Source organism: Pseudomonas sp. NPDC089554 (assembly GCF_050280645.1).
Classification (GTDB): domain Bacteria; phylum Pseudomonadota; class Gammaproteobacteria; order Pseudomonadales; family Pseudomonadaceae; genus Aquipseudomonas.
Genome location: NZ_JBNNVR010000019.1, coordinates 1 through 55702 on the forward strand (window position 1 = coordinate 1; position 55702 = coordinate 55702).

Annotated in this window: 55 protein-coding genes, 1 pseudogene and 1 riboswitch (1 of these 57 cut by a window edge); of the genes and pseudogenes, 35 read left to right on the top strand and 21 right to left on the bottom strand. The window is 62.8% G+C overall.

The genetic code is table 11. From position 1 onward, the window contains the following. A partial coding sequence (locus tag ACQKPE_RS08395; protein WP_427664859.1) for an alkene reductase occupies positions 1 to 1042 on the top strand: 1042 nt, incomplete at its 5' end. An 88-nt stretch (positions 1043 to 1130) separates the two neighbouring features. Next, the gene (locus ACQKPE_RS08400; protein ID WP_427664860.1) at positions 1131 to 1652 is read left to right on the top strand and encodes a DinB family protein; all 522 of its coding nucleotides are present in this window, start codon (positions 1131 to 1133) and stop codon (positions 1650 to 1652) included. Here the strand turns inward: ACQKPE_RS08400 and ACQKPE_RS08405 are convergent. Further along, complete coding sequence (locus ACQKPE_RS08405; protein WP_427664861.1) at positions 1642 to 2550, bottom strand: LysR family transcriptional regulator; 909 nt, start codon at positions 2548 to 2550, stop codon at positions 1642 to 1644. The genes ACQKPE_RS08400 and ACQKPE_RS08405 overlap by 11 nt on opposite strands. A gap of 309 nt (positions 2551 to 2859) precedes the next feature. Between ACQKPE_RS08405 and ACQKPE_RS08410 the strand changes: the two genes are divergently transcribed. The 22 genes and pseudogenes from ACQKPE_RS08410 to ACQKPE_RS08515 all read left to right on the top strand — a co-directional run bounded on the left by ACQKPE_RS08410 (position 2860) and on the right by ACQKPE_RS08515 (position 24390). Beyond that, positions 2860 to 3600: a 3-oxoacyl-ACP reductase family protein gene (locus ACQKPE_RS08410; protein WP_427664863.1), complete on the top strand. Its 741-nt coding sequence runs from the start codon at positions 2860 to 2862 to the stop codon at positions 3598 to 3600. Beyond that, positions 3597 to 4778 carry an MFS transporter gene (locus ACQKPE_RS08415; RefSeq protein ID WP_427664865.1) on the top strand — a complete coding sequence of 394 codons (1182 nt, stop codon included), beginning with the start codon at positions 3597 to 3599 and terminating at the stop codon, positions 4776 to 4778. The genes ACQKPE_RS08410 and ACQKPE_RS08415 overlap by 4 nt, the downstream gene beginning before the upstream one ends. A 50-nt stretch (positions 4779 to 4828) precedes the next feature. Then, positions 4829 to 5245, top strand: coding sequence for a hypothetical protein (locus tag ACQKPE_RS08420; RefSeq protein WP_427664867.1), 417 nt, complete (start codon positions 4829 to 4831; stop codon positions 5243 to 5245). A gap of 39 nt (positions 5246 to 5284) precedes the next feature. Next, the gene (locus tag ACQKPE_RS08425) at positions 5285 to 5893 is read left to right on the top strand and encodes a dTMP kinase (protein WP_427664869.1); all 609 of its coding nucleotides are present in this window, start codon (positions 5285 to 5287) and stop codon (positions 5891 to 5893) included. A gap of 142 nt (positions 5894 to 6035) precedes the next feature. Further along, a complete protein-coding gene (locus ACQKPE_RS08430; protein ID WP_427664871.1) occupies positions 6036 to 6572 on the top strand; it encodes a DUF3833 domain-containing protein in 537 nt (178 codons plus the stop codon). A 114-nt stretch (positions 6573 to 6686) separates the two neighbouring features. After that, positions 6687 to 6992 carry a putative quinol monooxygenase gene (locus ACQKPE_RS08435; protein WP_427664873.1) on the top strand — a complete coding sequence of 102 codons (306 nt, stop codon included), beginning with the start codon at positions 6687 to 6689 and terminating at the stop codon, positions 6990 to 6992. An 80-nt stretch (positions 6993 to 7072) separates the two neighbouring features. Further along, positions 7073 to 7960 carry a MurR/RpiR family transcriptional regulator gene (locus ACQKPE_RS08440; RefSeq protein WP_427664875.1) on the top strand — a complete coding sequence of 296 codons (888 nt, stop codon included), beginning with the start codon at positions 7073 to 7075 and terminating at the stop codon, positions 7958 to 7960. Positions 7961 to 8161: 201 nt separating this feature from the next. Further along, positions 8162 to 9010 carry a transporter substrate-binding domain-containing protein gene (locus ACQKPE_RS08445; protein WP_427664876.1) on the top strand — a complete coding sequence of 283 codons (849 nt, stop codon included), beginning with the start codon at positions 8162 to 8164 and terminating at the stop codon, positions 9008 to 9010. Between the two features lie 8 nt (positions 9011 to 9018). Next, complete coding sequence (locus ACQKPE_RS08450) at positions 9019 to 9636, top strand: DUF1989 domain-containing protein (protein ID WP_427664877.1); 618 nt, start codon at positions 9019 to 9021, stop codon at positions 9634 to 9636. Positions 9637 to 9645: 9 nt separating this feature from the next. Next, a complete protein-coding gene (locus ACQKPE_RS08455) occupies positions 9646 to 10293 on the top strand; it encodes an urea carboxylase-associated family protein (protein WP_427664879.1) in 648 nt (215 codons plus the stop codon). Next, positions 10290 to 10949, top strand: a complete 660-nt coding sequence (locus ACQKPE_RS08460) for an amino acid ABC transporter permease (RefSeq protein ID WP_427664880.1) — start codon at positions 10290 to 10292, stop codon at positions 10947 to 10949. The genes ACQKPE_RS08455 and ACQKPE_RS08460 overlap by 4 nt, the downstream gene beginning before the upstream one ends. Beyond that, positions 10949 to 11617, top strand: coding sequence for an amino acid ABC transporter permease (locus ACQKPE_RS08465; RefSeq protein WP_427664882.1), 669 nt, complete (start codon positions 10949 to 10951; stop codon positions 11615 to 11617). Before ACQKPE_RS08460 ends, ACQKPE_RS08465 begins: the two co-directional genes overlap by 1 nt. A gap of 8 nt (positions 11618 to 11625) precedes the next feature. Then, positions 11626 to 12312: a DUF1989 domain-containing protein gene (locus ACQKPE_RS08470; protein ID WP_427664884.1), complete on the top strand. Its 687-nt coding sequence runs from the start codon at positions 11626 to 11628 to the stop codon at positions 12310 to 12312. Between the two features lie 88 nt (positions 12313 to 12400). Further along, positions 12401 to 12814, top strand: a complete 414-nt coding sequence (gene arfB / locus ACQKPE_RS08475; RefSeq protein ID WP_427664982.1) for an alternative ribosome rescue aminoacyl-tRNA hydrolase ArfB — start codon at positions 12401 to 12403, stop codon at positions 12812 to 12814. 330 nt (positions 12815 to 13144) lie between these two features. Continuing rightward, positions 13145 to 13744, top strand: coding sequence for a (2Fe-2S)-binding protein (locus ACQKPE_RS08480; protein WP_427664885.1), 600 nt, complete (start codon positions 13145 to 13147; stop codon positions 13742 to 13744). A gap of 4 nt (positions 13745 to 13748) precedes the next feature. Continuing rightward, positions 13749 to 14726 (top strand): FAD binding domain-containing protein, encoded by a 978-nt coding sequence (locus tag ACQKPE_RS08485; RefSeq protein ID WP_427664887.1) that lies wholly within the window; start codon positions 13749 to 13751, stop codon positions 14724 to 14726. Between the two features lie 12 nt (positions 14727 to 14738). After that, positions 14739 to 16958 carry a xanthine dehydrogenase family protein molybdopterin-binding subunit gene (locus ACQKPE_RS08490; protein WP_427664889.1) on the top strand — a complete coding sequence of 740 codons (2220 nt, stop codon included), beginning with the start codon at positions 14739 to 14741 and terminating at the stop codon, positions 16956 to 16958. Then, a complete protein-coding gene (locus tag ACQKPE_RS08495; protein ID WP_427664891.1) occupies positions 16955 to 17929 on the top strand; it encodes an XdhC family protein in 975 nt (324 codons plus the stop codon). The genes ACQKPE_RS08490 and ACQKPE_RS08495 overlap by 4 nt, the downstream gene beginning before the upstream one ends. Positions 17930 to 18103: 174 nt before the next feature. Then, entirely contained in the window at positions 18104 to 20242 is a 2139-nt protein-coding gene (locus tag ACQKPE_RS08500; RefSeq protein WP_427664893.1) for a methyl-accepting chemotaxis protein, read from the top strand. A 144-nt stretch (positions 20243 to 20386) separates the two neighbouring features. Next, positions 20387 to 22465: a PAS domain-containing protein gene (locus ACQKPE_RS08505; protein ID WP_427664894.1), complete on the top strand. Its 2079-nt coding sequence runs from the start codon at positions 20387 to 20389 to the stop codon at positions 22463 to 22465. Between the two features lie 117 nt (positions 22466 to 22582). After that, positions 22583 to 23389 (top strand): annotated as a pseudogene (locus ACQKPE_RS08510) (AAA family ATPase); the annotation flags it as partial. Between the two features lie 389 nt (positions 23390 to 23778). After that, positions 23779 to 24390 carry a class I SAM-dependent DNA methyltransferase gene (locus tag ACQKPE_RS08515; protein WP_427664896.1) on the top strand — a complete coding sequence of 204 codons (612 nt, stop codon included), beginning with the start codon at positions 23779 to 23781 and terminating at the stop codon, positions 24388 to 24390. Between the two features lie 76 nt (positions 24391 to 24466). Here the strand turns inward: ACQKPE_RS08515 and ACQKPE_RS08520 are convergent, their stop codons facing one another. From ACQKPE_RS08520 to urtA, 8 genes are all read right to left on the bottom strand, one after another. Continuing rightward, positions 24467 to 24793, bottom strand: a complete 327-nt coding sequence (locus ACQKPE_RS08520) for a hypothetical protein (RefSeq protein WP_427664898.1) — start codon at positions 24791 to 24793, stop codon at positions 24467 to 24469. A gap of 142 nt (positions 24794 to 24935) precedes the next feature. Continuing rightward, positions 24936 to 25283: an FmdB family zinc ribbon protein gene (locus ACQKPE_RS08525; protein ID WP_427664900.1), complete on the bottom strand. Its 348-nt coding sequence runs from the start codon at positions 25281 to 25283 to the stop codon at positions 24936 to 24938. Positions 25284 to 25372: 89 nt separating this feature from the next. Next, complete coding sequence (fmdA, locus tag ACQKPE_RS08530; RefSeq protein WP_427664902.1) at positions 25373 to 26602, bottom strand: formamidase; 1230 nt, start codon at positions 26600 to 26602, stop codon at positions 25373 to 25375. Positions 26603 to 26735: 133 nt separating this feature from the next. Next, positions 26736 to 27425, bottom strand: coding sequence for an urea ABC transporter ATP-binding subunit UrtE (urtE, locus tag ACQKPE_RS08535; protein WP_427664904.1), 690 nt, complete (start codon positions 27423 to 27425; stop codon positions 26736 to 26738). Positions 27426 to 27435: 10 nt separating this feature from the next. Continuing rightward, a complete protein-coding gene (urtD, locus tag ACQKPE_RS08540; RefSeq protein WP_427664906.1) occupies positions 27436 to 28197 on the bottom strand; it encodes an urea ABC transporter ATP-binding protein UrtD in 762 nt (253 codons plus the stop codon). Next, complete coding sequence (urtC, locus tag ACQKPE_RS08545) at positions 28194 to 29369, bottom strand: urea ABC transporter permease subunit UrtC (RefSeq protein WP_427664907.1); 1176 nt, start codon at positions 29367 to 29369, stop codon at positions 28194 to 28196. Before urtC ends, urtD begins: the two co-directional genes overlap by 4 nt. A 10-nt stretch (positions 29370 to 29379) precedes the next feature. Further along, positions 29380 to 30297, bottom strand: a complete 918-nt coding sequence (gene urtB / locus ACQKPE_RS08550; protein ID WP_427664909.1) for an urea ABC transporter permease subunit UrtB — start codon at positions 30295 to 30297, stop codon at positions 29380 to 29382. Between the two features lie 81 nt (positions 30298 to 30378). Then, positions 30379 to 31623, bottom strand: a complete 1245-nt coding sequence (gene urtA, locus ACQKPE_RS08555) for an urea ABC transporter substrate-binding protein (protein WP_427664911.1) — start codon at positions 31621 to 31623, stop codon at positions 30379 to 30381. Positions 31624 to 31894: 271 nt separating this feature from the next. Between urtA and ACQKPE_RS08560 the strand changes: the two genes are divergently transcribed. Then, a complete protein-coding gene (locus ACQKPE_RS08560; RefSeq protein ID WP_427664913.1) occupies positions 31895 to 35296 on the top strand; it encodes an ATP-binding protein in 3402 nt (1133 codons plus the stop codon). Then, positions 35271 to 35942 (top strand): response regulator, encoded by a 672-nt coding sequence (locus tag ACQKPE_RS08565; RefSeq protein WP_427664914.1) that lies wholly within the window; start codon positions 35271 to 35273, stop codon positions 35940 to 35942. Before ACQKPE_RS08560 ends, ACQKPE_RS08565 begins: the two co-directional genes overlap by 26 nt. Positions 35943 to 35962: 20 nt before the next feature. On the opposite strand, the gene ACQKPE_RS08570 is transcribed toward ACQKPE_RS08565, so the two are convergent. Then, positions 35963 to 36865 carry a LysR substrate-binding domain-containing protein gene (locus tag ACQKPE_RS08570; RefSeq protein ID WP_427664916.1) on the bottom strand — a complete coding sequence of 301 codons (903 nt, stop codon included), beginning with the start codon at positions 36863 to 36865 and terminating at the stop codon, positions 35963 to 35965. A 114-nt stretch (positions 36866 to 36979) separates the two neighbouring features. On the opposite strand from ACQKPE_RS08570, the gene ACQKPE_RS08575 reads away from it, so the two are divergent. From ACQKPE_RS08575 to ACQKPE_RS08590, 4 genes are all read left to right on the top strand, one after another. Continuing rightward, complete coding sequence (locus tag ACQKPE_RS08575; protein ID WP_427664918.1) at positions 36980 to 37837, top strand: NmrA family NAD(P)-binding protein; 858 nt, start codon at positions 36980 to 36982, stop codon at positions 37835 to 37837. Between the two features lie 47 nt (positions 37838 to 37884). Continuing rightward, positions 37885 to 38090: riboswitch (cobalamin riboswitch) on the top strand. Between the two features lie 110 nt (positions 38091 to 38200). Next, positions 38201 to 38977, top strand: a complete 777-nt coding sequence (locus ACQKPE_RS08580; protein ID WP_427664920.1) for an ABC transporter ATP-binding protein — start codon at positions 38201 to 38203, stop codon at positions 38975 to 38977. Beyond that, positions 38974 to 39942 (top strand): ABC transporter substrate-binding protein, encoded by a 969-nt coding sequence (locus ACQKPE_RS08585; protein ID WP_427664922.1) that lies wholly within the window; start codon positions 38974 to 38976, stop codon positions 39940 to 39942. Before ACQKPE_RS08580 ends, ACQKPE_RS08585 begins: the two co-directional genes overlap by 4 nt. Continuing rightward, entirely contained in the window at positions 39942 to 40964 is a 1023-nt protein-coding gene (locus tag ACQKPE_RS08590; RefSeq protein ID WP_427664924.1) for a FecCD family ABC transporter permease, read from the top strand. Before ACQKPE_RS08585 ends, ACQKPE_RS08590 begins: the two co-directional genes overlap by 1 nt. Here the strand turns inward: ACQKPE_RS08590 and ACQKPE_RS08595 are convergent. Continuing rightward, entirely contained in the window at positions 40961 to 41164 is a 204-nt protein-coding gene (locus ACQKPE_RS08595) for a YbdD/YjiX family protein (protein ID WP_427664926.1), read from the bottom strand. The two genes, ACQKPE_RS08590 and ACQKPE_RS08595, sit on opposite strands and share 4 nt — an antisense overlap. A 227-nt stretch (positions 41165 to 41391) precedes the next feature. Here ACQKPE_RS08595 and ACQKPE_RS08600 point away from each other — a divergent pair, with 227 nt between their 5' ends. Together ACQKPE_RS08600 and ACQKPE_RS08605 are read left to right on the top strand one after the other, a co-directional pair. Beyond that, complete coding sequence (locus tag ACQKPE_RS08600) at positions 41392 to 41595, top strand: hypothetical protein (RefSeq protein ID WP_427664928.1); 204 nt, start codon at positions 41392 to 41394, stop codon at positions 41593 to 41595. Positions 41596 to 41688: 93 nt separating this feature from the next. Then, complete coding sequence (locus ACQKPE_RS08605) at positions 41689 to 42699, top strand: aldo/keto reductase (protein WP_427664929.1); 1011 nt, start codon at positions 41689 to 41691, stop codon at positions 42697 to 42699. Between the two features lie 15 nt (positions 42700 to 42714). Here the strand turns inward: ACQKPE_RS08605 and ACQKPE_RS08610 are convergent, their stop codons facing one another. Beyond that, positions 42715 to 43617 (bottom strand): LysR family transcriptional regulator, encoded by a 903-nt coding sequence (locus tag ACQKPE_RS08610; protein ID WP_427664931.1) that lies wholly within the window; start codon positions 43615 to 43617, stop codon positions 42715 to 42717. 130 nt (positions 43618 to 43747) lie between these two features. Here ACQKPE_RS08610 and ACQKPE_RS08615 point away from each other — a divergent pair, with 130 nt between their 5' ends. Continuing rightward, positions 43748 to 44578: an oxidoreductase gene (locus ACQKPE_RS08615; RefSeq protein ID WP_427664933.1), complete on the top strand. Its 831-nt coding sequence runs from the start codon at positions 43748 to 43750 to the stop codon at positions 44576 to 44578. A 55-nt stretch (positions 44579 to 44633) separates the two neighbouring features. Here ACQKPE_RS08615 and ACQKPE_RS08620 read toward each other — a convergent pair whose 3' ends face one another. The 9 genes from ACQKPE_RS08620 to benA form a co-directional block, all read right to left on the bottom strand. After that, positions 44634 to 45338 carry a TraX family protein gene (locus ACQKPE_RS08620; protein WP_427664983.1) on the bottom strand — a complete coding sequence of 235 codons (705 nt, stop codon included), beginning with the start codon at positions 45336 to 45338 and terminating at the stop codon, positions 44634 to 44636. Further along, positions 45335 to 46411 carry a metal-dependent hydrolase gene (locus ACQKPE_RS08625; RefSeq protein ID WP_427664935.1) on the bottom strand — a complete coding sequence of 359 codons (1077 nt, stop codon included), beginning with the start codon at positions 46409 to 46411 and terminating at the stop codon, positions 45335 to 45337. Before ACQKPE_RS08625 ends, ACQKPE_RS08620 begins: the two co-directional genes overlap by 4 nt. 83 nt (positions 46412 to 46494) lie before the next feature. After that, positions 46495 to 47745, bottom strand: coding sequence for an OprD family porin (locus ACQKPE_RS08630; protein WP_427664937.1), 1251 nt, complete (start codon positions 47743 to 47745; stop codon positions 46495 to 46497). Further along, entirely contained in the window at positions 47742 to 48962 is a 1221-nt protein-coding gene (locus ACQKPE_RS08635; RefSeq protein WP_427664938.1) for a benzoate/H(+) symporter BenE family transporter, read from the bottom strand. Before ACQKPE_RS08635 ends, ACQKPE_RS08630 begins: the two co-directional genes overlap by 4 nt. A gap of 104 nt (positions 48963 to 49066) precedes the next feature. Next, the gene (locus ACQKPE_RS08640; protein ID WP_427664940.1) at positions 49067 to 50389 is read right to left on the bottom strand and encodes an MFS transporter; all 1323 of its coding nucleotides are present in this window, start codon (positions 50387 to 50389) and stop codon (positions 49067 to 49069) included. Between the two features lie 52 nt (positions 50390 to 50441). Further along, the gene (locus tag ACQKPE_RS08645; protein ID WP_427664942.1) at positions 50442 to 51203 is read right to left on the bottom strand and encodes a 1,6-dihydroxycyclohexa-2,4-diene-1-carboxylate dehydrogenase; all 762 of its coding nucleotides are present in this window, start codon (positions 51201 to 51203) and stop codon (positions 50442 to 50444) included. A gap of 132 nt (positions 51204 to 51335) precedes the next feature. Next, a complete protein-coding gene (gene benC / locus ACQKPE_RS08650; RefSeq protein ID WP_427664944.1) occupies positions 51336 to 52346 on the bottom strand; it encodes a benzoate 1,2-dioxygenase electron transfer component BenC in 1011 nt (336 codons plus the stop codon). Positions 52347 to 52416: 70 nt separating this feature from the next. Then, positions 52417 to 52902, bottom strand: coding sequence for a benzoate 1,2-dioxygenase small subunit (gene benB, locus ACQKPE_RS08655; protein ID WP_427664945.1), 486 nt, complete (start codon positions 52900 to 52902; stop codon positions 52417 to 52419). After that, positions 52899 to 54257 carry a benzoate 1,2-dioxygenase large subunit gene (gene benA, locus ACQKPE_RS08660; RefSeq protein ID WP_427664946.1) on the bottom strand — a complete coding sequence of 453 codons (1359 nt, stop codon included), beginning with the start codon at positions 54255 to 54257 and terminating at the stop codon, positions 52899 to 52901. The genes benB and benA overlap by 4 nt, the downstream gene beginning before the upstream one ends. 158 nt (positions 54258 to 54415) lie before the next feature. Here benA and ACQKPE_RS08665 point away from each other — a divergent pair, with 158 nt between their 5' ends. Next, on the top strand, positions 54416 to 54991 hold the full coding sequence (locus tag ACQKPE_RS08665; RefSeq protein ID WP_427664948.1) for a nucleotidyltransferase family protein: 576 nt from the start codon (positions 54416 to 54418) through the stop codon (positions 54989 to 54991). Positions 54992 to 55059: 68 nt separating this feature from the next. After that, on the top strand, positions 55060 to 55702 hold the 5' portion of the coding sequence (locus ACQKPE_RS08670) for a universal stress protein (protein WP_427664950.1). 248 nt of this gene lie beyond the right edge of the window; the window shows 643 of its 891 coding nt (coding positions 1-643); it begins with the start codon at positions 55060 to 55062; its stop codon lies beyond the right edge, outside the window.

Here is a 55702-nt window from a genome sequence, read left to right on the forward strand (position 1 = left end):
CCCGCAAGACATCGCGACCGAGCAAATCGCGCTGCACTACACCCAGCGGGCTACCGCCGGGCTGATCATTTCCGAAGGCACGCCCATTTCCCGCGAAGGGCAGGGCTATCTCTTCAACCCCGGTATTTTCACACCCGAGCAGATCGCCGGCTGGAAGTTGGTGACCGACTCGGTGCGCAGCGTGGGCGGGCGTATGTTCGCCCAGCTGTGGCACGTGGGCCGGGTGTCCCATACCTCCATTCAAATCGACGGCAAGGCGCCTGTCAGTGCCACCAGCAAAATCGCGAAAAATGCCAACGCCTTCGGCTATGACGAAAACGGCGAGCCTGGCTTCGTGCAGGCCTCGGCCCCGCGCCAGCTCAGCACCGAAGAGGTCCGGCGCGTGGTGCAGGACTTCGCCCAGGCGGCCAGTAATGCGGTGGAGGCGGGTTTCGACGGCGTCGAGATCCACGGTGCCAATGGGTATTTGCTGGAGCAGTTCCTCAACCCGCTGGTCAATGATCGCAGCGACCAGTACGCCGCCGACACCCTGGAAAATCGCCTGCGCTTCGTCTTCGAAGTGGTCGATGCGGTGGTTGCGCGCATCGGTAAGCAGCGAGTAGGCATTCGCATCTCGCCCTACGGCCAGCTGTTCGACATGCCGCTCTACCCGCAAATCGACGAGACCTATGCCGCGTTGTGCAAAGGCCTTGGGGAGCGCGGCATCGCCTATGTGCACGTGATGGATCAAACCCACTTCTTCATGGCCAGCGAAAGCGCGTCCAAGCAGGAAGAAGCCCTGCGTGCCCTGTTGCAACGCTGCAAGGCGAACCTGGGCTCTACCGCCCTGATCCTGGCGGGCGACCTGACCCTGGAGCGCGCTCAAGCGTTGGTGGATGCGGGCCTGATCGACCTGCCCGCATTCGGCCAACCGTTCATTGGCAACCCCGACCTGGTCGCCCGCTTGAAGAACGGCTGGCCGCTGACGGTGCCGGATCGCGACACCTACTATGGCGGCGGTGCTGCCGGGTATATCGACTACCCTGCGTACGCTGCGGCATAAAGCCTTCCCGGGGAGCCTTTGCAGGTGTCTACTGGATTGCTATAAAGCCGCATCCAGAACGACATCTGTGCTCGCCCGGAGGTGCTCCGTGATCAACCTGGCCACCACTCAGCTTCTGACCCGCTACAAACGCTGGGCCGACCGGCTGTTCTTCGACAGCCTGGCCACGCTGGCACCCGAGGAGCTGGAGCGACAACGCTCGGGGCCGATGAAAACCATGATCGCCACGCTCAACCACATGTATGTGGTCGACTGCATCTGGCAAGCGCATCTGGAGGGCCGCGAGCACGGTTTCACCTCGCGTCAGGCCATGCCTTATCCGCAACTGGACGCCTTGCGAGCCGCCCAGCGAGAGGTGAGCGAGTGGTTCGTGGAGTGGGGCGCCGAGCAGACAGAAGCTTCGCTTGAGCGCTCGATCGACTTCACCTACGTCTCCGGCAAGCGCGCCAGCATGAGCGCCGGCGCGATGCTGCTGCATGTGGTCAACCACGGCACTTATCACCGCGGTTGGCTGGTGCAGATGTATTTCGACATTCCCGCCATGCCGCCGATGACCGACCTGTCGATCTACCTCACCGACGCCGATACGGCGTGCGACGTCAACTGCTAGCGCCCATGTGCTCGATGATCTTGCAGCGCAACCAGCGCTCGGCGGGGTCGTTGTCGGTGACCTCACCCCAGACCATCGACAGCTCCGAGGTGGCGATGGGGAAGGGTGGGTCTTCCGCCCGCAGCGGGCTGCCGTCGATCAGTGCAGCGGCGGCGTAGTCCGGGACGCAGGCGAGCATTTCGGTACCCGGCAGGATCGAGCGCAAGCCACTGAACTGGGGCACCGCCAACATCACTCGACGGCTGCGGCCCACGCGGGCCAGGTCGTTGTCGATGTTGCCGCACAGATCGCCCGAGAACGACACCAGCGCATGGGGCCGCTCGCTGAAGTCATCAAGGCTCAAGGGGTCGGGACGTTTGTCGCCGCGCAAGACCTTGACCGTCATGTCGCGCAGCTTGCGTCGCTTGGCATTGGCGGGGAGGTCGGTGGTGTAGCTGATACCCACGGAAATCTCTCCAGACGCCAGCATCCCCGGTAGCAGCAGGAAGTTCACCCGGCGAACCACGATGACCACATCGGGGGCTTCTTCGAGGATCTGTTTGAGCAACGCGGGGAACAGGCCGAACTCGGCGTCATCCGAAAGGCCGATGCGGAAGGTGTCGCGGTTGGTGGCCGGGTCGAAGTCACGGGCGCGGCTGACGGCGCTGGAGATGGTGTCCATCGCCGGTTGCAGCTCGCGCAGGATCGCCATGGCCCGCAGGGTCGGCTCGAAGCCCCGGCCGTTGCGCACCAGCAGCGGGTCGTCGAACAAGTCGCGCAGGCGGCCCAGTGCAGAGCTGACGGCGGGCTGGCCGAGGAACAGCTTTTCTGCGGCGCGGGTGAGGTTGCGCTCGAACATCAGGGTTTCGAAGATCACCAGCAGGTTCAGGTCGATACGGCGCAATTCGTTGCGGTTCATACGAGGCCCTTCGAGGCATTGGGGTGGCGAGAAGTATGGGGCAGATAGCCATGCAAGTATCGTTCACCGCTGCGCTCTGTTGCCAACAACACGCTTATAAAAGCGCCGCAGGAATCTAGCAGGCTGTTGCGACCCAGATTATCCCAAGCGCGTGAAAAGCACTGTTTGACGCTGTCGAAAGGCGCCTGGCAATGCGGGCTCCAGCCATTTTTTCGATGTTTTCCGGAGTTCACCGTTTCCGCCTCGGTTGACGTTGCGTGAGTGTCGCTCATATTTTGTACCGACCGACACATAAACCGAGGAACCACCATGTTGCCACTTCAAGGTAAGCGCGCTTTCGTCACCGGAGCCAGCCGAGGTATCGGCGCCGCCATCGCCCGTCGTCTTGCACAGGACGGCGCCGATGTTGCGCTGGGTTATGAACGTTCGATCGACGCCGCCCAGGCTATCGTCGACGAGATCCAGGCGTTGGGGCGCAATGCCACGGCGATTCGCATGGAGGCGACATCACCGGAGTCCATCAGGCAGGCCGTGGACCGTGCAGCGAGCGAGCTGGGCGGGCTGGACATTCTGGTCAACAACGCCGGGATCATTCGCGGCGGCCCGGTCGAGCAGATGAGCCTGCAAGACATCGACGACACTCTGTCGGTCAACGTCAGGGCAGTGCTGCTGGCCTCGCAGGCGGCGTTGCAGTACCTGCCCGAGGGCGGACGAATCATTTCCACCGGCAGCAACCTCGCCGAGCGTGTGCCTGAGGCGGGGTTGAGCCTGTACTCGATGAGCAAGGCCGCGCTGATCGGCTGGACCAAAGGCCTGGCCCGCGACCTTGGCCCACGGGGAATCACCGTCAACGTGGTGCACCCAGGCTCTACCGACACCGACATGAACCCCGCCGATGGCCCGCGCGCCGAGGCCCAGCTCGGACGCATGGCGATCCAACGCTACGGCAGTGCGGCAGATGTGGCGGCGCTGGTGGCGTTCGTTGCGCGCGATGAGGCCCGCTCCATCAATGGTGCGGGCCTGACCATCGACGGCGGTGCCAACGCATGACCACTTCCACGATCGGGGCTGAAGCGGGTCTCAGGAAAATACTGTGGTTGCTGGCGCCTGCTATCACCCTGGTCGTGGCCAGCGAATTCATTGTTGTGGGGCTGCTGCCCATGGTTGCGGCGCAGTTCGCGCTTTCGCTGGCAGAGGCGGGGCGCCTCACCAGCCTGTTCGCCCTGTCGGCTGCGACTCTCGGACCAGGGCTCACGCTGCTGGCGAGCCGATGGCCGCCGCGCCAGGTGCTGGTCGCAACCTTGTTGTTGTTCGCACTGGGTAACGGCGTGATGGCCTGGGCAACGCGTTTCGACTGGCTGCTGGTGGCCCGTTTCGCCCAAGGCGCAGCACTGCCTGCCTTTGTCAGCGTGAGTGCGGCGGTAGTGACCGCGCTGGCCCTGCCGGGACGAAAAGGAAACGCATTGGCCAATGCCAATATCGGTTTCGTCCTGGGGGTGCTGCTGGCGTTGCCGATGGGCGTGGTGGTGGCGCAATGGGGCGACTGGCGCATGCCATTCGCCGTGCTGACGGTGGCATCGCTGGCGAGCGCGGCGATGACCTGGCTGTACTTCCCCGATATCCGCCTGGACAACCCGCCGAGCGTGGGCGAGCAACTTCAACTGCTGCGCCAGCCGGTTTTCCTGCTGCACCTGCTGTTGTCGGTCGTGTTGTTCGCGGCGATGTTCGCGGCTTACACCTTTCTCGCCGCCTGGCTGGAAAGGGGATTGCAGCTTTCCAGTCGCGAGGTGGCACTGGCGCTGTTGCTGTTCAGTGTCGGCGGCCTGTTCGGCAACAGCGTCGCCGCCCGTGTGGTGGACCGCGCGCCCACGCTCGCCACTGCGGTCACGGCGCTCGCACTGGCGGTCTCGGTGAACGCTGCCGATGCATTTGCCGGCCTGTGGCCCGTGGTCGTTGTACTGATGGGCGTCTGGAGCATGGCCCACACCGCAGGCGTGACGCTGAGCCAGGTTCGGGTCACCTTGGTCGGAGGCCGCTCTTCGGCGTTCGCCATGACGATGAACCTGGCCTGCGCCAACCTGGGAATCGCTATCGGTGCGTTCTCTGGGGGCTGGTCCATGGATCGCTGGGGCGACCAGGCGATTGGCTGGGCGCCGGCTGCCTTTGCGCTGGTGGCGCTGGGGTTGTGCGTGCTGTTGGTGCTTGGCGGTTCAAGACGTGATCGCTGAGCCGGGGTTGTCGCGTTATCCTTGTTCCAGCCCCTACCAGGAACACGTCCATGCGCCGGCTGCTACCGCTTCTTCTGGTGATCGCCCTCCCAGGTTGCCAAACCCCCATGCCTGCTGCCAATCCGCAGATGGCCTGGGTCGACCTCACGCTGCCATTCCCTAACGACCGGGTCCTGCTGGCCGAGCGCTTGGACAAGCAACGCCTGGACGACGGCCGCTTCTTCCAGGTCTCGCCCGGCAGGCATGAACTGATCGTGCGGTTCGACTACGAAGTCAACGCAGGGGTAGGGCTGGGTATGATGGGCACCACCGTGCGCCAGTGCTACCTGACCCTCGACTACGCCGATTTCCAGGCCGGCCAGCGCTATGTGCTCGAGGCCCGCTCGATGGCGTTGTCACCGGAGGCGAGGCTGTACAATGCCCAACGGCAGGTCGTGGCAGAGCTCAGCGAGTTCTACTGCCTGTAGCCTTGTCTGTCATGAAGGAATTCAATCGTTGTGTGAAGTATGAAACGCGCGCTGTTCGTTTCCCTGGACGGCCCCAAAGGCACCGGCAAGACCACGCTGCTGGAGTCCGTCACCCAAGCGCTCAGGGCACAGAACAGGAAAGTGATCCGCCTCTGTGAAAAGAAGAGTGACCCCTACCGAGCCGAAACCATGGCGCTGGTGAACCAGTTTGCCAGGCATCCTTGCCAGGAACTGGAGCTGAAAATTTGCCAGCGCTTCGCAGACAGTCGCGCCTGGATTTCCCGACATGTGCTGCCCCGCCAGCCAGCGGACAGCATCATCCTGATCGATCGCTGGTACCCCTCCGATGCCGCGTTTCGCCGACTGGTGCCGTTTGCGCAGATTCTTGAGCTGAACCTCGAACGGGACGTACGCGTGCCCGACCTACATGTCGCGGTGCTGACCGCGCCTGAAATTTCCTGGGGCAGGGCAGCGGCGCGTTCGCGTGGGTTGAGCAGCACGGTGATGCTGGGGCTGGACGAGCATGTGGCGTGTACCGAGGCGTTCGAACGGACGGTCGAGGAGCAAGGGTGGGTGCTGTGCCGCAATGAAGGCACGCTTGAAGCGGCGACGATGCAGGTGGTTTCGAGCATCCAGGGCAGGTATTGAGGCCAGCGCGCCACCAGGCAATCGCGCGGCCATGGGAGGTTCTCCCTGGCAGCTGCTGCTTCCAAGCAAGGCGTACTCGCTATGCTATACATCAATCTAGTTTTGTATAACTTTTACCTCGCCGCTGCGCAGGAGCTCAAGCATGTACAAAGCGCTATTGCTGGCCACCTGCCTGGTTCTGGCCAGTTGCGGGAATGTCAAAGTCGAACGCTATGCCGGCGAGCAGCCACGCTTGGACCTGGCGGCGTTCTTCTCGGGGCCGGTGCAGGCGTGGGGCATCTTCCAGAAACGCTCCGGTGAGGTGGTCAAGCGCTTCCATGTGCGCATCGACAGCTACAGGGAAGGGGAGCGGCTCATTCTTGACGAGCATTTCCTCTACAGCGACGGCTCAAAGCAGCGGCGCACCTGGACCCTGGTACCCGATGGTCAGGGCCGCTGGCGAGGTACTGCGGGCGATGTGATCGGCGAAGCCCGCGGCGAACAGGCGGGTAACACGCTGCGATGGCAATACCGCTTGGACCTACCGGTAGACGGGCGGAACTGGGAGGTCGATATGGACGACTGGATGTACCTGATGGATGACGACACCCTGATCAGCCGCACGCAGATGAGCAAGCTGGGGGTGGATCTCGGCCAGGTCACCGTTTTCTTCCGCCGCCTGCCGCAGGGCGCGCAATGACCCCGAACAGGTTCAAAGCCATTCCAGCATGAAGTCTTTCACCTGCACTTACTTCCCAGCGGGGAAATCTTGGTAGATGCTTCAGGGCTCAATCCACGAGAGGGAGTGCTGAACGTGAGTGAACCGACCAAGATCATGGCCGTGCTGACAGCGAAGCCTGGAAACGCGCAGGCACTGGAGGACTTGTTGCGGGGCATGGTCAAGCCCTGCCGCAGCGAACCTGGAAACCTGCGTTGGGATATCTGGCAAGACCCAAGTACACCCGGGCGCTTTGTGCTGGATGAGCTGTATACCGATGAAGCGGCAATTGCAGCGCACCGGCAAACGCCGCATTTCCTGCATTACCTGTCCGTGGTGCAGACCCTGGCTGATCGCCAGGCCTACGTGGTGACGGCCGTTGAGGTCGAACCTCAGTCCTGAGGGCCGCAGGCCTGCTTCAAAACCGCGGCCACTTGCAGGGTAAGATGCGGCCTGAACCGACCACACCAAGGATGCCCCCGATGCCACCTTCCGCGACCACGCCTGCGAAAGCCCAACCCGCCTCGCTGCAAAGTCGGATCAAGGCCCGCTACGAGGTGATGTCTGCCGTCGAGCAGAAGCTTGCCGACGTCATCCTCGCATCGCCGGGGCAACTGGCGATGCAGACCGCAACGGAGCTGGCCACCAGCGCCGGGGTGTCCAAGGCCACCACCACGCGGTTCTTTCGCACCCTGGGCTACGCCGCTTACGAAGAAGCCCGGCGCGAGGCGCGCGACGCCCGCAGCGGTGGCTCGCCGCTTTATCTCCAGGACCGGGGCAGCCGCGAAGACTCCCTGGAGGACTTGATCCAGCACCATAGGGATCAAGAGATCGCCAACGTGCACCAGACCTACAGCTCCCTGGACCGCGCTGAGTTGCTGGAGATCGCCCACGCCATCGCGTCGGCCAGGCGGGTGGTGATCATCGGGTTCCGGCACAGCCAGACCATCGCCCATCTGTTTCGCAGCAACCTGATCCAGGTGCGCGATGACATCCTGCTGCTGCCCGCGCCAGGTGACAGCCTGGCGGAGTACCTGGCCTCGCTGGATGAGCGCGATGTCGCCATCTGCATCGGCCTGCGTCGGCGCATGCCCGAGCTTGAAGCCACGATGTCGGCGATGTCCGGGCTGGGTGTGCCGATGCTGTACCTGGCCGATGTGCTGGCAGGCAGCCCGGCACGCTTGGCGCGCTGGGTGATTCGCTGCCACACCGAAAGCACCTTGATGTTCGACAGCAACGCCAGCGTGGCTGCCGTCACCAACCTGTTGTGCTCGCTGGTCGGGAAGGAACTGACTGGCCGCAAGGCCTCGCACCTGGAAAGAGTAGAGCTGCTACACCAGCAGCTCGACGAGCTTGTGACCACGGACTAACGCCCCAGAATCATGCAGCGGTGCTCCGCAATGAGGCACGGAGCGGCTGTAACTTTGACTGACCGTGAAACATATGTTTCTTGTATTTTTCTAGTGAAACCAATGTTCCTAAAGGCTTTTTTGGCCCTGACATCACCGCGCTACTAAGCTGGCATGGTTTCTGCGATATCCCTCTGGCCACTTTCCCACGAGGTTATCTCCATGAAGCCACTGTTTTCCCGCTTCGCCTTACCGTTGACCGCCCTGACCCTGGGGCTGGCTTTCTCCTGCGCTGTCAGCGCCGATACGCTCGATGACATCAAGGCCAAAGGCAAGATGGTGGTGGCGATCGACCCAACCTTCGCGCCTTACGAGTACACCGACGACAAGGGCAATATCGTCGGCTATACCCCTGAAATCATGAAGCGGGTCGCGACCGACCTGGGTGTCACGCTGGAGTACCAGAAGATGGCGTTCAGCGGCATCATTCCCGCGCTGATCGCCGGCTCCGTCGATGCCGAAGGCTCGTCGCTGAACGTCACTGCCGAGCGTGCAGACAAGGTCTTGTTCACCATTCCCTTCGGCAAGACCGTCAACGCCGTGCTGACCCGCGCCGATAACGCCGCACTGTCCAGCCAGCCGATCAGCGTCGAAGCGCTGTCGGGGCTGACCGCCGCAGTCAAGACCACCACCGCCCCCGAGCAACTGCTCAAGCAGTTCAACACCCAGCTGAAGGCCAAGAACCTGGCCCCGATCAAGCTGATTGGCGTGGACAGCATCGACCAGACCTTGTCGGCATTGATGACGCGCCGCGCCGACTTCGTCTTCGACGACATCACCGTGGTGGGCGCGCTACTCAAGCAACACCCGGACAAGCTTCGCCAGGCGGGCGAGCTGGGCGATAGCCAATGGATCAGCTGGGCGACCCGCAAGGGCGATGAGCGCCTGAACAAAGTGATCAGCGACCAGATCGCCCACCTGGCCAGCACTGGCGAGCTGCAAAAGCTGCAACAGCAGTACCTCGGCGTGACCTTCGAGTTGCCGACCCGCGATTTCATTCCCAGCAAGTGAGACCTGCCATGCCCTGCAATCATCAACACGTCCATGTGCCTGCCGGCCATGGTCGTACCTTCGAAGTGCGTGCCGGCCAGTACCTGAAAGTGGTCGACAGCAACGGGCAGCAGGCCGCGGATTTCGTCGCCATGCAGGTCGACGACCTGCAGCGCTACCTGTCGCCGGCCCATACCCGGCGGCGCCTGGGGTCGCTGTTCTTCCAGGTGGGCGACTGCCTGTACTCCAACGCCGACGAGCCGCTGCTGCAAGTGATCGCCGACACCGTCGGCGTGCACGATGCCAACGTGCCGGCCTGCGACTCCAGCCGTTTCAGCGTCGACTTCGGCGTGGATGGCCACCGCAATTGCCTGGACAACATGCATGAAGGCCTGGCGGCCTACGGCGTGCTGGACATCAACGTGCCCGAGCCTTTCAACCTGTTCCAGAACGGCCCCGTCACCGCCGACGGGCGCATGCAGGTCACCGACCCCACCAGCCAGGCGGGCGACCATGTGGTGTTCAAGGTGCTGAAGGACCTGGTCTGCGCCGTGTCGTCCTGCCCCCAGGACATCATCCCGGGCAACGGCCTGCAGGTGACCCCCATCGACATTCTCGTCAGTGACGAACCGCCTGTAGCGGCTTGAGGAAAAACCATGCTGTTGATGAAAGAAAACGTGGCGGACCGCTCGCCACTGCCAGCACAAACCACGGTCGTACCTGCGGGCACGGCAGGTTCCATCGCCGTGCGTCGCGGCCAGTTGCTGCGCATCGAGGCCTTGGAGGAGGGCGCGGTTGCCAGCCTGTTCGGCTTCAGCGACGCCGACCCGATGATTCACCTGTCGGTGCACCACACCCGGGTCTTCAGCAACTCGTATGTGCTGGGCTCCGGCATGCGCCTGGTCAACAACCGACGTCGGCCGGTGATGGTGCTGGGCAAGGACAGCATCGGCAAGCACGACCTGTTGCTGCCAGCCTCCACCACTGCGTACCTGCGCAGCAAGGGCTATGACGGCATCGGCTGCGTCGAAGCCTTGCAAGCCGAATTGCAGCGCCTGGGTCGCCAGCAGCCCAAGCTGCCAGACCCGGTGAACCTGTTCATGCATGTGGAGCTGGCGCGCGATGGCAGCATCACGCCGCAGCCCAACAGGGTGAAGGCGGGGGACAAGATCACTTGCCGCGTGGTGCAGGACATGCTGTTCGTGGTGTCGACCTGCTGCACGGGCGTGGAGGGCAACGACCGCCCGGCTGCGGTTGCGCTGTCGGTCGCCGAAGACCTCGACAGCTTCGTCGCCCAGCCATGACCTTCCTTGGCCAGATGCTCAGCGCGGTGCCGCAGCTCGCCAGCGGCTTGCTGGTCACAGTGCAGTTGACCCTGGCTGCCGCGCTGGTGAGTTTTCTGTTTGGCCACGTGGTGTGGTGGGTGCGTGAACGGCCCCACCGCCTGCTGCGTGGGCTGGGCGGGTTGTACGTGAGCCTGATGCGCGGCACGCCGTCGATTCTGCAGTTGTTCCTGCTGTTCTTCTCGCTTCCGCTGATCGGCTTGGGCGGCAAGCCCATGCTGGCCGCGGTGCTTGCCCTGGGCCTGAACAGCGCAGCTTATGTGGCGGAAATCCTGCGTGGCAGCTACCGGGCATTGGCCAGCGGGCAAAGCGAGGCCTCGGCGGCGCTAGGGATGTCACGCTTTGAATGCTGGCGTCATGTGCTTGCCCCGCAAGCCCTGCGCGCCAGCCTGCCGGCACTGGTCAACGAGTTCACCCTGGTGCTGAAAACCACGCCCCTGGCCTCGGTGATTGCGGTCACTGAGATGACCTATGCCGGTCAGCTGATCGTGGCGCGCACCTATGAAGGCACGCCGGTGATGGTGCTGGTAGTCCTTGGTTATCTGCTGGTGTGCTGGCCGATCCTGTTCTACGTGCGCCGCCTGGAAGCGCGCCTGATGCGGGGGAGGGGGTACTGATGGATATGTCAGTCATCACCGAATACGCCCCCGGGTTGTTGCAGGGGTTGCTACAAACGTTGTGGCTGGCGGCGCTCGCCGGCTTGACCGCACTGCTGTTCGGCAGCGTGCTGGCGTGGATTCGCCTGAGTGGCAGCAGTAACTGGCTGTGCCGACTGGCCAAGGCCTACACCGACTTCATCCTCGGCTTGCCCTTGCTGGTGCTGCTGTACGTGCTGTTCTTCGTGCTGCCCGATTACGGCCTGACCCTGTCGTCGCAAGCGGTCGGTGTGAGCGCATTGACCCTGTACTACGGCCCTTACCTGGGCGAAGTGCTGCGCGCGGCCTTCGGCGCCATTGCCCATGGCCAGTCCGAAGCCTGTCGCGCCCTGGGCATGTCGCGCTGGCGCATGTTGCGCCATGTGCTATTGCCGCAAGCACTGCCGATTGCCTTGCCGCCCGCTACCGGGCTGTTCATCGGCCTGCTCAAGGACACCGCATTGCTGTCGGTGATCGCGGTCGAGGAGTTCATGTACGCCGCCAAGCAGGCGATTTCGCAAAGTTATGCGCCGCTGGAAATCTACCTGGCCGTAGCCCTGTGCTACTGGCTTCTGACCCTGGTAATCGACGGGGCGGCGAGGGCGCTGGAGCGGCGCCTGACCCGACACCGTCTTGCCCCCAATTTGTGAGTTTCAGCATGTCCGAATCTACCGCTACATCCCTGATCATCCCTGCCGGACACGGCAAGGCCGTGCGCCTGCGTGCGGGCCAGTCGGTCCAGGTGGTCAACACCCATGGCACCCAGGTCGTCGACTGCTGGGCCTGGAACGCCTACGACCTGAACGAGTACATGTGCATGGAGGCGACCCGGGTCTACAACCAGCATCTGAACCCGGTGGTGGGGGACAGCTTCGTCACCAGCGAGCGGCACCCGATCCTGACGCTGGTCGAAGACACCTCGCCAGGGGTGCATGACACCTTCATGGCAGCCTGTGACCGTCGTCGTTATGAGTTGCTGGGCTGTACGCACTATCACCGCAACTGCTCGGACAACCTGTTCGAGGGGATGCTGGAGCTGGGGGTCACGCCGCCGCGGCGCAACTTGGCGTCGTTCAATATCTTCATGAACATTCGGGTTGAGCCGGACAACATCCACTTGCGCACGTTGCCGACGGTTACCCGGCCTGGGGACTACATTACCTTGCGGGCAGAGATGGACTGTTTCGTGGCGTTTTCGGCGTGTCCGCAGGATATCGTCAGCATTCAGGGGGAGGGGGATAACACGCCGAAGGATGCTGAGCTTCGGGTTGTCGACACGGCGTTCGAGCATGTTCCGGTAAGGGGGGCTTGGGTGCCGGAGCATGTGCACGTTCGCACGCAGTGAGAGCGTCGCGATCAGTGTGCTCGGTGTTTTGTTCTGTAGGCCAATGGCGAAGGCTGCGATAATGGGTGGCCATCACCAGGGCCATGCCATGCTGACCATTTCCAATAACGTGCATCTGCCAGATGCCGACATCGAACTGACCTACATCCGCGCGCAAGGCGCGGGTGGGCAGAATGTCAACAAGGTGTCCAGCGCCGTGCACCTGCGCTTCGACATCCGCGCCTCATCGCTGCCGGAGTTTTACAAGGAGCGGCTGCTGGCGCTGCGTGACAGCCGCATCACCGGCGACGGCGTGTTGATCATCAAGGCCCAGCAGTACCGCACCCAGGAGCAGAACCGCGCTGATGCACTGGCGCGGCTTACCGAGTTGATCATCGCTGCCGGCAAAACCGAGAAGAAACGCCGCCCCACCAAGCCGACCCTCGGTTCGAAGACCCGCCGCCTGGAAGGAAAAGCCAAGCGCAGCACCGTCAAGGCGGGGCGGGGCAAGGTGGAGTTCTAGGCGTTTCCCCTCGCAACACCCGCATGGTCTATTTCAAGATATTTCCCTTAACGCCTCCATGGAAAAGGCTCCACTGTGCAACGGGTGTCTCAAACCGTTGCAATGCGCGGCCTTGAGCGGCTATCAAGCTGGAAATCGCTGGATTCCTGAATTTCTTTTCAGACGCTATCAACCACCACTCAGCAATGCTGCGCGACCGACTGAAATAGACTTCATCGGTTGATAAAGCCTTGCGATTACCGTGATTTAGCATAGGAATCCAGAACCATGTCACATGATAAAAGTGGATCCGAACACCCCATCAGTGAACCCCATGGCACGGATGCCGTGATGAAACCTTCACGCCGCAATTTCTTGAAGTTCGGTGTTTCAGGCGTAGCTGCCGCAACGGTTTCAACCTGGCTACCTGGAGCGGCGAGCGCGACCGCCATCGTGGATGACACGGCGCCCAAGGCGGGCGAGCGTCGCATCGTACTGAACGTCAACGGTAAGCGTCACCAGCTAAACGTCCCCGTGAATGCGGTGCTGCTGGATGTGCTGCGTGACAGGCTGCAATTGACCGGCACCAAGAAGGGGTGTGACCACGGCCAGTGTGGTGCTTGCACGCTGGTGGTCAACGGCAAGTCCATCAACTCATGCCTTTCCATCGCCGTTCAGCATGATGGTGATGAGATTCTGACCGTCGAAGGCCTCGCTCAGGGCGACCAGCTCCACCCGCTGCAAGAGGCATTCTGGGAACACGACGCCTACCAATGCGGCTACTGCACCAGCGGTCAGATCATGTGTGCCTACTCCGTCATCAAGAACCCGAATATTCCGGCGGACGATGCCAGCGTGCGAGAGGCGATGAGCGGAAATATCTGCCGCTGCGGGGCATACAAGAACATCGTTGCGGCTATCCAGGCTGCGCGCCCGAAGATGGGAGCCTGAAGCGATGCGAACTTTCGACTACAGCCGCGCGGACACCTTGGCGCAGGCCATCAAGGATCCAGGCACACCCCGCAGTTTTCTGGCCGGCGGCACGACGCTGCTCGACCTGGTGAAGCTGGACGTCATGCAGCCGGCGCTGCTGACCGATATCAATCGCCTGCCATTGACCAACGTAGAACGCATGAGCGACGGCAGGCTACGCATCGGCACGCTGGTGACCAATACCGACCTTGCGCACCATCCCCTGGTAAAAGAGCACTACCCCGCACTCAGTCAAGCCATCCTCGCTGGCGCAAGCACGGCGCTGCGCAACAAGGCGACAACAGGCGGCAACATCATGCAGCGCGTGCGTTGCGGGTATTTCAGGGACAACTTCTCGCCCTGCAACAAACGCGAACCCGGTTCTGGGTGCTCCGCCATAGAAGGACATAACCGCAGTGTTCATGCCGTCCTAGGCACAAGCGAGCAGTGCATCGCAACCCACCCTTCAGACATGTGCGTAGCGATGCTGGCCATTGGCGGGGCGGTGACCGTACAGGGGCCGAAGGGGAGCCGGGAGATCCCGCTCGCCGATTTTCATCTACTGCCAGGCAATACGCCCTGGGTCGAACATGCCTTGGCAGCCAACGAGCTCATCACGCATGTCACCCTGGATGCGCCGATACCTGGTAGTCGCAGTTATTACCTGAAGCTGCGCGACAGGCATTCCTATCAGTTCGCGCTAGCGTCGAGTGCTGTCATCGTTTCCGTTTCCGGGGGCGTGATCCGCCAGGCGCGGGTGGCGTTGGGAGGGGTGGCCACCAAACCTTGGCGTGCGCTCGAAACCGAGCAGGCGCTGGTTGGCAATGCCCCCTCGCAAGCGCTATTCGCACGCGCTGCACAAGCGGCGTTCGCCAATGCACAGCCCTATTCGCAGAACGCCTACAAAATCCCACTGGGTCAGCAGGCCATTGTGCGCAGCTTGCGCAACGCCTTGGCGTGATGGAGAGACGACATGACTGAATCGATCATTGGCCGCAGTCAGCGGCGTATCGAAGGCCGCCATAAGGTCACGGGCAACGCGAAGTACGCGGCGGACTATCCGGTAGATAACCTGGTCTACGCCTATGGCGTCTACAGCACCATCGCCTGCGGCACCGTCGAGCACATCAATGAAGCGCAAGCGCTGCGCATGCCAGGCGTATTGACGGTCATCCACCATGGGAACATGGCGAGCCTGCATCAATCGCCCAGCTTGTTCAGTTTCAACGATGTCCGCGGCACGACGAAAGTGGATGAGCAGCGCTTGCCCTTCGAGGACAACAAAGTCAGCTATTTCGGGCAGTTCGTTGCGCTGGTGGTTGCCAACACCTTCGAGCAGGCGAGGGCGGCTGCGCTTCGAATCAAGGTGAAGTACAGCGAAGCCCCGGCGATAAAAAGCCTGGAGGAATCGATCGCGAAGGGCTTGGCTGTCGATGGTGGCAGTAACCATCATCGTGGCAACGCTGAATCTGCTTTCGAGGGTGCGCTGCAAAAGGTCGACGTGGTTTACCGAACGCCGGTAGAGACGCACAACCCCATGGAGATGCATGCCACAACCGCATGGTGGGATAACGGTCGGCTATACGTATATGAATCCACGCAGGGCGTGATCACCCATCGCAACGTGCTGGCGGCAGTGTTCGACCTGCCGCCAGATCGCGTCGAGGTTCGAGCGCCGTTCATTGGTTCCGGGTTCGGTAGCAAGCTTTTCCCATGGCCCCACTCGATCGCCGCCTGCGCTGCGGCAAAAGCGGTGTCCCGGCCCGTGCAGTTCGTTTTGCCGCGGGCGCAAATGTTCACGGCAGTGGGGCATCGCCCCGAAACCCGCCAACGCATTCGCCTGGCGGCAGACGGCAACGGGCGCCTGACCTCGATCCGGCATGAGTCGAGCAACAGCACCTCGATGCACGACCCCTATCTGGAACAATGTGGTGGCGTCACCCAGAGCCTCTACAGTTGCCCGAATGTGAGCGTCACTCACCAGACTGCCGGTGTTAACCGTGGTGCGCCCACCTCGATGCGTGCGCCCGGTGCGGCACCCGGGCTTTTTGCACTGGAGTCGGCGGTTGATGAGCTGGCACTGGCCTGCAATATCGATCCTCTGGCATTTCGGCAGATGAACATCGCGACCCTGGATGAAAGCATCAACCTGCCATGGTCGAGCAATCACTTGCCCGAGGCCCTGAAAGTCGGAGCTGAACGCTTTGGTTGGGCAGGGCGTAAGCCCGGGATCGGCTCCATGCGCGATGGCGATGAGATCATCGGGTATGGCATCGGTGCCTGCAATTGGGAGGCCTATCGCTTGCCCTGCGATGCCAGGGCCACCTTCCGTTCAGACGGTACAGTGCTCGTTCAATGCGGCTTGCAGGACATTGGCACGGGAACCTACACGATCCTGGCGCAAGCCGTTGCGCAGGTGACGGGCCTGCCGATCGAGCAGATCAACGTCGAACTGGGCAGCTCGTCATTGCCGGCCGGCCCGTTGTCCGGGGGTTCCTGGGTCACGGCAAGTGCGATGCCCGCGGTGGCTGAAGCCACCCGAGCAGCGTTGGAGCGACTCAAGGCGATCGCCAGCTCACCGAAGGGGCAATTCCCCGGCGTGGCGCCCAAGGATATTCAAGTGAAAGACGGCTTGCTTATCCATGGCGACCAGCGCGTAGGTTTTGCGCAGGTGTTGAAGCAGCAACGCCTTGCCCAAGCGCAGGGAGAGGCAAGTGCCGGCACGGCTGACACTACCCGGTTTTCCTACCGATCATTCGGCGCGCATTTCGTCGAGGTTCGCTGGGACCCAGGCATCTCGCGCCTTCGCGTCTCGCGCGTGGTCAGCGCCATTGACGCAGGCCGTGCCATCAACCCACTCACCGCGCGTAATCAGGTCGAGGGGGCAATCGTCATGGCGATAGGCATGTCGTTGTTCGAAGCCACGGACTACGACCATCACACGGGCATACCGACCAACAATAACTACGCCGAGTATGCGGTGCCGGTACACGCCGACATGCCTGAAGTCGACGTTATCCTGCTCGACTACCCGGATTATCGCCTCAATGAGTTCGGCGCCCGCGGGATTGGCGAGATCGGTGCAACGGGCCTGGCTGCTGCGGTTGCCAATGCGGTGTTCCATGCCACGGGTAAACGTGTCAGAGAGCTTCCCATTACTTTGGACAAGCTCATGGACGGCATTCCGACATGAAGCACCTTGATCGTCAGGTGATAGATCAAGCGTTGCAATGGCTTGGCACCGGGGCACCGATTTGGCTCTGCACGGTGCTGAGCACCTATGGTTCGGCACCGCGAGAGCCCGGGTCGATGTTGGTCGCGACTGCAAGCGGGCTGAGTGTGGGGTCTTTATCGGGAGGGTGCGTCGAGGACGACTTTCTTGAGCGCTTGCAGGCCGGCCAGTTCACCGCCGCCGCTGAAGTGGTTCGATACGGTGAGGGAGGGTTGGCGCCCACCCTCGCGCTGCCGTGCGGCGGCGTTCTGGACGTGCTGGTTGAGCGCATCGCCCCAAGCGAATCGTCCATCGCGCATTTCAACGCAATGGCTGCCGCGCTGGGAGGGCAGCGGTGTTGGGTTCGACAGGTGAGCGTGCCCAGTGGTCTGCATACGCTGATCGATGACCCAGGTACGCAAGGTCGAGTGTGGGTGCAGGATGAAAGTATTCAGATTCGGGTCGGCCCCAGTCGACGCTTATTGGTCGCAGGGCTTTCACCCGTTGCTGAACACTGTATCGATCTCGGGTTGATGTTGGGCTACGAAGTGGTGGTCTGCGATCCGCGGGGGGAGTTGTTGTCGGACGCGCAAAGTCGTTGGCCACAAGTGCAATGGGTACCCCAGTTGCCTGCAAGGTTCATCGAGTCCGGAGGTTGCCACAGGGCCACAGCGGTAGTTGCCTTGACCCACGATCCACGCATCGATGACCTGACGATGATGGAGGCTGTTCGCAGTGAGGCCTTCTATATCGGCGCCATGGGGTCTCGGCGAACGAGCGAGAAGCGCCGGGAGCGACTCACCCGAATAGGTGGCCTGTCCCCAACGGTGCTGCAGAGAATCAGTGCCCCGATTGGCTTGGCGCTTGGCAGCAAAACGCCTGCGGAGATCGCGTTGGCGGTGATGGCGGATGTTGTGCGCACGGCTAATGGCGTGTGCCGCGAGGCGGTATAGAACCCGGCCTCCTGATGTGAGGCCGGACTAAATGCTGAGGACGGACCGAAACCTTTATTCCTTAGGATTTGACAGCTGACGGCAAGAATGTGTCGAGCAGTCAAGCGGGCGGTCATGGTTTGACTGACTATGCCAGTCACTCATGGGATAGAACCCGACTCAGGAATGTCCGCCATGCTTGTGAACAGACTGTCGATTCAGTGGAAAACCACACTTCTTGCGGGCCTCTGTTTACTCGCGACCGTAGCCATCCTCATCGGCGTTTCACGGCATGGCATGAGTGTCTCTACCGAACTTGTGAAAGAGACCAGTACGCGAATGCTGGCGACTTCTGCGCAAGAGCGCCTGGAGGGCGAGGGCAGGGCGCAGGCGTTGATGATTCAGCGTTATTTCCTGTCGTCTTACAAGGATGGGTCGAACCTGACTCGACAGGTTATTTCCACGCTCAAGTTGGCTCGGGAATTGAAAACCGATGCTAGCGTACTGCGCCTTACCCTGAATCAGCAGGTAAAAGAGGCCTTTCAGGCAAGCCCTCAGTTGCTGAGCATCTACATGATTGCCGAGCCGAACGCCATCGGTGACGACGCGCCTTTCATAGGCAAACCCGATTCGGCCAGTAATGAAGTAGGGCGTTTCTCTGCTTATTGGGCCCTGCAAAATGGTCAGGTCAGCGGCCTGGCGCCTTCTGAAGCCGTGATCAACGACACGACGCCCATGCTCGATGGGAGCCCTTACAACACCTGGTACCAATGCCCGATTCAACGTCAAGAACCCTGCCTGCTGGAACCTTACTTCGATGAAACATCGGGGCAGAAAGCATTGATCACAACGCTTGCGTTTCCGGTAATTGACGACGGGAAAGTGCTTGGCGTAGTTGGGATGGATATACGCATCGGCACGCTACAAGAGCTGGCCGTAAGTGGCAGCGCAGGGCTTTTCGAGGGAAAAGGCGGGATCAGCATCCTTACGCCGGCAGGCTTGCTTACAGCGCACAGCCGCAACATCGCGCGTCTGGGCGATAAGTTGGTCGATGTCTACCCTGACGCGGCTGCAGATATAAAGACCATGCTCAGCCAGGGGCGTATCACCAAACGTGATTCCGGAAGCGATCTACAGGTGGTGGCGCCGTTCGAGCCCATGCCGGGTGCTAAACCCTGGGCAATCATCCTGGACATGCCGACAAGCGTTCTGTTGGCGCCGGCCAGGGAGTTGCAGTCCGAGATGGATGCTCACAAGTCCGAAAGCGCTTGGCTGGAGCTTGTGATCGGCTTGGGTGTATCGATCCTGGGGCTGCTCTTGATATCACTGACCGCCCGAGGCGTGACGCGACCCATCCTTGGGGTTTCGAGCGCGCTCAAGGATATTGCGTCCGGAGAGGGTGATCTGACGCGGCGCCTTGAATATGGCTACAAAGATGAACTTAGAGAACTCGTGGGTTGGTTCAACCGGTTTCTCGATAAGCTTCAGCCTATCTTCGCGGACATCAAAAGTTCTGTGCTGGACGCCCGCAATACCGCGAACCAAGCGGCCGCCATCGCAAGCCAGACCAGCTCGGGAATGCACCAGCAGCTCCAGGAGATAGAGCAGGTCGCCACGGCTTCGAACGAGATGAGTGCAACTGCACAGGACGTCGCGCGCAGTGCGGCGATGGCAGCCGAAGCAGCACGCAACGCCGACCAGGCGTCCCGCGATGGGCTGGCTGTCATCGGCATCACGACCCAATCCATTTCGCAGCTTTCAAGCGAGATGAGCGCGGCGATGGCCCAGGTCCAGACGCTGGCCAACAGCAGTGAGCGTATCGGCTCGGTGCTGGAGGTCATCCGAGCGGTTTCCGAACAGACCAACCTGCTGGCGTTGAACGCCGCCATCGAGGCGGCCCGCGCCGGCGAGGCCGGGCGCGGTTTTGCCGTGGTGGCAGATGAGGTTCGCAGCCTGGCCAGGCGCACCCAGGATTCGGTCGAGGAAATCCGCGGCGTGATCGAAGGCTTGCAGGACAATACCCGCGAGGTGGTCGAGTCGATGCATGGCAGCCACAACCAGGCTCAAGGCAGTGTCGCGAAAGTGGAGCAGGCTGTGGCGGCGCTGCGACGTATTGGTGATGCCATCGCGGTGATCACCGATATGAACATGCAGATTGCCAGTGCTGCGGAAGAGCAGAGCAGCGTGGCTGAGGAAATCAATCGCAACGTGGCAGCTATTCGGGACGTGACAGAGTCGCTTTCTGGGCAGGCGGATCAGTCTGCGCAGGTTAGCCAGGACCTTAATCGGCTGGCCAATCACCAACAAAACCTAATGGAGCACTTCAAAGTTTGATTACCCAGTTGTCCGCTCTCCAGGGCTTAGGGAAGTTCTAAAGAAGACTTTCCATGCCTCACCACTCCGTTCGCACAGAGGAGCCGCTATTATCTGCGGTTTCGAGGCTGGCGTTCGGCTGTGGCTGTTAGAGAGAGGCAATCAATGGATCACGAAGTCCCGGGTACCCCAAACAGGACTGACGCTTCCAACCGCGAGCTTTCGTTTCCCACGACGGCCTCCGAGCGCCTGCAACTCGCACTTGATGCTGGCGCCATCGTCGGCACCTGGGTGTGGGACATTCCAGACAACCGCGTCACCGCCGATGAGCGATTCTCACGCTCCTTTGGGCTGCCGGCAGACAGGTGCATGGCGGGCATCCCGATCGAGGAAGCCTTCTCCTCCATTCACCCTGACGACCGCGACCGGGTCTCGGCCGACATCCAGCAGGCCATGACCCGTGGCGGTGCCTACCGCTGCGAGTACCGTGTGCGGCAGCACGATGGCAGTTACCGATGGGTCGAGGCCAACGGCCGAGCAGAACTTGACGAAGCAGGCTTGGCTGTACGTTTCCCAGGCGTCCTTATGGACATTGAATCGCGCCGCTCTGCGGAGGTAGAGCGCGACAGGGTGTCAGCCTTGCTCCGTACCTTTACCGCTGCGGTGCCTGGCGTCGCCTATGCCAAGGACCTCGAAGGGCGGCTGCTGGTCGCCAACCATGGCGCCACCCAGTTGATCGGCAAGCCACCCGAGGCCTACCTGGGCAAAACCGACCTGGAGGTTCTCGAGGACAAAGACCAAGCACGCCAGGTCATGGAAACGGACCAACGCATCATGCGCGGCGCAAAGCCCGAGCAGATCGAAGAGCGCGTCGATATGCCGGATGGCTCGGCGACCTACTGGCTGTCGATGAAGGCGCCAATGCTCAACGATGCAGGGGAGGTCATCGGGCTGATCGGTTCCTCCATCGATGTCACGGCGCGAAAAAAGGCTGAATCGGAACTCCTTGAGCTCAACCGGACATTGGAAGCACGCATTTCGGAAGCCGTGGCTGAGCGCGAAGCCGCCCAGGCAGCGCTGCGTCAATCGCAAAAAATGGAGGCCGTTGGGCAACTCACAGGGGGAATCGCCCACGACTTCAATAACCTGCTGGCAGGTATCACGGGAAGCCTGGACCTGATCAGGCTGCGCTTGAAGCAGGGCCGAGTCGCGGACATCGAACGCTACCTGTCGGTGGCCCACGGCGCGGCTCAACGAGCGGCATCGCTGACCCATCGACTGCTGGCGTTCTCCCGCCGCCAGACACTGTTGCCGGTACACACGAACGTGAACACCCTGATCGGCGACATGGAAGAGCTGATTCGCCGCACGGTGGGGCCGTTGATCGGGCTTAAGGTCGAGCTCGATGCAATCTCCAGCGTGTGCCTGGTCGACCCCGCGCAGGTGGAAAATTCCTTGCTGAACCTGTGCATCAACGCCCGCGACGCATTGGAAGGTGGCGGCACTATTTCCATCAAGACCTACAACCAGGCACTGGAGAAAGGCCCGGCGCTGGATCCCGAACTGGCGCCAGGCAGCTACCTCACCATTTGCGTCACCGATGATGGCGTCGGCATGAGCTCGGACGTGTTGAGCAAGGCGTTCGAGCCCTTCTTCACCACCAAGCCCGTGGGGGCGGGTACAGGGCTTGGGCTGTCAATGATCTACGGCTTTGCCAAGCAATCGGGCGGCCAGGCCAGGATCGAGTCAGAGGAGGGCGGTGGAACCCGTGTCTATCTCCAACTGCCTTGCCATGCTGCTCAAATTGCAGAGGCCGCCAACACTGAACCGCTGGCCGAATCGCCGCTGATTTCCTCAGGGGAGACCGTGCTCGTCGTCGATGACGAGCCGTCCGTTCGTATGTTCGTCAGCGAGATACTGGGAAGCTGCGGGTACGTCGTCATCGAGGCTGCTGACAGCCAGGCGGGGCTTCAGTTGCTTCGGTCCGATACTCGTATTGATTTGCTGGTGACAGATATCGGCTTGCCGGGTGGAATCGACGGTAAGCAAATGGCCGACGCTGGGCGTAGCAACAGGCCGGGGTTGGCGGTGTTGTTCATGACGGGGTACGCGCAACCGGATGTTTTGGACAATGCGCAGCTGGAGCCGTGTACGGCGGTGCTGACCAAGCCGTTTGCGTTGGAAGCGTTGACGTTGAGCGTTAGGGGGTTGCTTGGGAAGCATGGCGCTGTCAGCTCAACTTAAGAAAAAATAATTAACTTGTTGTTTTTATTTGATTTTTTCAATAAAAAAACGTCAAGCTGGGATCTGACGTGAGCGCGCCGTCTCAGCTCTTTGCCAACTGTTTGCCCAAGACGGCAACAGGCGATCGAAAGCATCAACACCTCCCTCAATATGCTCGGGCTCAAGGGCTTCGAGGTGGTTCGCGAAGAAGGTGAGCTGCCAAGGTATCGCTTAGTGCGTCCGAGTACGGGGCAGGGAGTATTCAAAACGCTAAGCGAGGGTGAGAAAACGCTGATATCGTTCCTTTATTTTCTAGAGGTTTGCAACGGTGAACTCGACACCAAAAGTGGAAAGCTCAAGAGCAACCGCGTGATCGTCATTGACGACCCAATTTCCAGTCTTTCGCACAACTACGTCTACGACATTGCTTCGCTCATTTATCGACGGGTTCTGAATCCCAAGGATCGCTTCAAGCAAGTCTTCATCCTCACGCACAACCTCTTTTTCTTCCACGAGATGCTCAAGCACCTCAAGAAAGCGGATGAGTTTTCTCTATTCAGGATCACCAAGGCACAGTACAGCGGATTCGTGCCGATGAAGGCATCGGACGTACAGAATGACTACCAATCGTTCTGGCAGACCATCAAGGACGCGCAGGAAGGACGCACCTCGGCGTCGGTCATCCCCAACATGATGCGCAACATTCTGGAGTACTACTTCAACTTCGTGCATCGCCAGGAAGCACTCGCAGAGGCACTCCAGTCCCTGGCAGAAGAAGACACCGCGTTCCGGTCGCTCTATCGCTACGTCAACCGAGAGTCCCACTCAGACGCGATCAACCTCACCGACTTCGGCGAGATCGTGCCAGCTCACTACATTGACCGTTTCAAGCAGGTCTTCGTGAAAACTGGCTTTGAGGAGCACTATGTGAAAATGATGGGGTAGTGTGGGTAGGCAACGCGTCTAAGCTGCAGACACGTTGCCACCCAGAGCTTGATAGACCTCCCCAAGCTACCAGTAGTTTTGCTGCCACAAGCCTTGGGTTGGTCAGGAAAAGGGGGCGCAGCCAGCGGAGCGTTTTGAATCTGCATGGACATGAGGAACTTATGCGGGAGCTGGTACGGATCGGCCAGCGATGACAACGCCGAGGTGCCGGTCGTGACAACATGTGGGAACACATAATTTAACATAATATACATTATGCGAACATTCGTATGAACCCACCAGAGCCGTCGCAGCCGAAATCAAAGCCACCCACAAGCCCATTCTCCATTCCTTGCAGCACTGCCCACCAACCCCGATGATGTCAGCTCCAACGCCTCGAGCCACACGCCATGTCGTATCACCCATCCGCCGACCAGATCATCGATCTCTACGACCGTCACGCGACAACCTGGAACACGCTACGCGCCAACCACCTCACAGACAGCAAATGGATCGAGCGCTTCCAGTCGATGCTCGCGCCGAACGCAAAGGTACTCGACCTCGGCTGCGGCTCTGGTCAGCCTGTCGCACGCTACCTGATACACAACGGCCTGGCCGTCACTGGCGTGGATTCTTCACCGCGCATGCTCGCCATCTGCCAAGAACATTCCCCAGGCAACGAATGGATTCACGCAGACATGCGCTGGCTGGACCTGGGCCGCCGATTCGACGCCGTCCTGGCCTGGAACAGCTTCTTTCACCTAAAGCCCGACGACCAGCGCCGGATGTTCCCGGTGTTCGAGCGCCATGCCGTGCCTGGCGCAATCCTGATGTTCACCAGTGGCACCTCGCACGGCGAAGCTTTGGGCGAATTCCAGGGTGAGACCCTTTACCACGCCAGCCTTGACCCTCAGGAATACCGCTCACAGCTACGCGACCATGGTTTCGAGGTGATCGAGCACGTTGTCGAAGACCCGCAGGCCGGTGGTTTGACAGTGTGGCTGGCGTGTCGCCCTGCCTAGAAACAAATAACAAAAAAAATATAACTAAACTAAATATTCATTTAGTTTAGTTATATTTATCATCTCGATCAGCGGCTCATACGCAAGCAGTTGCTACACGCGTAAGTTCATCACCAAACAGGCTGCGCTGGTACACGTACACTCTCCCACCGGTACTGCCTTTATAGGCCTCGATGACATTGCTCGCCGCCACGGGACTGGCCAGGACCACTCGGTAGCCACGGTTGGCTTGCGACAGGTCGGGCTCCTGATGGCCTTCGCGCAGTTTCTCTACGACACAGGTGGAATAGGCTTCCGGCGACTTGGACGTGGTGAGCTCCAGCGTCGGCTGGTTTGGCGTGGATGAGCAGCCCGCCAACACGGCAAGGGCAACGGCCAGGAAAGAGAGGGTCGAGATACGCATCGGACGGATACCCAATAAAGGTCGAGAAAAGGAATGGCGCAATTGTCCGATGCGGCTGTCCGTTATAGAACCGACAAATATCGATGGTAGCTATTACGCCTATCGATAAGTCGGCGTCTCGGTTCTCCCCTTCACGCAACGATCAATGGCTGATCATCCACGGTCGCCCCGCCGCTTTCCCTTTTAGTGCATGGGGGTTGTCCTTGGTCGGCTCGACCTTGCGGCTCGGACCACAACAGCCACAGCCGCTGGGGTGACGCCGGTTTTCCTTGTATTGCTCGACCGTCTGCGGCGCGTGGGCACTGCGTTCGTTGATGGCGATGCCTTTGCGCGTATCGCTTGCCATCGTTGCCAAACCCGGTGCAGACAGAATCACCCGCATGCTCGCAGCCCCACAGCTGGGGCATGGGCACGACGATGCGCTCTCGACCATAGGGCGCAGCGCCTCGAAGTCGCCGCAATAGGCACATTCATATTCGTACAAAGGCATGGTCGTTTCCTCACATTGACCTGGTCTAGTGCAAAAGCGTGCCTGTTCACGGGCTACATGAGCAGGCACACGCCTCGGCGCACCCGGGGCTATTTATCCGGCGCAATCGGCAGGTCGATGCTGCCATCGATGAACTGGGTCGGGCCGCTGGCGCTCGGGTTGATGTCGAACTTGAAGATCTCGGTCGGCAGCCACAAGGTCGCGCAGGCATTGGGAATGTCGACCACGCCACTGATATGCCCCTGCACCGGCGCCGAGCCGAGCAAGGCGTAGCCCTGTGCGGGAGAGTAGCCGAACTTGGTCATGTAGTTGATGGCGTTCAGGCACGCCTGGCGGTAGGCCACGTTGACGTCCAGGTAGTGCTGCTGCCCGGCCTCGTCCACCGAGATGCCTTCGAAGATCAGGTAGTTGTTGTAGTTGGGCACGATGGGGCTGGGCTTGAACACTGGGTTCTTGATGCCGTACTTGGCCATGCCGCCCTTGATCAGCTCGACGCGCATATGCACCCAGCCGGCCATCTCGATGGCGCCGCAGAAGGTGATTTCACCATCGCCCTGGCTGAAGTGCAGGTCGCCTACCGACAGCCCGGCGCCGTCGACGTACACCGGGAAGAACACCTTCGAGCCGCGGGACAGGTCCTTGATATCGCAGTTGCCGCCGTGCTCGCGCGGCGGCACGGTGCGCGCGCCGGTGGCGGCGGCCATGTCCCGCTCTGCGCCCTTGAGCTTGCCCATGTGTGCGGTCTTGGCGAACGGCGGGTTGGCCAGCGGCGGCACACGGCCCGGCTCGGTGTCGATCAGCTCCTGCTCGCGACGGTTCCAGTCGGCGAGCATCTTGTGGTCCGGCAGGCAGCCGATCAGACCGGGGTGGATAAGGCCGGCGAACTCGACGCCCGGAATATGGCGAGAACTGGTCATCATGCCCTTGAAGTCCCAGATGGCTTTTTGCGCCAGAGGGAAATGATCGGTCAGGAAGCCACCGCCGTTCTGCTTCGAGAAGAAGCCGTTGAAGCCCCACTGCGAGTCAGCGCGCGCGCCGATGTCGAGCAGGTCCACCACCAGCAGGTCACCAGGCTCAGCGCCGTGTACACCGACTGGACCGGACAGGTAATGCACGGTGGACAAGTCGACATCGCGCACATCGCTGGCATCGTCGTCGTTCTTGATGGCCCCGGCGGTCCAGTCGTAGGTTTCCAGGATGAAGTCCTCGCCCGGCTTGACCCAGCAGGCCATGGGAATGTCCGGGTGCCAGCGGTTGTGCACCTGCTCGTTCTCGGTGGCGGGCTGGTTGAGGTCGACTTTGATCAACACGTCAGTCATGGGTGTGCTCCTTGGTTTGCTGGTTCAGTCTGTGGCTTGGGGTGGACGGCAGCGGCCTGTTCGCGGGCAAGCGCTCCCCGCCAGGCCGCCGCACGGCGCCTGTGGCTGATGCCTGAATCAATCGGGTGTCGCGCTAGACGGACAGATAGCGGCTGATGGTCGCCTCATCGACATTGGCCCGGGTTTCCTCGATCACGAACCGGCCTTTCTCGATCACCAGGAAGCGGTCGGCGATTTCCAGGGTGAACGACAGCACCTGCTCGGAGACCACGATGGTCAGGTTGCGCAGGCTGCGGATCTCCTTGAGGGTGCGGGCGATGTCTTTGATGATCGAGGGCTGGATGCCTTCGGTGGGCTCGTCCAGCAGCAGCACCTTGGGGTTGGTGGCCAGCGCCCGGGCGATCGCCAGCTGCTGTTGCTGGCCGCCGGAGAGGTTGCCGCCGCGTCGCGCGCGCATGTCGAACAGCACCGGGAACAAGGCATAGAGGTCTTCAGGCACCCTGCCCTTGGCCGATGCCGGCAGGCCGGTCTGGATGTTCTCCAGCACCGTCATCGACGGGAAGATCATCCGCCCCTGGGGCACATAGGCCATGCCATGCGCCACCCGCGAGTGGGTTTCCATGGCCGACACCTCTACCCCATCGACCGCTACCGCGCCGCGCCATTGCGGCAAGATGCCCATCAGGCTCTTGAACAAGGTGGTCTTGCCCATGCCGTTGCGGCCCATGACCGCGACGATTTCCTGTTTTTCCACGACCAGGTCCAGGTCATGGAGGATCTGGCTCTGGCCATAGCCGCAGGCCAACTGATTGATGGTGAACATGCCGCGCTCCTCAGTGGCCCAGGTAGACTTCGATGACTTTCGGGTTGTTCTGCACGGCCTCCATGCTGCCTTCGGCCAGTACTTTGCCTTGGTGCAGCACCGTGACCTTGTGGGCGATGCTCTTGACGAACTCCATGTCGTGCTCGATCACCAGCACCGAACGTCCCTGGCTGATGCGCTTGAGCAACTCGGCGGTCTGCGCCCGCTCGCTGACGCTCATACCGGCCACCGGCTCATCGAGCATCAGCAGCTCCGGGTCTTGCATCAGCAGCATGCCGATCTCCAGCCACTGCTTCTGCCCGTGGGACAACAGCCCCGCCTGTTGCTGCAACAGGTCAGCCAGAAAAATCTGCGCCGCCACTTCGTCGACCCGCGCCGTTACCTCCTGGCTGCGCTTGAAGAACAGCGCACCGAACACCGTGCGACCCTTGGGGAAGGACATTTCCAGGTTCTCGAACACGCTGAGGTTGTCGTAGATCGACGGGGTCTGGAACTTGCGGCCAACCCCGGCCCGCACGATGTCGTACTCCTTCATGCGCGTCAGTTCGCGGTTGTTGAACTGGATGCTGCCGCCGGTGGCGCGGGTCTTGCCGCAGATCAGGTCGAGCACGGTGGTCTTGCCGGCCCCGTTGGGGCCGATGACCACGCGCACCTCGTTGCGGTCGATGTACAGGTTCAGGTCGTCCACGGCCTTGAAGCCATCGAACGACACGGTCAGGCCCTCGATGGCCAGTACCGGCTTGGGCATCTGGAAGCCACTGGTGGCGGTCATGGCTGGGTCTCCATTGAAGGGGTGGCGGCCTTGCTGGCGCTGGATGGCGCGGGTTTGCTGGACGTGGCCACGACAGCCGGCGCCGGACGCTTCCTGAACCGCGCCAGCCATTTGCGCCCATGGCTTTCCCACACACCGGCCAGGCCGTTGGGGAAGTACATCACCACGACGATGAACAGCCCGCCCATCAAGTACAGCCATAGCTCCGGGAAGGATTCGGAAAAGTAGGTCTTGCCGTAGTTGACCAGCAGCGCGCCGTACACCGCACCAAGCAGCGACATGCGCCCGCCGACCGCCGCGAAGATCACCATCTCGATGGACGGCACGATGCCGACGAACGACGGCGACATGAAGCCCACCTGCAAGGCAAACATCGCCCCGCCGATGGCCGAGAAGCCGGCCGCGACGCAGTACACGAACACTTTGAAACTGGCCACGTCATAGCCGGAAAAACGCACCCGCTCTTCCTTGTCGCGCATGGCCATCAACAAACGGCCAAGCTTGGACGCCAGGATGAACTTGCCGATCACGATGCAGCCCAGCAACAGAGCGGCGTTGATGAAATACAGCACGAGCTTGGCGCCATCGCCGCGAATGTCCCAGCCCAGCAGGGTGCGCAGGTCGGTAATGCCATTGACGCCGCCGGTCAGGCCCTGCTGGCCGATGATCAGCACGGTCAGGATCAGCGCGATGGCCTGGGTGACGATGGAGAAGTACACATCCCCTACCCTGCGCTTGAACAGCGCCGCGCCGATCACCAGCGCAAGGATCACCGGCACTGCCACCACCGCGAATAGCGTGAAGCCGAAGCTGTGGAACGGTATCCACAAGGCCGGCAGTTCGGTCAACTGGTTCCAGTCCATGAAATCCGGAATGCCGGGGGTGGACTGGATCTTGGTGCTCTCGGGGTCGCTGGCCTCGAGCTTCAGGAACATCGCCATGCAGTAGCCGCCCAGGCCGAAGAACACCCCCTGCCCCAGGCTGAGGATGCCGCCGTAGCCCCAACACAGGACCAGCCCCACGGCAACGAAGGCGTAGGTCAGGTACTTGCCGACCATGTTCAGGCGAAAGGCATCCAGCACCAGCGGAAACACCACCAGGATCAGAACGGCCAGCACCAGCAGGCCATAAGTGCCCTGGCGCCCGCCCATGAGTTTGTGCAAAGCGTTCATCTGTGCGCCCCTATTTGCGAACTTTGCTGGAGAACAACCCTTGCGGGCGCATCAACAGGATCAGGATCACCGTCGACAGGGTCAGCACCTTGGCCATCGAGCCACTCATGAAGAACTCCGACACCGACTGGGTCTGAGCAATGGCGAAGGCCGAGGCGATGGTGCCGAGCAGGCTTTGCGCGCCGCCGAACACCACGGTGAGGAAGGTGTCGACGATGTACAGCGAGCCGGCGGTAGGCCCGGTGGAGCCAATGGTGGTGAAGGCCGCGCCCGCCACTCCAGCAACGCCACAGCCGAGGGCGAAGGTCATACGGTCGACCTGGCGCGTGTTGATGCCCACGGCCCGGCTCATCACCCGGTTCTGCACCGTGGCCCGTACCTGCAGGCCCCAGCGGGTGCGATACAGCATCAGGAAGATGGCGCCGGTCACCAGTATCGTCAGGCCCATGACGAACAGGCCGTTGCGTGGAATTTCGATGGCGTCGGTCAGGTTCACTGCGCCCATCAGCCAGTCCGGTGGGGTGGCGCTGACTTCACGGGCGCCGAAGATCGAGCGAAACGCCTGCTGCATCACCAGCGACAGGCCCCAGGTCGCCAGCAGCGTGTCCAGCGGGCGGTGGTACAGGCGGCTGATCATCACCCGCTCGACGACCCAGCCGATTGCGGCCGCGACCACGAACGACAGCGCGATGGCGAAAAAGAAATAGTACGGCTGCATCGACGGCAGGTAGTCCCTGACCAGGGTCGAGAGCACGTAGGTGGTGTAGGCGCCGATGGTGAGGAATTCGCCGTGGGCCATGTTGATCACGCCCATCTGGCCGAAAATGATCGCCAGTCCCAGGGCCATGAGCAGCAGCACGCAGAACACGGACAGGCCGTTGAACCCCTGCATGGCGGCGATGGCACCGAAATCAGATAGCCATTGCATGGTGGTCTCTCCTCGGGGTTGTCATGAAGGCTGAACCCGACCAGCGAGCCTCAGGCCAAAGGCTGAGGCTCGCTGCCGCAGTTACTGGTACCCCTTGGGGAAAGGGTTCGGTTCGATCAGGTCAGACTCGTAGATCACCTTGAACTGGCCGTTGGCTTGCACTTCGCCAATGCGCGTCTTGCTCCACAGGTGATGGTTGTCGTGGACCTTCACGTAGCCTTCCGGCGCGGTGTTCAGCTCGATGCTCGGCGAGGCCGCCACCACCTTGTCGATGTCGAAGCTGCCAGCCTTCTCCACCGCCGCCTTCCACAGCCACGGCCCGAGGTAAGCTGCCTGGGTCACGTCGCCCATCACCGCGTCCTTGCCGTACTTGGCCTTGAAGGCATCGACGAAGGCTTTGTTGTTGGGGTTGTCCAGGCTCTGGAAGTACTTCATCGAGGCGTAGAAGCCTTCCATGTTCTCGCCGCCGATGCCGAGCAGTTCATCCTCGGTCACCGACAGGGTCAGCAGGTTCTGCTTGGCGGCGGTGACGCCTGCGGACTTCATCTGCTTGTAGAAGGCCACGTTGGAGCCGCCGACCACGGCGGCGAAGACCACATCGGGCTTCTTCAGCTTGACCTTGTTGATCAACGAGCCGAACTGGGTGTTGCCCAGCGGGTAGTAGTCTTCGCCGACCACGGTGCCCTTGAGCACGTTTTCGATGTGCTTGCGGGCGATCTTCATCGAGGTGCGCGGCCAGATGTAGTCCGAGCCGATCAGGTAGAAGGTCTTGGCGCCCTTCTCTTTCGCGATCCAGTCCAGGCCCGCGAGGATCTGCTGGGTGGCCTCTTGGCCGGTGTAGATCACATTCTTCGACTGCTCCAGGCCCTCATAGAAGGTGGGGTAGTAGAGCAGGCCGTTTTCCTTCTCGAACACTGGCAGCACCGCTTTGCGCGAGGCCGAGGTCCAGCAGCCGAACACCGCCGCCACCTTGTCGCCGGCCAGCAGCTTCTTGGCTTTTTCCGCGAAAGTCGGCCAGTCGGAGGCGCCGTCTTCCTGGATGACCTTGATCTGCCGCCCGAGCACGCCGCCCGAGGCGTTGATCTGCTCGATGGCCAGCCGCTCGGCCTGGATCGAGCCGGTTTCGGAAATGGCCATGGTGCCGGTCGCCGAATGCAGCTGGCCGACCGTCACCTCGGTGGCGGTTACGGCAAGCCCGGTAGTGTTGGCCTCTGCGGCCACGGCCAGTTGCCCGAACACGCTGGCCGCGACCAGTGAAAGCGCCGCCGCGCCCAGGCTCAGGCGTCGAGGGAGAAAGCGTTTTGCAGCAGTCTGAGGTGAATCCATGGTTCCGGCTCCTGTATGGGTCGTCGTGCTCGCCGGCGCTCTGGGGCGCCTTGTCGCGAGTGACTGCCAGCATGGGGGGCGGGCCAAAACCTGTGTATACGCAGCATGACGTAAGCGCATACGTCATTTGACGTAGCGCGCAAACAGCGCCACCCGGTCATGCTGACGCCCGCGAGAACAGGACGCCCAACGCCGGGACGCAGGCGGGCCAAGCGACAGGCATGGATGTTGCTGCTTCAACCTTCCATAGCCCCCGTCAGGAGTTGGCGCCGTGCGACCTTCAGGCCCTCAACGCATCGTCAAGATCCGCCGCGACTACAACAGCCTGGTCGCCGACGAGACCATGGAAGACTACGCCCTGCGCTTCACGCCCAAGGCCTTTCGCAAATGGTCCGAGCTACGTATCGCCAATACCGCGCTGGGCGCTGTGTCGTTCCTGGCCCTGGAGGCGATCGGCGGCGCGCTGGTGATGAGCTACGGCTTCAGCAACACCCTGTGGGCCATTCTCGCAGCCGCGCTGGTGATCTTCCTGACCGGCCTGCCGATCAGCTATTACGCCGCGCGCTATGGCGTGGACATGGACCTGCTGACCCGCGGCGCAGGTTTCGGCTACATCGGCTCGACCATCACCTCGTTGATCTACGCCAGCTTCACCTTCCTGTTCTTCGCCCTGGAAGCGGCGATCATGGCCCTGGCCCTGGAGCTGTATTTCGGCATTCCGCTGGCCCTGGCCTATGTCATCTGTTCGGTGGTGGTGATTCCGCTGGTGGCCTATGGCATTACCCTGATCAACCGCCTGCAGATGTGGTCGCAACCTTTGTGGCTGATCCTGTTGCTGGTGCCCTATGTGTTCGTGATCAGCAAGAACCCGGATGTGCTCAGCGACTTGACCGGTTTCGCCGGCCGCGAGGGCGAAGGCGGCACCGTCAACCTGCTGCTGTTTGGTGCGGCATTCAGTGTCGCGCTGTCATTGGTGACCCAGATCGGTGAACAGGTCGACTACCTGCGCTTTCTGCCCGAGAAAACCGCAGCCAACCGCAAGCGCTGGTGGGCAGCGCTGCTGATGGCCGGACCCGGCTGGATCATTCCCGGTGCCCTGAAGATCATGGCCGGGGCCTTCCTGGCCTTCCTCGCCTTGCAGCACGAGGTGCCCATCGAGCGGGCCATCGAGCCCACGCAGATGTACCTGGTCGCCTTTCACTATGTGTTCGCCTCGCCGGAATGGGCGCTGGCGGCGATGACCCTGTTCGTCATCATTTCCCAGATCAAGATCAACCTGACCAACGCCTACGCAGGCTCCCTGGCCTGGTCGAACTTTTTCGCCCGGGTCACCCACAGCCACCCCGGGCGGGTGGTCTGGCTGGTGTTCAACGTGATCATCGCCCTGGTGCTGATGGAACTGGGCGTGCTCGACGCCATCGAGCAGGTACTGGGGCTGTACGCCAACATCGCCATCGCCTGGATCGGCGCGCTGGTGGCGGACCTGGTGATCAACAAGCCGCTGGGGCTGTCGCCCAAGCACATCGAGTTCAAGCGCGCGCATCTGTACGACATCAACCCGGTCGGCGTCGGCGCCATGTCGATCGCCTCGCTGGCGGCGTTCGGCGCCCATTTCGGCTTGTTTGGCGAAACGGCCCAGGCGGCGCCGCCGCTGATCTCGCTGCTGATCGCCTTGGTGGTGACGCCGCTGCTCGCCTGGCTGACCCGTGGCCGCTACTACATCGCCCGCACCAGCCCTGAAGCCTTGCTATACCCCCGTGGCGCGCAGACCAACCTGCAATGCGGCCTGTGCAACAACGCCTTCGAGACCGCCGACATGGCCTGGTGCCCGGCGTACGGCTCGCCGATCTGCTCGCTGTGCTGTTCGCTGGACGCGCGCTGCGCCGACCGCTGCAAGCAACGGGCGCGCCTGTCGATGCAGTTCGAAGACCTGCTCGGCCGCCTGTTGCCCCGCCTGCCCCGCCGCTACCTGCACACGCGCCTGGCGCAGTACCTGGGCTTGCTGGCGATCCTGGTGCTGGGTTTGTCCGGCGCACTTGCGCTGATCTACAGCCAGGTCGCCCACGCCTTGGTCGACCAGTCGCCAGAGGCCTATCGCACCTTGCTGCTGGCCTTTCTCAAGGCCTTCCTGACCTTCTGCGTGTTCGCCGGGGTGCTCGCCTGGTGGGTGGTGTTGACCCGGGAAAGCCGGCGGGTGGCGCTGGAGGAGTCGGAACGCCAGACCCAGTTGCTGATCCAGGAGATCGAGGCCCACGACAAGACCGACCAGGCGCTACAGGAAGCCAAAGAAGCCTCGGAAGCGGCCAATGCCGCCAAGAGCCGCTATGTCACCGGGCTGTCCCACGAACTGCGCACGCCGCTGAACAGCATTCTGGGCTTTACCCAGATCCTCCAGCGCGACCCGGCCACCCCTGCTCAGCACCAGGACCCGCTGGCGACCATCCTGCGCAGCAGCTCGCATTTGCTGTCGTTGATCGACGGGCTGCTGGACGTGGCCAAGATCGAGGCCGGCAAGCTGCGCCTGGAACCCTCGGAGATTCTCTTGCAGCAGTTCTTGAGCGACCTGGAGCAGATGTTCGCCGGCACCGCGCGGGAAAAAGGCCTGGGCTTTCGCCTGGACCTGGTCGGACGCATGCCGACGGTGGTGCGCGGCGACGAGAAGCGGGTGCGGCAGATCCTCATCAACCTGCTGGGCAACGCGGTCAATTTCACCGACAGCGGCGAGGTGTGCCTGCGCGTCAGCTACCGCCGGGAAACGGCGATTTTCGAGGTGATCGACAGCGGTATCGGTATCGCGCCGGAGCAGATCGAGCGCATCTTCCAACCGTTCGAACGCGGTGGCCTGGAACGCCAGGACAAAGGCGTGGGCCTGGGCCTGACCATCACGCGGATGCTGACATCGCTGATGGGTGGGGCCTTGTCGGTCACCAGCCAGCCCGGCGAAGGCACGCGTTTCCAGGTGCGCCTGTTTCTCTCGGAAGTGCGGGTACCCAAGGCGGTCATCGCGCTCGACCACGACGTGGTCGGCTACGAAGGCGAACGCCAGCGCATCCTAGTGGTGGACGATCATATCGAGCACCGCAAGGTCATCGCCGGCCTGCTTGGCCCGCTGGGTTTCGACATGATCGAGGCGGCCAATGGCCACGAAGCCATTCGGCAAGTGTCCCTGCACCACCCGGACCTGATCCTGATGGACCTGTCGATGCCGGACATGGACGGCTGGCAGACCCTGCGCCTGATTCGCCGCAACGCCTTGTCCCAGGCGCCGGTGATCGTGCTGTCGGCCAACGCCAATGCCTTTACCGACGACAAGGACAGCGACCTGGCGTGCATGGAGCACGACTACCTGGCCAAGCCTGTACACCTGCAACAACTGCTCGACCTGCTCGCCCGAAACCTGCAACTGCGCTGGCAACGCCGACCCTTGACCGTCCAGGCCAGCGAGCCGCCGTGCAAACTGCCGCCGCGCAAGGACCTCGAGGAACTCTACGAGCTGTGCGGGCTTGGCTACATGCGCGGTATCCAGCAAAAACTGGACCTGCTCGAATGCAGCAGCACCGACAGCGCCGCGTTCGTCGCCAGGCTGCGCACCCTGGCCAAGGGCTTTCGCCTGGATGAACTCAGCCAGCAACTGAAGGAGGCCCTCAATGAGCGCCCTGACCTCACCCGCTGATCACGGCGTGATCCTGATCGTCGACGACACCCCGGACAACCTCGCGCTGCTCTCCGATGCCCTGGACGCTGCTGGCTACATGGTTTTGGTGGCCCTGGACGGCAGCAGTGCGCTGAGCCGCCTGCAACGCAGGCGCCCCGACCTGATCCTGCTCGACGCCATGATGCCCGGGCTCGACGGTTTCGAAACCTGCCGACGCATCAAGCAGCAGCCCGACACGGCCGACATTCCGGTGCTATTCATGACCGCGCTGACCGACAGCGAGCATGTGGTGGAAGGGTTCGAGGCCGGTGCCATCGACTATGTCACCAAGCCAATCCAGTGCACCGAAGTGCTCGCCCGGGTAGCCTCACACCTGCGCACCGCACGCATCCTGCAGGCGGCGCGGCAAGCCTCGCAACCCATCGGCCTGGACCATGCCCCGGCCTACGGCACGCTGTCGCGCCGCTTCCAGCTCACCGAGCGCGAGGTCGAAGTGTTGCGCTGGGTGAGCTGCGGCAAGACCAACAAGGACATCGCCGATATCTTGCAACTCAGCCCACGCACGGTGAACAAGCACTTGGAGCATGTGTTCATCAAGCTGGGGGTCGAGACCCGTACGGCGGCTATGTCAGTGGCGCTGGCGGCGATGGCAGAACGGGTGTGATTCGACCGCTGATGCCGCGTCTATTGCCCCACCACTTCCAACACGAACGCCAGGAACGCTCGAACTTTGGCCGGCGGGTTGTGCCGCGACGGGTACAACGCATACAACGGAAACACTTCATCCGGCCAATCGGCGAACAACTCCACCAGACGACCTTCAGCCAGCAACAGTTCCGAGCCCAGCGCCATTACCTGGGCCACGCCATACCCAGCCAGGCAGGTGCTGTGCAAACTGCCGGCATCGTTGACCAGCAGTTGCCCGCGTGTGTCGACCTCGACGCGCTCTTGGGCGCGGTGAAACTCCCAGGGAAACGGACGACCACTCTGCGGATCGCGAAACTGGATGCAACGATGCTCGGTCAGTTCAGCAGGCGTGCGTGGCCAACCGAAGCGCTTGAGGTAGGCCGGTGCCGCCACCGTGAGAATGCGGGTATCAAGCAGCTTGCGCGCCACTAGGCTGGAGGCCCGCGGTTCGCCGAAGCGCACGGCTAGGTCGAAACCGTCCGCGACCATGTCGCCAAGACGATCGCGGGTGATCAGCTCGAGTTCCAGCTGCGGGTGCGCATCGAGAAACCCTCCGAGCGCGGGCCCTAGCATCAGGCGAGCGAAGAACGGGTCGACATTGACCCGCAGGCGCCCACGCACAACCTGCGCCCCTGCGGTCACCGAGGTAGCCGCCTCATCCAGCGCTGCCAGCAACGGCACTACCTGTTCGTACAGGCGTCGGCCTTCATCAGTCAGCGTGACCGAACGCGTGGTGCGGTCGAACAGACGAATACCCAGTCGCTTTTCCAACCGTGCCAGTGCGCGGCTGATCCCTGGTTGCGACATGTCCATGACATCGCCGGCAGCCGCAAAGCTGCCGCTGTCGGCAATGGCCACGAATACGCTCATGCCGTTGAGGCTGCGTTCATCAAAGCCCATATTTATGCCGTTATGTCATTTATTAAATGACAGTGATGTTATCGATTAATCAATTGCTGCACCACACACTGGCTCTCATCGCGGCACTGCGCCGCGCTCAATCGGAGCCCCTCTATGTACGTCATCACTGGTATCACCGGCCAAGTCGCCAGCACCGTCGCTCGCAACCTGCTCGCCGCAGGCAAGGAGGTGCGCGCCGTGGTGCGCGATGCTGCCAAGGGCGAGTCCTGGCTGGCGGAAGGCTGCCGCGTAGCGATTGCCGACATGCATGACCGCCCCGCTCTGATCCAGGCATTTTCCGGTGCCGAGGGTGTTTTCGTGCTGTTGCCACCGAACTTCGACCCTAGCCCCGACTACCCTGAAACCCGTGCCATCATTGCCAACCTGCACGCAGCATTGCGTACCTGCGCTCCCCGCAAGGTTGTGTGCCTGTCGACCATCGGCGCCCAGGCCGACCAGCCCAACCTGCTGTCGCAACTCGGCGAGATGGAACGCCAGCTGGGGCAGTTGCCGATACCGGTGACATTCCTGCGCGCTGGCTGGTTCATGGAAAACAGCCTGTGGGATATCGCCCCGGCCCGTGACGAAGGCGTACTGCACAGCTTCCTGCAACCGCTGGACAAACCGGTGTCAATGGTCGCCACGGCCGATATCGGCCGCACGGCAGCGGCATTGTTGCAAGAAGACTGGCACGGCGTGCGCGTGATCGAACTGGAAGGCCCGCAGCGCATCACCCCGCTGGAGCTGGCCAGTACCCTAGGCCGCCTGCTGGGTCGCGAGGTGAAGGCCCAAGCCGTGCCGCGTCAGGCCTGGGAACAGTTGTTTCGCGACCAGGGCATGCATAACCCGCTACCGCGCATGCAAATGCTCGACGGCTTCAACCAGGGTTGGATCGACTTCGCAGGTACACCGCGCCGGGGCAGCACTGCACTAGAGACGGTACTGGCCGGGTTGGTCGAACGTAAGGTTTGAATGCGTCGAGGGCCACTCCGGTTGACGCTTTCCCCCATAAATGCTCAGATGCGCCCCTTGTTCCAGGTGTCCCCTGCCGCCGTGCAGGGGATTAAACGGGAAGCCGGTGCCTCGCCTTGCGAGTAGTCCGGCGCTGCCCCCGCAACGGTAAGCGAGCGATGCATTCGATACACCACTGTGCCAGCCGGCATGGGAAGGTGAATGCCTCATGCCCCTCGCAAGCCCGGAGACCGGCCTGGTACAGCAATTGGCAACTCCCGCGGTGGGCGGGCGCGGGCCGGTGTTCGCGGCATACCCTTGCCATCGAGCCCTCCAGCGCGTCCTCCGTTCGGGTCGAACTCACCTTGCAACGGTCGCAACGCCATGTCCTCCCTTACTTTGCGCATCGAAGACCTGCACTGGGCACCCGGCCCGGGCCAGGCAACGCTGCTCGAAGGCATCGACCTTGCCGTCGGCGCTGGCGAATTCGTCGGCCTGATCGGCCCCAACGGCAGTGGCAAGACCAGCCTGCTGCGCTGCGCCTACCGCTTCAACCGCCCGCACCAGGGGCGCGTGGCACTCGCTGGCGAAGATATCTGGCAGCGCCCACCGCGCTGGGCTGCCCAGCGCATTGCAGTGATGCTGCAAGAGTTTCCCGAAGACTTCGGCCTGAGCGTGCGCGATGTCGTGGCCATGGGCCGCACGCCACACCTGGGGTGGCTGGAAGGCGACCGCGAGCCAGGCCTGGTCGATAGCACCCTGGCCCGACTGCAACTGGACACCCTGGCCGACCAGGCTTTCACACGTCTGTCTGGCGGCGAGAAGCAACGGGTGCTGCTGGCCCGGGCGCTGGTGCAGCAACCCCAGCTGCTGATTCTCGACGAGCCGACCAACCACCTCGACCCACGTTTCCAGCTCGCGCTGCTGCAACAACTGCGCGGCACCGGCCTGAGCCTGCTGGCCAGCTTCCACGACCTGAACCTGGCGGCGGCCTTCTGCGACCGCCTGTACGTCATCGACGCCGGGCGCATCGTCGCCCACGGCACGCCGCACCAGGTGCTGACCGAACACTGCCTGGCCGAGGTGTTCGGCGTGCAGGCGCTGGTCGACCGCCACCCGCTGGCCTCCCACCCACGCATTACCTGGATCACCCCCGCATGAAAGCCCTGCTCCCCTGCCTGGCCCTGATGGCCGCCCTGCCCCTCGCCGCTCAGGCCAGCAACTACCCGCTGACCGTGCGCAGTTGCGAACGCGACGTCACCTTCACCCAGGCGCCGACCCGCGCGGTCAGCCACGACATCAACCTCACTGGCATGCTCCTGGCCCTGGGCCTGCGCGAGCACATGGTCGGCTACAGCGGTATCAGCGGCTGGAAGACCCTAGACCCGGCGCTGCGCAAGGCCTTGGAGGGCCTGCCGGAAATCGCCCCGCGTTATGCCTCGGTGGAGAACCTGCTGGAGGTGAACGCCGACCTGCTGTTCGCCGGCTGGAACTACGGCATGCGTATTGGCGGGCCGGTCACGCCGCAGACCCTGGCGCCGTTCGACATCCCGGTGTACGAACTGAGCGAATCCTGTTCGTGGATCATGCCGCAACGTTCGGCAAGCCTCGAGGATCTGTACCGTGACCTGGACAACCTCGGGCGCATCTTCGACGTGCGCGAACGCGCGCAGGCGCTGGTCGCCCAACTACGCCAGCGGGTCGAGCAGGTGAGTAAGGCGCTGGCCAAGACCGCCGAGCGGCCACGAGTGTTCCTCTACGACAGCGGTGAAGACCGCCCCACCACCTCCGGGCGCCTGGGCATGCCGCAGGCGCTGATCGCCACGGCCGGTGGCGACAATGTGATGGCCGACGTGGCGGCCAGCTGGACCCAGGTTGGCTGGGAAAGCGTGGTAGAGCGCGACCCCGAGGTGATCGTGATCGTCGACTACGGCCCCACCAGTTGGCAGCAGAAGCGTGACTTCCTGTTGCAGCACCCCGCCCTGGGCGGCGTCGAGGCCATTCGCAAGCAGCGCTTCGTGGTGCTGTCATATCTGCAAGTAACGCCGTCGGTGGAGAACGCTGCGGCCATTGAAACCCTGGCTGCGGCCCTGCACCCGCAATTGATCGCGCAGGCACCGCGCTGATGCCTGTGCGTAACCCCGTGGCTTACCGTTGGTTGATCATCGCACTGTTTGCCGCACTGCTGCTGTCATGCCTGCTGTCGCTAGGCTTCGGTGCAGCCCAGGTGCCATTGGCCAAGGTCGCGGGCATCGTGTTGCAGAACGTCGGCCTGGGTGATGGCGGCGACTTCAGCCGTGGCCAGGCGCAGATCGTCTGGCAGATCCGCGCCCCACGTGTGTTGCTGGGCGCGTTGGTGGGTGCCGGCTTGGTGCTGGTCGGTGGGGCGTTGCAGGCGGTGACCCGCAACCCGCTGGCCGACCCACACCTGCTCGGTGTCAGCGCGGGTGCGGTGTTCGGCGCAGTCATGGTGGTGCTGTTCCTGGGTCAGTTCGCGGGCGTCTTCAGCTTGCCGCTGGCGGCCTTCCTTGGCGCGCTGGGCAGCATGCTGCTGGTGCTGGGCGTGGCCAGCCGGGGTGGACGCTTGGAAAGCGATCGCCTGCTGTTGGCCGGGGTAGCGGTGTCGTTCGTGGTGATGGCGGCGGCCAACCTGCTGCTGTACACCGGCGACCCGCACGCCACCAGTTCGGTGATGTTCTGGATGCTCGGTGGATTAGGCCTGGCGCAGTGGTCGCTGCTATGGCTGCCAGCGCTTTGCGTGATGGCGGGCTTTGTCGTACTGATGAGCCTGGCACGAGCCCTGAATGCACTGATGAGCGGCGAGCAGACCGCTGTGAGCCTGGGCTTCGACACGCGTCGGGTACGTGCCCAGGTGTTCATTGGCAGCGCTTTGTTGACTGGGGTGCTGGTGTCGTTGTCCGGTGCCATCGGCTTCGTCGGCCTGATGCTGCCCCACGTGGCCAGGCGCCTGGTAGGCGCCGAGCATCGTCGCCTGCTGCCGGTGTGTGCGTTGCTGGGCGCGCTGTTCATGGTGTGGGTGGATGTGGGTGCACGGACCCTGATCGCACCTCAGGACCTGCCGATCGGCATCGCCACCGCCGCCATCGGTGGCTTGTTCTTCATCGTGCTGCTGCGCAGGAAGGCTTAACAGCAGCGCGTGTTGCACTGGCGCTTGCCATAGCGCGCTTCCTGGCGTTCGCGGAAAAATTCCTTCTGGCTCATCACCGGCTCGCCGGGATGGTTGGCCTTGCGCAGGGCCACGTACTGCTCGTAGTCAGGCATGCCCACCAGCAGGCGGGTGAACCGGCCCAACCATTGGATGGCGCGTTGGAGTTTGTTGCTGGACATGGACGGTGCTCCGTGTGCACGTGCGTGAAGGTAGACATCATGAGACCTCGCGCGTGTATCGGCAATGTGTCGGGCCGCGAAGTTTTTGTATTGTTTTGTAGCAGGTTCCCTACCTGTCGAGGACAGGCGGTCATTGCCGTTAATCCTGGGAAAATCCTGCCTGCCCATTATCGGCCTCGTTCGGCGTATTGCACGCCTTCGATCAATCGATGATGGAGAACTGCCCCATGAAAGCCCTTACTTTCGCCCTTACCCTGCTGGCTGCCACCACCGTCACCTCTGCGTTCGCCGAAGGCGGCTCCGACCGCCTCAAGGAGCGCAGCGACCAGTGGGCGATGCAACGCCAGCAACAGCAACAGGAGGCCGTGGCCAAGCGCGACGCTCAGCCAGCGCCACAAACCCAGGGCAGCACCGAACGCCCTGCCTCTTGACCACGCCACACGGGGCGTAGGCATGCGCTTTCAAAGCGGGGCGGATCTGTGTAAAACAGGCCATTCACTCCCCGCGACGACAAGGATTTGCGCATGCTCTACCGCCCCCTCGGCCACTCCGGCCTGCAAGTCTCCGCCCTGACCCTGGGCAGCATGATGTTCGGCGAACAGACCAGCACCGAAGCGTCGCTGCGCATCATCGACCGTGCCTGGGACCAAGGCATCAACTTCATCGACACCGCCGACGTGTACAACGCCGGGCGCTCCGAGGAGATCGTCGGTGAGGCCGTGGCGCGCAACCGCCAGGACTGGGTCGTCGCCACCAAGGCCGGCTACGGCCCCGCCGATGGCCTGCCGAACCGCAGCGGGCTGTCGCGCAAGCACCTGTTCAATGCCCTGGAAGCCTCGCTGACCCGCCTGGGCACCGACTACCTGGACATCTACTACTTGCACCGCGAAGACCACAAGGTGCCGCTGGAAGAAACCGTGCGGGCCATTGGCGACATGCTGCAACAAGGCAAGGTGCGCTACTGGGGCGTGTCCAACTTCCGTGGCTGGCGCATCAGCGAAATCTGCAACCTGGCCGAGCGCCTGGGGGTGGCCAAGCCTGTAGTCAGCCAGCCGCTGTACAACATCGTCAACCGCCAGGCCGAGCCCGAACAACTGGCGGCCGCCGCCTTCCATGGCCTGGGCGTGGTGCCGTTCAGCCCGCTGGCCCGTGGCGTGCTCAGCGGCAAGTACGCCCCCGGCGCAACGCCCGATGAGGGCAGCCGCGCCGGGCGCCAGGACAAGCGCATCATGGAAGTGGAATGGCGCCAGGAGTCGCTGACCATCGCCCAGAAGATCCACGCCTACACCGAAGCCAAGGGTGTCGGCATCGTCGAGTTCGCCATTGCCTGGGTGCTGAATAACCAGTTGGTCAGCTCGGCCATTGTCGGGCCGCGTACCGAGGAGCAGTGGGAAACCTACGCCGGGGCGCTGGAGGTGAAGATCACCGCCGAGGACGAAGCCTTCATCGACTCGCTGGTAACGCCTGGGCATGCCTCAACGCCGGGGTTCAACGATGTGGCGCACTTCGTCAGCGGGCGTTTGCCGCGCAATTGAATCGCACTGCCCGCCTCAGGCGGGCAAGTCCCGCTGGCTGCGGGCGAACTCGATGAAGGCCTTGAGCGCCGCCGGCACCTGGCGGCGACTCGGGTAGTACAGGTGGAAGCCCGGATAGTAGTAGGACCAGTCCCCCAGCACCTGCACCAACGCCCCACTTTGCAGGTGCTCGCGCACCATGTCTTCGAATACATAGGCCAAGCCCACGCCATCGAGCGCCGGCCCGGTCATCATGCGCACGTCATCCAGTACCACCGGCCCCTGCACATCCACCTCCAGGCGCATGCCGCCCCGCTCGAACTCCCAGCGGTACAGCGCGCCACTGGGGAAGCGATGGCCGATGCACGGCAGGCCACGCAAGTCCTGGGGTTGCTGCGGCACCGGATGGCGCTCGAAGAACGCTGGCGAACCCACTACCACCGAACGCAGGTAAGGCCCGATAGGCAGCGACACCATGTCGGCTTGCAAACGTTCGCCCAGACGCACGCCCGCATCGAAACCGCCACTCACCATATCCACCAGCGCATCATCGCCGCTGATCTCCATGCGTACGTCCGGATACAGCGCCAGGAAGCGGTTGGCCAATGGCAACAGCACCAGCTCCACCCCTATTCGCCCGGCCGTGATACGCAAATTACCGGAAGGTTTGTCGCGGAAGCTGTTGAGGTCTTCCAGTGCATCGGCGATATCGCGAAACGCTGGTTGCAGGCGCTGGTACAGGCGCTCGCCCGCTTCGGTGAGCGCTACGCTGCGGGTGGTGCGGTTGAACAGGCGCACGTCCAGGCGGGTTTCCAATGCCCGCAGCGCATGGCTCAGGGCCGAGGGTGTAAGCCCCAGCTCCACCGCTGCGCGGCTGAAGTTCAAGTGCCTGGCGATGCACAGGAACAGCGAGAGGTCGGCCGTGCTGGGTGATTTCATTAGTGAATACTCTTCACAGGACAATGAGAAATTTGTGGGATTATCACAGAAATAGCTGAGCCGTACAGTAGCGTCAACTCATCGAGAAAGCCCCGCGAAACGCAGGGTTCATTACAGGAGGAGTTGACACATGCGTACTTGGCTCATTACTGGCGCTTCCCGTGGTTTCGGTACCCTGATCGCACAACAGGCCCTGGCGGCCGGCGACGCGGTCATCGCCACTGCACGTAAACCTGAAGATGTCGTGGCCCGCCTGGGCGAGCACCCCAACCTGCTGGCCGTGCGCCTGGACGTCACCCGCGAAGAAGACGCTCACCAGGCTGTCGCAGAAGGCATCAAGCGTTTCGGCCGCATCGATGTACTGATCAACAACGCAGGCTACGGCGTACTTGGTGCGGTCGAGGAAACCAGCGCCAGCGAAACCGAGCGCCTGTTCGCCACCAACGTGTTCGGCCTGCTCAATGTCACCCGCGCTGTCCTGCCACACATGCGCCGTCAGCGCAGCGGCCACGTCATCAACATCTCGTCGCTGGGCGGCTACCAAGGCTACATGGGCTGGGGCGTCTACGGCTCCACCAAGTTCGCCGTCGAAGGCATCAGCGAGGCCATGCACCAAGAGCTGGCGCCGCTGGGCATCAACGTCACCGTGGTGGAACCTGGCTTCTTCCGCACCGACTTCCTCGACGAGCAATCGCTGATCAAGACCGCCCTGGAACTGTCGGACTACGACGAAACCGTCGGCCAGATGCGCAAGTTCGCCGCCTCCGCCAACCACGCCCAGCCGGGCGACCCGGACAAGTTCGCCAAGGCCATGCTGGAGCTGGTCAACGCCGCGAACCCGCCGCAGCGCCTGCCGCTGGGCAGCGACGCGGTGGCGCGAATCGCTTCCAAGCATGCCTTCGTCGAGGGTGAGCTGGTGCAGTGGCGCGAACTGGCGATGTCCACCGACTTCGCCCAGTAAACGACACCGCGCTTGGCAAACGAGCCCGCTGCACTTGTGCAGCGGGCTCATTGCGTTACATCAGCAAAAGACCTTTGATCGCCAGCAGGTGCAGCGGATAGAACCCATAGCCCCAGCGCCCCACCGGCGGTACTCGCCAACCATCACAGCCTAGCAACCCCTTGCCCAGCGGCAGCGCCAGAGCGGCAGTGACCAGCACCAGCCAGGTGAAGGGCTGCGACAGGTGGCCGAACAACCAGCTGTTGGTCAGGTTGCCGGACATGGCCAGCGCAGCCGCCAGCAGCCATCCCCGCCCGCCCTGCTGCAACGCCAACAGGCACGCGGCGGGCAGCAGCACGCCCGGCAGGCCGTACATCAGTCGTTCGCTGCACAGCGCCGCCAGCGCCAACACGCCGACACCCGCCACGCGCGCCAAGGTCTGGGGGTGATGAACGGCCCAGGCCAGCAGCAGGCCCAGGGTCAGCGTGGGCATCACGCTGAGTGTCTGCGAGCCACTGTCCAGCCAGCGGTAAGGCCCTTCGGACAGCAGCGAGAACAGCAGCATCAGGCCCAGGTAGCGTGCGTTCGCCCGGTTGAACAATGTGCCGGGCATGCTGCGCAAGACGTTGCAGGCGATTGCCAGGCAGAACAGCGGAAAGGCCAGCCGCCCCAGCACGAACAGGCTATCGGTGGCAGGCCAGAGGAAACGCAGGTGGTCGGCGAGCATGGTTGCCATCGCCGTCCACTTGACCAGGTCCAGCCCGGCCGAACGCCTGCTCAGGGACGGGCCTCGCCCAGGTAGCGGGTGGTCCAGGTGGCCAGCGGCAGTGGCGGTTGCTGGTCGAGAATGCGGCTCCAGATCAACTGCAAGTCATTGAGGTTGAACATCGAGCTAACACCCGCGCCGACCCAGGCCGTGGGCGTGTCGGTCACCCACTGCCCCTGCCCATCGCGGTGGGCCATGTTGAAGCGGAAGGTGTAGTTGCCGGGAATGCCCATGCGCAGGTCGGTCACCACCAGGGTGCCGTCGATCGCGTCATAGCGCAGCCAGTCGTCGGTGAACCAGCGCAGCCGTGCATGCAGCGGGTCATTGGCCAGCGCCTGGGCGAGTTCGGGGTTCAACGACAGACGCTGCATCTCGGGCGCCTGGCGGTCGAACAAGCTGCTGACGCCTTCGTAGTAATGGCCATCCGGGGTCTTGGCCAGCACACGCCAGACCAGGCTGTTGAAGGCCATGGGTATCGCGCGCACTTCGCTCGTGGCCACCCCCTGCTGCTGCAGTGCCTCGGCGAAACGCTGTTCGGCGGCCATGCGCCCGGCCAGGCCGAAGCCCAGGTATGCCGTGCTGAACACCAAGGCGGCAGCCATCCACGGCACGGCGCGCCCGGCCAAGCCACGCAACCCGGCGTAGAGCACCGTGACCAACAGCGGCACAGTGTAGATCGGGTCGATGATGAACACCGCTGCCCAGCTTTCCGGTGTGAACTGCAAGGGCCAGAACAGCTGGGTGCCGTACACCGTGAACGAATCGAGTATCGGGTGGGTCACCAGCACCAGCCAGAACGCCAGGAACAGGCGTGGCCACCGGTAGCCTTTTTCGGGCCAGTAGCGTTTGCCCAGCCATGCCACCAGCCAGGCCAGCAACAGCGCCAGGCCGGTAAGCACGAAGATCGAGTGAGAAAAGCCCCGGTGATAGGTCATCTGCGAGACCGGGTCGGCATAGCGGATGACCACATCTAGGTCGGGCACGGTGCCCAGGGCAGCGCCGTAGAGCAAGGCGCGGCGCCCCTGGATACGGCCCAGCACGGTGCCCTGGAGGGCCGCGCCCAGCACGGCTTGGGTGATTGAGTCCACGGAAACGCTTCCTGTGCAGGTAATTGCGGGAAACTACCTGCAACCCGGCCCGCTGTGCAAACCCCAAACCGATACCAGCAGTATCAGAACAGCTGCCAGGTGTACACCAGGATCAGGCGGTTCTCGTCGATGTCGCTGCGGTAGTTCGAGCGCGCCATGGCATTGCGCACCCGGATTCCCAACCCTTTGAGCACCCCGCTTTGCACCGCATAGCCCAGGTCGATGTCACGCTCGCGGTCACGCCCCTCGAAGCCACGCCCGGTGTCGACGTTGTCACCGGTGATGTAGCGCACCGTCGCCGTCAGCCCCGGAATGCCAAGGGCTGCGAAGTTGTAGTCGTAGCGCACCTGGTACGAACGCTCGTCGGTGTAGGCGAACTCGTAGGTTGGCACCTCGTTGCCCAGCGGGGTGATATTGGCGAATACCCGTGGGAACGGGCTGTCGCCGTACATGCCCTGGTAGCCGACGTGAAATGCGTGGCCGCCGTGGCGGGCGGTGAACAGCGAGAAGAACGCCTGGTTGTCGATGCGTCCAAGCAAGGCATCGCCATCCTCGCGAGCGCTGTAGTAACCCAGGTTGGCACTGAGCACCCAGTCGCCCAGCGGCTTGCTGTGCTTGAGGCCGAGGAAACCTTGTTCGTAGATATCTTCCAGCTGCCCGTACCACAGGCTGGCAGTGGTCTGGTTGGCATTGAAGGCGTAGTCGGCGCCGGCATAGTTGAAAGCATCGCTTTCGGCCTGGCGCATGGGCACGTGGCCGAGCATGGCGTTCATCTTGCCGTCGCCGCCTTCGTTGCGCAGGTGCGTGCTGCTCAGGTGGCCCGCCTGCAAGGTCAGGCCTTGCAGCTCGGTGGAGTTGACGCTTACGCCCTGGTAGGTCGGTGGTAGCAGGCGGATGTCGCTGAAAGCCAGCACTGGCAGGTTCGGTTGCAACTCGCCGATACGTAGCTCGGTCTTCGACAAACGCGTTTTGAAGGTCGGCGCCAGGCGGCTGTATTCGCTAGCGGCGCGGCCATCGCCGTGCACCGGCAAGAGGCCGGTGTTGACGCGGTCGGGGCTGCTGTCCAGGCGAATGCCCAGCAGACCCAGGGCATCGACGCCGAAGCCCACGGTGCCGGGGGTGTAGCCAGACTTGAAGTCGAGGATGAAGCCCTGGGCCCACTCCTCGGCCTTGGACTGCTGGTTGGCCCCGACGATATCGGAGAAGTCGCGGCTGAAGTAGTAGTTGCGGGCACTGAGGCTGGCCTTGGCATCCTCGAAGAATCCGCCTTCGGCGGCCAGCAGGGGTTGGCTGAGCACTGCAAGGCTCAGGGCTACGCATGGCGTGTGGTTCATTCCGATAGCTCTCTTGATCTTGTTGTTATGGATGAAGCGTTTGCAGCGGACGCCGCGCGAAGGCGCAGCAAGGCATGGGCGGCAAGCCCGAACAGCAGGCCCCAGAACGCTGCGGAAAGACCGAGGAAGGACACGCCCGAAGCGGTCACAAGAAAGGTGAACAGCCCAGCATCGCGTTCGGACGGCTCGGCCAGGCTGCGTGTCAGGGCCTCGCTGATCGCCCCGTACAGCGCAAGGCCCGCCAGTGCCGCCACCAGGGCAGCGGGAAAGGCGGCGAACAGCGACATCAAGGTGGCACCGGCCACGCCCAGCAACAGGTACAAACCCGCACCGGCAACTGCCGCTACGTAGCGACGACGCGGGTCTTCATGGGCTTCGCGCCCCGTGCACAGGCTGGCGGTAACGGCTGCCAGGTTCAGGCCGTGGCAACCAAACGGCGCCAGCAGCGCCCCGCCCAGGGCACTGGCGCGAATCAACGGGCTGGCGGGCGTGCTGTACCCGGCATTGCGCAGCACCGCCATGCCCGGCATGAACTGCCCGGTCAGCGCCACCAGCACCAGTGGCAGTGCCAGGTTGAACAACGCTGCCAGGCTGAACTGCGGGGTTATCCATTGTGGTGACGCCAGTTCCAGCACCAGCGCCTCGGTCCGAAGTTGCCCTGTGGCCACGGTGACCAGCGCGCCAATCACCAGCACCGCCGCCACGGCGTAGCGTGGCCGCAGCCTGCGCACCAGCAGGTAGCCGGTGAACATCGACAGCACCAGCAGCGGTTGCACAGGCAAGGCGCGAAACACCTCGGCGCCGAAGCTGAACAGGATGCCGGCTTGCAGCCCTGCGGCGATCGACCCCGGCAGCCGCGCGATGATGCGGTCGAAGGCGCCGCTGACGCCGATCGCCAGCAGCACCAGGTTGGCCATCAGGTAGGCGCCGACAGCCTGCGCCAGGCCTACCTGGGGCAAGGCACTGACCAGCAGTGCGGAGCCTGGAATCGACCAGGCGATCACCACCGGCACCCGATAGCGCAGGCTGAGCAGCGCGCCCAGCACGGCGCTGCCCATCGATATCGCCCACACCCACGATGAAAGCTCGCCGTGGGATAGTCCGGCGGCTTCGGCGGCATGGAAGATGATGACCAGTGGGCCGGCGTAGGAGATCAGCGTGGCCAACAGGCCAGCCAGGATCGCGGACAGCGAGCTGTCCTTGAGTAGGTTCTTCATGGGGCCTCTTTGGATCGGTGGTGGCCTTTTCGCGGGCAAGCCCGCTCCTACAGGTATTGCGTGGTCTGTAGGAGCGGGCTTGCCCGCGAAGAAAGCGCTGCGGGCTAGGCGGCAGCCGCCACGGTCTGGCGCCGCCCGCTCACCAGGTGCACCGCCATGGCCAGCGCCGCGATCGCGCCAGGAATGGCAAAGGCAATGAAGTTCAGCTGTAGCGGCAGGTTGATGCCCATCAGCGCGCCCCCCAGCAGTGGCCCGACGATGGCGCCATTGCGGCCGATCCCCGAGGCCCAGCCCAGGCCTGTGGAGCGCACCGACAGGCCATACAGTTGCGCCGCCCCGGCATACAGCAGGATTTGCGTGCCAATAGTGGTGGCCCCGGCGATGAAGATCAGCAGGTACAGCACCGGCATCGGGCTGTTGACCCCCAGCAGGCTGATCGACAGCGCCGCCGCGATGAAGAACGCCACCTTGACCTTGACCAGGTTGTAGCGATCCCCCAGCCAGCCCCCCAAAATCGCCCCGGCCATGCCGCCGAAGTTCAAGGCCAGCAGGAACGACAAGCTCGACCCAAGGCTATAGCCCGCATTGGCCATCAGCTTCGGCAACCAGGAGCTCAGTGCATAGACCATCAGCAGGCAGCAGAAGAACGCCAGCCACAGCGCCAGGGTGCGCACCGCCAGGCCGTCGCGGAACAGTTCCAACACCGACGCCCCACTGCCCTTGCGCTCTACCGCTTGCAGCGCATCATCGGCCTGCACATCGCACTGCGGGTCCAGGCGTTTGAGCAGCTTGCGCGCCTCGTCCATGCGGCCCTGGCGCACCAGGAAACCAATGGATTCCGGCAGGTAGTAGAGAATCACCGGCAACAGCAGCAACGGAATGGCAGCGGCGAAGAACATCGACTCCCAGCCAAACCTTGGCAGCATGAAGATACCGACGCCTGCCGAGAGCATGCCGCCCAGCGAATAGCCGCTGAACATGATCGCCACCAATGTGCTGCGCAGGCGTTTGGGCGCGTATTCACTCATCAGCGCCACGGCATTGGGCATCAGCCCGCCGCAGCCAAGCCCGGCGATGAAACGGTAGATGCCGAACTCGCTTGGGCTGCTGGCGAAACCGTTGAGAATGGTGGCGACAGAGAACAGCGCAAAGCACATGGCGATGCCCTTCTTGCGCCCGATCCGGTCGGCCAGGCTGCCGAATATCAAGGCGCCGAACATCATGCCGAACAGCGCGTAGCTGCCCAGCGCACCGGCTTGCAGGGGCGTCAGCCCCCATTCCTTCATGATCACCGGCAGCACCACGCCGTAGATGAACAGGTCGTAGCCGTCGAAGATCAACAGCAGGCCGCACCAGGCCATGACCATCCAGTGGAACGGGGTAAAACGTGCGTTATCGATGATCGGGTGTATATCGAGTGTTCGCATGGCATCTGTCTCTTGTTCTTGTTGTGTGAAGAAAACCTTGCCGCCAGCGGTGTCAGCCCAAGTCGCCACCGCCCACCGGCAAGGTCACGCCAGTGATGTAGGAGGCCTCGTCGCTGGCCAGGAAGAGAATGGCGCCGACCTGTTCGTCGATGCTGCCGTAGCGGTGCATCAGGCTGCTGGACAAGGTCTGGTCGACGATCTGCTGGTACCAGGCCTTTTCCTGCGTGCTTTGCTCGGCTTCGTTGCGAGGAATGCGCCGTGGGGGCGCCTCGGTGCCGCCGGGGGCGGTGGCATTGACCCGCACACCACGGCCAGCGGTCTCGAAGGCCAGGCACGCGGTGAGCGCGTTGACGCCGCCCTTGGCCGCGCCGTAGGGCACGCGGTTGATACCACGGGTGGCGATGGACGACACGTTGACGATCGCCCCGCTGCCCTGTTCGAGCATGTACGGCAGTGCGGCATGGCAGCACCACAAGGTGGGGAACAACGAACGGCGCACTTCGGCCTCGACCTGCGCCACGCTGTAGTGCTCGAACGGCTTGGCCCAGATGGTGCCGCCAACGTTGTTGACCAGCACGTCGAGGCGCCCGAAGGTTTGCACGGCCTTGGCCATCACCTGGGCGCAGTCTTCGTGTCGTTCGAGGTCGGCGGTGAGGGTCAGCATGCCCTCCTCGGCCAGCTCGTGGACCAGTTCGGAGCGGTCCACCGCCACCACCTGCGCGCCCTCGGCCTTGAGGCGCTGGCACACGCCCCGGCCGATGCCCTGGGCGGCGCCGGTGACCAGGGCGACCTTGTCTTGGAATCTTGTCGACATTGCGAATCTCCTTCTTGGTACTGCGGCGCGTCCTTCGCGGGCAAGCCCGCTCCTACAGACGCTGGAGAACCTGTAGGAGCGGGCTTGCCCGCGAATGGGCCACCGCCGCCTTAAACCTGGAATACAAAAACCTCAGGCCGCCGCTGCGAACTTCTCGAAATAGAAATTCGTCGGGGTAATGCCCTGCTCGCGCAGGTGCTGGCTCACCGCCTCGACCATCGGTGGCGGCCCGCACAGGTACACGTCCACATCACCGTCGTTGAGGTGCACCGGCTCGATGTGCTGGGTGACGTAGCCCTTCTGCGGGTACTGGCTCTCAGGGCTGGCCACGCAGGCGCTGTAGCTGAAGTTGGGAATGCGCGCAGCCAGTGCCTGCAAACGATCGAGTTCGACCAGGTCGAAGTCGTGGGTGACTCCGTAGATCAAGTGCAGCGGGTGTTCGCTGCCGGTTTCGGCGATCTTCTCCAGCATCGCGGTGAACGGCGCCAGGCCGGTGCCGCCGGCCAGCAACAGCAAGGGGCGCTGGATCGGCCGCAGGTAGAAACTGCCCAAAGGCCCCGCCAGGCTCATGCTGTCGCCAGCCTTGGCCAGGCCGGTCAGGAAGCTGCTCATCAGCCCGCCCGGCACGTTGCGGATCAGGAAACTGACCTCGCCGTCCTTTTGCAGCGAGCTGAAGGAATAGGCCCGGCTCTGCTCGCTGCCCGGCACCTTGAGGTTGACGTACTGCCCCGGCAGGAACGCCAGGCGGCTCAGTGCCTCGCTCTTGATCGACAGGGCAATGGTGCTCGCGGAAAGCTGGCGCACGTCGCTGATGGCCGCCTCGAAGCTGGCCTGTTCGGTCTTGCACACCTGCGACGACGCCGGAATACGCACCACGCAGTCGCTTTCGGCGCGCATCTGGCAGGTCAGCACGTAGCCTTCGGCGATTTCATCCTCGCTCAGGGCGTCTTCGATGAAGTTGTCGCCCAGGTCGTATTGGCCGGACTCGGCCTTGCACTTGCAGGTCCCGCAGGCGCCATCACGGCAGTCCAGCGGGATGTTGATGCCCTGGCGGTAGGCCGCATCGGCCACGGTTTCATGGCCGCTGGCCTCGATGAAGCGGGTGACCCCGTCTTCGAAATTAAGCGCGATCTGGAAGCTCATGTTGCACCTCGCGGGCGAGCCTGGCCGCGGCGCGCCATGTGGCACACCGAAGGGCTCGCGTTACCTCGTTTCAGATGTGATAGATGTCGATGACCTGGCGCACGTAGTCGTTCTTCAGCACCACCTTCTTGGCCTTGATCAACGGCTGCTCGCCGCGCAGGTCGAGGGTGTAGAAACTGGTGCCGAAGTAGCTGTCGGTGGTCTTGTAGCGAAAGCTGAGGGTGTGCCAGTTGAAGCGCACCTGGCAGCCGCCCTCGCCCTGCTCGACGATCTCGATGTTGCTGATGTTGTGCGAGGTGCGGGTGTCCGGCACGGTCGCACTGGAGCGCTCGGTCTTGATGCGGAACACCCGGTCTTCCAGGCCGCCACGGTTGCCGTACCAGATAAGCGAGATTTCGCTTTGCGGGTCTTGCGTGAGGGTGTCGTCGTCATCCCACGCCGGCATCCAGAAGCTCGCGTCGCTGGCGTACAGCTCCAGCCACTGGTCCCACTGGGCGTCGTCCAGGTAGCGCGCTTCGCGGTAGAGGAAGTCGCGCACGGTGTCATGCAGGCTCATTGCACGGCCTCCACGCGGATCAGTCGCTGTTCTTCTTCCAGGGCCTGGATCATCGTGTCTTGCCAATACTTGTGCTGCAGCACGAACAGGCCTTCGTCCTCGGTGCGCACACCCGAGAGCAGCGGCTTGAGTTCGATCTCCTTGGCAGCGTCATCGGCGCCTTCTACCCAATGCATGGCGCCGCGCGACATGTCGTTCCAGCCAGTGCCTGCGCCGTAGCCGGTCTGGCAGGAGCGGAACTCCTCGAGGTCGTCCGGGGTGGCCATGCCGCTGACGTTGAAGAAGTCCTCGTACTGGCGGATACGCTTGGCACGCGCTTGTGCACTCTCGCCCCGAGGGGCGATGCAGTAGATGGTGATTTCGGTCTTGTTCACCGCAATGGGCCGGGCCACGCGGATCTGCGAGCTGAACTGGTCCATCAGGTATACGTTGGGGTACAGGCACAGGTTGCGCGAGTTCTCGATCATCCAGTCGGCGCGGGCCTGGCCGAATTCGGCGGCCAGCTGGTCGCGACGCTCGTAGGCAGGGCGGTCTTCGGGGTTGGCCCAGCGCGTCCACAGCAGCAGGTGGCCATGGTCGAAGGAGTAGAAACCACCGCCCTGCTTGGCCCAGGAACCAGCACTCATGGTCTTGATTTCTTCGCCGCTTTCACGCTGCTTGCGCTGGTTCTGGGTGGCGGCGTAGTTCCAGTGCACGGAGCTGACGTGGTAGCCATCGGCGCCGTTCTCGGCGGTGAGCTTCCAGTTGCCTTCGTAGATGTACGAGCTTGCGCCACGCAGTACTTCCAAGCCCTCGGGGGACTGGTCGACGATCATGTCGATGATCTTCGCCGACTCGCCCAGGTGCTCGACCAGCGGTTTTACATCGGCATTCAGGCTGCCGAACAAAAAGCCCCGGTACGACTCGAAGCGCGCCACCTTGGTCAGGTCGTGGGAGCCATCGCAGTTGAAACTGTCGGGGTAGCCGGCGTTGCTGGGGTCTTTGACCTTGAGCAGCTTGCCGCTGTTGTTGAAGGTCCAGCCGTGGAACGGGCAGGTGTAGCTGGAACGATTGCCGCGCTTGTGCCGGCACAACATGGCGCCGCGGTGGCTGCAGGCGTTGAGGAAGGCGTTCAGTTCCCCGTCCTTGTTGCGCGCGATGAAGATTGGCTGGCGCCCCATGGTCAGGGTGAGGAAGTCGTTTTTCTCAGGGATCTGGCTTTCGTGGGCCAGGTAGATCCAGTTGCCCTCGAAGATGTGCTTCATTTCCATTTCGAACAGGCGCGGGTCGGTGAACATCTCCCGCTTGCAGCGGTAGACGCCGGCTTCCCGGTCATCCTCGAGCATGGCATTGAGGTAGTTGAATCCCAGGGACATGGCCAGGGCCTCCATTGTTATTGTTAAGGCCACGTCAGGTTATGTGCCTGGGGCAACGGGCAATATCCGGATCGTGCAGAGTGCTATCCGTTTTCTGCGGTTGATCTTCGCCAGGGTGCGCGTGATGATCCGTCCTACATCCACTAAGGCCTCTTCCCATGCCTGTTACCTCCTGCGCCCTGGTGCTTGCCGCCGGCCAAAGCCGCCGCTTCGGCAGCGACAAACGCCAACACCGCCTCGCCGACGGCCAGACCCTGCTGCTGGCCAGCCTGGCCCTGCCCTGCGCGTTGTTCGACGAAGTCTGGCTAGCCCTGCGCGCAGGCGAAGCGTTGCCTGCGAACCTGCCGCCCAAGGTGCGCGTGCTGCAATCGGCCGACAGCCTGCTGGGGCTGAGCCACAGCATCGCCGCCAGCGTCGAGCGCATCGCCCAGGCCAGTTCGGCGCAGGCACTGGCGGTGTTTCTCGCCGACATGCCGTTTATCCAGCCTGCGACCGTACACGCCCTGCTCGCCCAGGCCGCTGCCGAGCGTATCTGCCGCCCGGCCTGGCAAGGTCGGCCAGGGCATCCGGTGGTATTTGGCCGAGCATTCTGGCCAGCATTGTGTGAGCTACAGGGCGACAACGGTGCACGTGCGGTACTGGCGTCGCAGCCTCAAGCACTGCTGACACTGGAATTGGAAGACCCCGGCGTGCTGCAAGACATCGATCACCCCGGCGACCTGCCAGCGGGCTAGACTGAACACAGCATTCCAACGACCGTCAACGGCACGCAAGGGGGGCTTGCCACACGTGGAGGTGTGAGATGAGCCAGTTCAAGCGATTGTTCGTCATGCTCGGCCCACAGATGCGTCACACGCCCGCCTTGCAGCGGGCGGCCGCACTGGCCGAATCCAGTGGTGCCCTGCTGGACATCCAGGTATTCGTCGACGATGTCGACACCTTCGGCTTGATGGGCGACACCCAAGAGCGCGAGCGGCTACTGTCGGACAACCGCCAGTGGCTGAGCGATGAAGCCGAGCAACTGCGCAACGCAGGGCTGGATGTGTCTACCGAGCTACTGCTCACCCGCGACCCGCTGGCCACGGCCTTGCAGCAGGTGGAACGGCTGGGCTGCGACCTGTTGGTCAAGGACGTGCAACACGAGCCGGTGCTCAAGCGCCTGCTGGTCACGCCACTGGACTGGCTGCTGCTCAAGCAGAGCCCGGTCGCGGTGCACCTGGTCAGCGATATCCGCCTGCCACTGCCACGGCAGATCGCAGCGGCGGTCGACCTCGATACCCACGGCACCGGTGAGCACCTGGACGAACAGGTGATCCACAGCGCCCGCGCCCTGGCCTTGCAATGCAACGCCGAACTGCACCTGGTGCATGTGTGCGACGCCAGCCGCACCCATATCGCCGACTTTGGCGCCGGCACCGTGACCATGCCGGGCTTCGAGGGCAGCG

Bases quoted from the DNA above. Each gene is read 5' to 3' on its own strand.
- ACQKPE_RS08405 (WP_427664861.1), bottom strand. From the start codon at position 2,550: ATGAACCGCAACGAATTGCGCCGTATCGACCTGAACCTGCTGGTGATC.
- ACQKPE_RS08410 (WP_427664863.1), top strand. From the start codon at position 2,860: ATGTTGCCACTTCAAGGTAAGCGCGCTTTCGTCACCGGAGCCAGCCGA.
- ACQKPE_RS08415 (WP_427664865.1), top strand. From the start codon at position 3,597: ATGACCACTTCCACGATCGGGGCTGAAGCGGGTCTCAGGAAAATACTG.
- ACQKPE_RS08420 (WP_427664867.1), top strand. From the start codon at position 4,829: ATGCGCCGGCTGCTACCGCTTCTTCTGGTGATCGCCCTCCCAGGTTGC.
- ACQKPE_RS08425 (WP_427664869.1), top strand. From the start codon at position 5,285: ATGAAACGCGCGCTGTTCGTTTCCCTGGACGGCCCCAAAGGCACCGGC.
- ACQKPE_RS08430 (WP_427664871.1), top strand. From the start codon at position 6,036: ATGTACAAAGCGCTATTGCTGGCCACCTGCCTGGTTCTGGCCAGTTGC.
- ACQKPE_RS08440 (WP_427664875.1), top strand. From the start codon at position 7,073: ATGCCACCTTCCGCGACCACGCCTGCGAAAGCCCAACCCGCCTCGCTG.
- ACQKPE_RS08445 (WP_427664876.1), top strand. From the start codon at position 8,162: ATGAAGCCACTGTTTTCCCGCTTCGCCTTACCGTTGACCGCCCTGACC.
- ACQKPE_RS08450 (WP_427664877.1), top strand. From the start codon at position 9,019: ATGCCCTGCAATCATCAACACGTCCATGTGCCTGCCGGCCATGGTCGT.
- ACQKPE_RS08455 (WP_427664879.1), top strand. From the start codon at position 9,646: ATGCTGTTGATGAAAGAAAACGTGGCGGACCGCTCGCCACTGCCAGCA.
- ACQKPE_RS08460 (WP_427664880.1), top strand. From the start codon at position 10,290: ATGACCTTCCTTGGCCAGATGCTCAGCGCGGTGCCGCAGCTCGCCAGC.
- ACQKPE_RS08465 (WP_427664882.1), top strand. From the start codon at position 10,949: ATGGATATGTCAGTCATCACCGAATACGCCCCCGGGTTGTTGCAGGGG.
- ACQKPE_RS08470 (WP_427664884.1), top strand. From the start codon at position 11,626: ATGTCCGAATCTACCGCTACATCCCTGATCATCCCTGCCGGACACGGC.
- arfB (WP_427664982.1), top strand. From the start codon at position 12,401: ATGCTGACCATTTCCAATAACGTGCATCTGCCAGATGCCGACATCGAA.
- ACQKPE_RS08480 (WP_427664885.1), top strand. From the start codon at position 13,145: ATGAAACCTTCACGCCGCAATTTCTTGAAGTTCGGTGTTTCAGGCGTA.
- ACQKPE_RS08485 (WP_427664887.1), top strand. From the start codon at position 13,749: ATGCGAACTTTCGACTACAGCCGCGCGGACACCTTGGCGCAGGCCATC.
- ACQKPE_RS08490 (WP_427664889.1), top strand. From the start codon at position 14,739: ATGACTGAATCGATCATTGGCCGCAGTCAGCGGCGTATCGAAGGCCGC.
- ACQKPE_RS08495 (WP_427664891.1), top strand. From the start codon at position 16,955: ATGAAGCACCTTGATCGTCAGGTGATAGATCAAGCGTTGCAATGGCTT.
- ACQKPE_RS08500 (WP_427664893.1), top strand. From the start codon at position 18,104: ATGCTTGTGAACAGACTGTCGATTCAGTGGAAAACCACACTTCTTGCG.
- ACQKPE_RS08505 (WP_427664894.1), top strand. From the start codon at position 20,387: ATGGATCACGAAGTCCCGGGTACCCCAAACAGGACTGACGCTTCCAAC.
- ACQKPE_RS08515 (WP_427664896.1), top strand. From the start codon at position 23,779: ATGTCGTATCACCCATCCGCCGACCAGATCATCGATCTCTACGACCGT.
- ACQKPE_RS08520 (WP_427664898.1), bottom strand. From the start codon at position 24,793: ATGCGTATCTCGACCCTCTCTTTCCTGGCCGTTGCCCTTGCCGTGTTG.
- ACQKPE_RS08525 (WP_427664900.1), bottom strand. From the start codon at position 25,283: ATGCCTTTGTACGAATATGAATGTGCCTATTGCGGCGACTTCGAGGCG.
- fmdA (WP_427664902.1), bottom strand. From the start codon at position 26,602: ATGACTGACGTGTTGATCAAAGTCGACCTCAACCAGCCCGCCACCGAG.
- urtE (WP_427664904.1), bottom strand. From the start codon at position 27,425: ATGTTCACCATCAATCAGTTGGCCTGCGGCTATGGCCAGAGCCAGATC.
- urtD (WP_427664906.1), bottom strand. From the start codon at position 28,197: ATGACCGCCACCAGTGGCTTCCAGATGCCCAAGCCGGTACTGGCCATC.
- urtC (WP_427664907.1), bottom strand. From the start codon at position 29,369: ATGAACGCTTTGCACAAACTCATGGGCGGGCGCCAGGGCACTTATGGC.
- urtB (WP_427664909.1), bottom strand. From the start codon at position 30,297: ATGCAATGGCTATCTGATTTCGGTGCCATCGCCGCCATGCAGGGGTTC.
- urtA (WP_427664911.1), bottom strand. From the start codon at position 31,623: ATGGATTCACCTCAGACTGCTGCAAAACGCTTTCTCCCTCGACGCCTG.
- ACQKPE_RS08565 (WP_427664914.1), top strand. From the start codon at position 35,271: ATGAGCGCCCTGACCTCACCCGCTGATCACGGCGTGATCCTGATCGTC.
- ACQKPE_RS08570 (WP_427664916.1), bottom strand. From the start codon at position 36,865: ATGGGCTTTGATGAACGCAGCCTCAACGGCATGAGCGTATTCGTGGCC.
- ACQKPE_RS08575 (WP_427664918.1), top strand. From the start codon at position 36,980: ATGTACGTCATCACTGGTATCACCGGCCAAGTCGCCAGCACCGTCGCT.
- ACQKPE_RS08580 (WP_427664920.1), top strand. From the start codon at position 38,201: ATGTCCTCCCTTACTTTGCGCATCGAAGACCTGCACTGGGCACCCGGC.
- ACQKPE_RS08585 (WP_427664922.1), top strand. From the start codon at position 38,974: ATGAAAGCCCTGCTCCCCTGCCTGGCCCTGATGGCCGCCCTGCCCCTC.
- ACQKPE_RS08590 (WP_427664924.1), top strand. From the start codon at position 39,942: ATGCCTGTGCGTAACCCCGTGGCTTACCGTTGGTTGATCATCGCACTG.
- ACQKPE_RS08595 (WP_427664926.1), bottom strand. From the start codon at position 41,164: ATGTCCAGCAACAAACTCCAACGCGCCATCCAATGGTTGGGCCGGTTC.
- ACQKPE_RS08600 (WP_427664928.1), top strand. From the start codon at position 41,392: ATGAAAGCCCTTACTTTCGCCCTTACCCTGCTGGCTGCCACCACCGTC.
- ACQKPE_RS08605 (WP_427664929.1), top strand. From the start codon at position 41,689: ATGCTCTACCGCCCCCTCGGCCACTCCGGCCTGCAAGTCTCCGCCCTG.
- ACQKPE_RS08610 (WP_427664931.1), bottom strand. From the start codon at position 43,617: ATGAAATCACCCAGCACGGCCGACCTCTCGCTGTTCCTGTGCATCGCC.
- ACQKPE_RS08615 (WP_427664933.1), top strand. From the start codon at position 43,748: ATGCGTACTTGGCTCATTACTGGCGCTTCCCGTGGTTTCGGTACCCTG.
- ACQKPE_RS08630 (WP_427664937.1), bottom strand. From the start codon at position 47,745: ATGAACCACACGCCATGCGTAGCCCTGAGCCTTGCAGTGCTCAGCCAA.
- ACQKPE_RS08635 (WP_427664938.1), bottom strand. From the start codon at position 48,962: ATGAAGAACCTACTCAAGGACAGCTCGCTGTCCGCGATCCTGGCTGGC.
- ACQKPE_RS08640 (WP_427664940.1), bottom strand. From the start codon at position 50,389: ATGCGAACACTCGATATACACCCGATCATCGATAACGCACGTTTTACC.
- ACQKPE_RS08645 (WP_427664942.1), bottom strand. From the start codon at position 51,203: ATGTCGACAAGATTCCAAGACAAGGTCGCCCTGGTCACCGGCGCCGCC.
- benC (WP_427664944.1), bottom strand. From the start codon at position 52,346: ATGAGCTTCCAGATCGCGCTTAATTTCGAAGACGGGGTCACCCGCTTC.
- benB (WP_427664945.1), bottom strand. From the start codon at position 52,902: ATGAGCCTGCATGACACCGTGCGCGACTTCCTCTACCGCGAAGCGCGC.
- benA (WP_427664946.1), bottom strand. From the start codon at position 54,257: ATGTCCCTGGGATTCAACTACCTCAATGCCATGCTCGAGGATGACCGG.
- ACQKPE_RS08665 (WP_427664948.1), top strand. From the start codon at position 54,416: ATGCCTGTTACCTCCTGCGCCCTGGTGCTTGCCGCCGGCCAAAGCCGC.